Source organism: Deltaproteobacteria bacterium, assembly GCA_011773515.1.
Lineage (GTDB): Bacteria > Desulfobacterota > Deferrimicrobia > J040 > J040 > WVXK01.
On sequence record WVXK01000062.1, the window covers coordinates 164470 to 221934 of the forward strand.

General features: G+C 52.9%; 59 protein-coding genes and 1 pseudogene (2 of these 60 cut by a window edge). 20 read left to right on the plus strand and 40 right to left on the minus strand.

Features of this window, described 5'->3' with window-relative positions:
• The 6 genes and pseudogenes from nadD to rfaE2 all read left to right on the plus strand — a co-directional run.
• Positions 1–8, plus strand: a pseudogene (gene nadD / locus GTN70_07555) (nicotinate (nicotinamide) nucleotide adenylyltransferase) (it extends 565 nt beyond the left edge of the window).
• Between the two features lie 87 nt (positions 9–95).
• Complete coding sequence (gene rsfS / locus GTN70_07560; GenBank protein ID NIO16840.1) at positions 96–401, plus strand: ribosome silencing factor; 306 nt, start codon at positions 96–98, stop codon at positions 399–401.
• A gap of 59 nt (positions 402–460) precedes the next feature.
• Positions 461–1813 (plus strand): tetratricopeptide repeat protein, encoded by a 1353-nt coding sequence (locus GTN70_07565; protein ID NIO16841.1) that lies wholly within the window; start codon positions 461–463, stop codon positions 1811–1813.
• Positions 1814–1976: 163 nt separating this feature from the next.
• Positions 1977–2429, plus strand: a complete 453-nt coding sequence (locus GTN70_07570; GenBank protein NIO16842.1) for a hypothetical protein — start codon at positions 1977–1979, stop codon at positions 2427–2429.
• On the plus strand, positions 2429–3211 hold the full coding sequence (locus GTN70_07575; protein NIO16843.1) for a carbon-nitrogen family hydrolase: 783 nt from the start codon (positions 2429–2431) through the stop codon (positions 3209–3211). The genes GTN70_07570 and GTN70_07575 overlap by 1 nt, the downstream gene beginning before the upstream one ends.
• 8 nt (positions 3212–3219) lie before the next feature.
• Positions 3220–3696 carry a D-glycero-beta-D-manno-heptose 1-phosphate adenylyltransferase gene (gene rfaE2, locus GTN70_07580; GenBank protein NIO16844.1) on the plus strand — a complete coding sequence of 159 codons (477 nt, stop codon included), beginning with the start codon at positions 3220–3222 and terminating at the stop codon, positions 3694–3696.
• Between the two features lie 51 nt (positions 3697–3747).
• Here rfaE2 and GTN70_07585 read toward each other — a convergent pair whose 3' ends face one another.
• The 3 genes from GTN70_07585 to GTN70_07595 all read right to left on the minus strand — a co-directional run bounded on the left by GTN70_07585 (position 3748) and on the right by GTN70_07595 (position 7078).
• A complete protein-coding gene (locus GTN70_07585) occupies positions 3748–4887 on the minus strand; it encodes an aminotransferase class V-fold PLP-dependent enzyme (protein NIO16845.1) in 1140 nt (379 codons plus the stop codon).
• Positions 4888–4966: 79 nt separating this feature from the next.
• Positions 4967–6745 carry a LysM peptidoglycan-binding domain-containing protein gene (locus GTN70_07590; GenBank protein NIO16846.1) on the minus strand — a complete coding sequence of 593 codons (1779 nt, stop codon included), beginning with the start codon at positions 6743–6745 and terminating at the stop codon, positions 4967–4969.
• 87 nt (positions 6746–6832) lie between these two features.
• Positions 6833–7078: a DUF3343 domain-containing protein gene (locus tag GTN70_07595; protein NIO16847.1), complete on the minus strand. Its 246-nt coding sequence runs from the start codon at positions 7076–7078 to the stop codon at positions 6833–6835.
• A gap of 103 nt (positions 7079–7181) precedes the next feature.
• Here GTN70_07595 and GTN70_07600 point away from each other — a divergent pair, with 103 nt between their 5' ends.
• Both GTN70_07600 and GTN70_07605 read left to right on the plus strand, forming a co-directional pair.
• Positions 7182–7421 (plus strand): hypothetical protein, encoded by a 240-nt coding sequence (locus GTN70_07600; protein NIO16848.1) that lies wholly within the window; start codon positions 7182–7184, stop codon positions 7419–7421.
• Positions 7422–7718, plus strand: a complete 297-nt coding sequence (locus GTN70_07605; protein NIO16849.1) for a DUF721 domain-containing protein — start codon at positions 7422–7424, stop codon at positions 7716–7718.
• An 84-nt stretch (positions 7719–7802) separates the two neighbouring features.
• On the opposite strand, the gene GTN70_07610 is transcribed toward GTN70_07605, so the two are convergent.
• From GTN70_07610 to GTN70_07680, 15 genes are all read right to left on the minus strand, one after another.
• Complete coding sequence (locus tag GTN70_07610; protein ID NIO16850.1) at positions 7803–8552, minus strand: methyltransferase; 750 nt, start codon at positions 8550–8552, stop codon at positions 7803–7805.
• Positions 8553–8559: 7 nt separating this feature from the next.
• Positions 8560–9879, minus strand: a complete 1320-nt coding sequence (locus GTN70_07615) for a DUF1015 family protein (protein NIO16851.1) — start codon at positions 9877–9879, stop codon at positions 8560–8562.
• Positions 9872–10516 (minus strand): threonylcarbamoyl-AMP synthase, encoded by a 645-nt coding sequence (locus GTN70_07620; GenBank protein NIO16852.1) that lies wholly within the window; start codon positions 10514–10516, stop codon positions 9872–9874. The genes GTN70_07615 and GTN70_07620 overlap by 8 nt, the downstream gene beginning before the upstream one ends.
• Complete coding sequence (locus tag GTN70_07625; protein NIO16853.1) at positions 10476–11375, minus strand: DUF89 family protein; 900 nt, start codon at positions 11373–11375, stop codon at positions 10476–10478. Before GTN70_07625 ends, GTN70_07620 begins: the two co-directional genes overlap by 41 nt.
• Entirely contained in the window at positions 11356–11859 is a 504-nt protein-coding gene (purE, locus tag GTN70_07630) for a 5-(carboxyamino)imidazole ribonucleotide mutase (protein ID NIO16854.1), read from the minus strand. Before purE ends, GTN70_07625 begins: the two co-directional genes overlap by 20 nt.
• A gap of 93 nt (positions 11860–11952) precedes the next feature.
• Positions 11953–13518: a bifunctional phosphoribosylaminoimidazolecarboxamide formyltransferase/IMP cyclohydrolase gene (gene purH / locus GTN70_07635; protein ID NIO16855.1), complete on the minus strand. Its 1566-nt coding sequence runs from the start codon at positions 13516–13518 to the stop codon at positions 11953–11955.
• Between the two features lie 24 nt (positions 13519–13542).
• Positions 13543–15051 carry an MCE family protein gene (locus GTN70_07640; GenBank protein ID NIO16856.1) on the minus strand — a complete coding sequence of 503 codons (1509 nt, stop codon included), beginning with the start codon at positions 15049–15051 and terminating at the stop codon, positions 13543–13545.
• Positions 15051–15866, minus strand: coding sequence for an ATP-binding cassette domain-containing protein (locus tag GTN70_07645; protein NIO16857.1), 816 nt, complete (start codon positions 15864–15866; stop codon positions 15051–15053). Before GTN70_07645 ends, GTN70_07640 begins: the two co-directional genes overlap by 1 nt.
• Positions 15866–16639, minus strand: a complete 774-nt coding sequence (locus GTN70_07650; protein ID NIO16858.1) for an MlaE family lipid ABC transporter permease subunit — start codon at positions 16637–16639, stop codon at positions 15866–15868. Before GTN70_07650 ends, GTN70_07645 begins: the two co-directional genes overlap by 1 nt.
• A 63-nt stretch (positions 16640–16702) precedes the next feature.
• Positions 16703–17815, minus strand: coding sequence for an alanine racemase (alr, locus tag GTN70_07655; GenBank protein ID NIO16859.1), 1113 nt, complete (start codon positions 17813–17815; stop codon positions 16703–16705).
• 442 nt (positions 17816–18257) lie between these two features.
• Positions 18258–19670 carry a cysteine--tRNA ligase gene (locus GTN70_07660; GenBank protein NIO16860.1) on the minus strand — a complete coding sequence of 471 codons (1413 nt, stop codon included), beginning with the start codon at positions 19668–19670 and terminating at the stop codon, positions 18258–18260.
• A gap of 30 nt (positions 19671–19700) precedes the next feature.
• The gene (locus GTN70_07665) at positions 19701–19895 is read right to left on the minus strand and encodes a hypothetical protein (protein ID NIO16861.1); all 195 of its coding nucleotides are present in this window, start codon (positions 19893–19895) and stop codon (positions 19701–19703) included.
• A 24-nt stretch (positions 19896–19919) separates the two neighbouring features.
• The gene (gene nifU, locus GTN70_07670; GenBank protein NIO16862.1) at positions 19920–20300 is read right to left on the minus strand and encodes a Fe-S cluster assembly scaffold protein NifU; all 381 of its coding nucleotides are present in this window, start codon (positions 20298–20300) and stop codon (positions 19920–19922) included.
• Between the two features lie 4 nt (positions 20301–20304).
• Positions 20305–21516 carry an aminotransferase class V-fold PLP-dependent enzyme gene (locus GTN70_07675; GenBank protein NIO16863.1) on the minus strand — a complete coding sequence of 404 codons (1212 nt, stop codon included), beginning with the start codon at positions 21514–21516 and terminating at the stop codon, positions 20305–20307.
• 27 nt (positions 21517–21543) lie between these two features.
• Positions 21544–21747 (minus strand): hypothetical protein, encoded by a 204-nt coding sequence (locus GTN70_07680; protein ID NIO16864.1) that lies wholly within the window; start codon positions 21745–21747, stop codon positions 21544–21546.
• A gap of 167 nt (positions 21748–21914) precedes the next feature.
• Here GTN70_07680 and GTN70_07685 point away from each other — a divergent pair, with 167 nt between their 5' ends.
• A complete protein-coding gene (locus GTN70_07685) occupies positions 21915–22451 on the plus strand; it encodes a redoxin domain-containing protein (protein NIO16865.1) in 537 nt (178 codons plus the stop codon).
• Positions 22452–22601: 150 nt separating this feature from the next.
• Here the strand turns inward: GTN70_07685 and GTN70_07690 are convergent, their stop codons facing one another.
• The 3 genes from GTN70_07690 to GTN70_07700 all read right to left on the minus strand — a co-directional run bounded on the left by GTN70_07690 (position 22602) and on the right by GTN70_07700 (position 24179).
• Positions 22602–22820 (minus strand): NifU family protein, encoded by a 219-nt coding sequence (locus GTN70_07690; protein ID NIO16866.1) that lies wholly within the window; start codon positions 22818–22820, stop codon positions 22602–22604.
• A gap of 101 nt (positions 22821–22921) precedes the next feature.
• Positions 22922–23560, minus strand: a complete 639-nt coding sequence (locus tag GTN70_07695) for a CBS domain-containing protein (GenBank protein ID NIO16867.1) — start codon at positions 23558–23560, stop codon at positions 22922–22924.
• A 76-nt stretch (positions 23561–23636) separates the two neighbouring features.
• On the minus strand, positions 23637–24179 hold the full coding sequence (locus tag GTN70_07700) for a hypothetical protein (GenBank protein NIO16868.1): 543 nt from the start codon (positions 24177–24179) through the stop codon (positions 23637–23639).
• A 402-nt stretch (positions 24180–24581) separates the two neighbouring features.
• On the opposite strand from GTN70_07700, the gene GTN70_07705 reads away from it, so the two are divergent.
• Complete coding sequence (locus tag GTN70_07705) at positions 24582–25676, plus strand: hypothetical protein (protein NIO16869.1); 1095 nt, start codon at positions 24582–24584, stop codon at positions 25674–25676.
• Here the strand turns inward: GTN70_07705 and GTN70_07710 are convergent.
• From GTN70_07710 to GTN70_07735, 6 genes are read right to left on the minus strand one after another with little or no spacing between them, the layout of a single operon-like run.
• Entirely contained in the window at positions 25635–27614 is a 1980-nt protein-coding gene (locus GTN70_07710; GenBank protein ID NIO16870.1) for a LysM peptidoglycan-binding domain-containing protein, read from the minus strand. The genes GTN70_07705 and GTN70_07710 overlap by 42 nt on opposite strands.
• 11 nt (positions 27615–27625) lie before the next feature.
• Positions 27626–28411: a hypothetical protein gene (locus GTN70_07715; GenBank protein ID NIO16871.1), complete on the minus strand. Its 786-nt coding sequence runs from the start codon at positions 28409–28411 to the stop codon at positions 27626–27628.
• 10 nt (positions 28412–28421) lie between these two features.
• A complete protein-coding gene (gene tsaA / locus GTN70_07720; GenBank protein ID NIO16872.1) occupies positions 28422–28844 on the minus strand; it encodes a tRNA (N6-threonylcarbamoyladenosine(37)-N6)-methyltransferase TrmO in 423 nt (140 codons plus the stop codon).
• A 2-nt stretch (positions 28845–28846) separates the two neighbouring features.
• Positions 28847–30646 carry an AMP-binding protein gene (locus tag GTN70_07725; GenBank protein ID NIO16873.1) on the minus strand — a complete coding sequence of 600 codons (1800 nt, stop codon included), beginning with the start codon at positions 30644–30646 and terminating at the stop codon, positions 28847–28849.
• A 19-nt stretch (positions 30647–30665) separates the two neighbouring features.
• Positions 30666–31430, minus strand: coding sequence for a hypothetical protein (locus GTN70_07730; protein ID NIO16874.1), 765 nt, complete (start codon positions 31428–31430; stop codon positions 30666–30668).
• Positions 31431–31433: 3 nt separating this feature from the next.
• A complete protein-coding gene (locus GTN70_07735) occupies positions 31434–33122 on the minus strand; it encodes a hypothetical protein (protein NIO16875.1) in 1689 nt (562 codons plus the stop codon).
• Between the two features lie 117 nt (positions 33123–33239).
• On the opposite strand from GTN70_07735, the gene GTN70_07740 reads away from it, so the two are divergent.
• Positions 33240–34232: a hypothetical protein gene (locus GTN70_07740; GenBank protein NIO16876.1), complete on the plus strand. Its 993-nt coding sequence runs from the start codon at positions 33240–33242 to the stop codon at positions 34230–34232.
• Between the two features lie 16 nt (positions 34233–34248).
• Here the strand turns inward: GTN70_07740 and ade are convergent, their stop codons facing one another.
• Entirely contained in the window at positions 34249–35979 is a 1731-nt protein-coding gene (gene ade, locus GTN70_07745; protein ID NIO16877.1) for an adenine deaminase, read from the minus strand.
• Positions 35980–37317, minus strand: coding sequence for an NCS2 family permease (locus GTN70_07750; protein ID NIO16878.1), 1338 nt, complete (start codon positions 37315–37317; stop codon positions 35980–35982). It lies immediately after the preceding gene.
• Positions 37318–37668: 351 nt separating this feature from the next.
• Between GTN70_07750 and GTN70_07755 the strand changes: the two genes are divergently transcribed.
• From GTN70_07755 to GTN70_07770, 4 genes are read left to right on the plus strand one after another with little or no spacing between them, the layout of a single operon-like run.
• Complete coding sequence (locus GTN70_07755) at positions 37669–38655, plus strand: histone deacetylase (protein ID NIO16879.1); 987 nt, start codon at positions 37669–37671, stop codon at positions 38653–38655.
• A complete protein-coding gene (locus GTN70_07760; protein ID NIO16880.1) occupies positions 38634–39290 on the plus strand; it encodes a CBS domain-containing protein in 657 nt (218 codons plus the stop codon). Before GTN70_07755 ends, GTN70_07760 begins: the two co-directional genes overlap by 22 nt.
• On the plus strand, positions 39287–40051 hold the full coding sequence (locus GTN70_07765) for a TSUP family transporter (protein ID NIO16881.1): 765 nt from the start codon (positions 39287–39289) through the stop codon (positions 40049–40051). The genes GTN70_07760 and GTN70_07765 overlap by 4 nt, the downstream gene beginning before the upstream one ends.
• A gap of 1 nt (position 40052) precedes the next feature.
• A complete protein-coding gene (locus GTN70_07770) occupies positions 40053–40343 on the plus strand; it encodes a hypothetical protein (GenBank protein NIO16882.1) in 291 nt (96 codons plus the stop codon).
• Here the strand turns inward: GTN70_07770 and GTN70_07775 are convergent.
• Both GTN70_07775 and GTN70_07780 read right to left on the minus strand, forming a co-directional pair.
• The gene (locus GTN70_07775; protein NIO16883.1) at positions 40340–41704 is read right to left on the minus strand and encodes an FAD-binding protein; all 1365 of its coding nucleotides are present in this window, start codon (positions 41702–41704) and stop codon (positions 40340–40342) included. The two genes, GTN70_07770 and GTN70_07775, sit on opposite strands and share 4 nt — an antisense overlap.
• Positions 41676–42716 carry a hypothetical protein gene (locus GTN70_07780; protein NIO16884.1) on the minus strand — a complete coding sequence of 347 codons (1041 nt, stop codon included), beginning with the start codon at positions 42714–42716 and terminating at the stop codon, positions 41676–41678. The genes GTN70_07775 and GTN70_07780 overlap by 29 nt, the downstream gene beginning before the upstream one ends.
• Positions 42717–42871: 155 nt before the next feature.
• Between GTN70_07780 and GTN70_07785 the strand changes: the two genes are divergently transcribed.
• The gene (locus GTN70_07785) at positions 42872–43576 is read left to right on the plus strand and encodes a metal-dependent hydrolase (GenBank protein ID NIO16885.1); all 705 of its coding nucleotides are present in this window, start codon (positions 42872–42874) and stop codon (positions 43574–43576) included.
• A 130-nt stretch (positions 43577–43706) separates the two neighbouring features.
• Here the strand turns inward: GTN70_07785 and GTN70_07790 are convergent, their stop codons facing one another.
• From GTN70_07790 to GTN70_07800, 3 genes are read right to left on the minus strand one after another with little or no spacing between them, the layout of a single operon-like run.
• The gene (locus GTN70_07790; GenBank protein ID NIO16886.1) at positions 43707–43958 is read right to left on the minus strand and encodes a hypothetical protein; all 252 of its coding nucleotides are present in this window, start codon (positions 43956–43958) and stop codon (positions 43707–43709) included.
• Positions 43959–44004: 46 nt separating this feature from the next.
• Complete coding sequence (locus GTN70_07795; protein NIO16887.1) at positions 44005–44736, minus strand: undecaprenyl-diphosphate phosphatase; 732 nt, start codon at positions 44734–44736, stop codon at positions 44005–44007.
• A gap of 57 nt (positions 44737–44793) precedes the next feature.
• Positions 44794–46161 (minus strand): phosphomannomutase, encoded by a 1368-nt coding sequence (locus GTN70_07800; GenBank protein NIO16888.1) that lies wholly within the window; start codon positions 46159–46161, stop codon positions 44794–44796.
• 611 nt (positions 46162–46772) lie between these two features.
• On the opposite strand from GTN70_07800, the gene GTN70_07805 reads away from it, so the two are divergent.
• Positions 46773–47321 carry a cupin domain-containing protein gene (locus tag GTN70_07805; protein NIO16889.1) on the plus strand — a complete coding sequence of 183 codons (549 nt, stop codon included), beginning with the start codon at positions 46773–46775 and terminating at the stop codon, positions 47319–47321.
• Between the two features lie 50 nt (positions 47322–47371).
• Here the strand turns inward: GTN70_07805 and GTN70_07810 are convergent, their stop codons facing one another.
• Positions 47372–48985, minus strand: coding sequence for an AMP-binding protein (locus GTN70_07810; GenBank protein ID NIO16890.1), 1614 nt, complete (start codon positions 48983–48985; stop codon positions 47372–47374).
• 79 nt (positions 48986–49064) lie between these two features.
• On the opposite strand from GTN70_07810, the gene GTN70_07815 reads away from it, so the two are divergent.
• Positions 49065–49346 (plus strand): hypothetical protein, encoded by a 282-nt coding sequence (locus GTN70_07815; GenBank protein ID NIO16891.1) that lies wholly within the window; start codon positions 49065–49067, stop codon positions 49344–49346.
• 67 nt (positions 49347–49413) lie between these two features.
• Here the strand turns inward: GTN70_07815 and GTN70_07820 are convergent, their stop codons facing one another.
• The 4 genes from GTN70_07820 to amrB are packed head-to-tail and all read right to left on the minus strand — an operon-like array spanning position 49414 to position 55116.
• The gene (locus GTN70_07820) at positions 49414–51549 is read right to left on the minus strand and encodes a hypothetical protein (protein ID NIO16892.1); all 2136 of its coding nucleotides are present in this window, start codon (positions 51547–51549) and stop codon (positions 49414–49416) included.
• On the minus strand, positions 51546–52703 hold the full coding sequence (gene amrS, locus GTN70_07825; GenBank protein ID NIO16893.1) for an AmmeMemoRadiSam system radical SAM enzyme: 1158 nt from the start codon (positions 52701–52703) through the stop codon (positions 51546–51548). The genes GTN70_07820 and amrS overlap by 4 nt, the downstream gene beginning before the upstream one ends.
• Positions 52700–53596, minus strand: a complete 897-nt coding sequence (locus GTN70_07830; GenBank protein ID NIO16894.1) for a DUF362 domain-containing protein — start codon at positions 53594–53596, stop codon at positions 52700–52702. The genes amrS and GTN70_07830 overlap by 4 nt, the downstream gene beginning before the upstream one ends.
• Positions 53597–53601: 5 nt before the next feature.
• Positions 53602–55116, minus strand: a complete 1515-nt coding sequence (amrB, locus tag GTN70_07835) for an AmmeMemoRadiSam system protein B (GenBank protein NIO16895.1) — start codon at positions 55114–55116, stop codon at positions 53602–53604.
• A gap of 158 nt (positions 55117–55274) precedes the next feature.
• On the opposite strand from amrB, the gene GTN70_07840 reads away from it, so the two are divergent.
• Positions 55275–55886 (plus strand): hypothetical protein, encoded by a 612-nt coding sequence (locus GTN70_07840; GenBank protein NIO16896.1) that lies wholly within the window; start codon positions 55275–55277, stop codon positions 55884–55886.
• A 59-nt stretch (positions 55887–55945) separates the two neighbouring features.
• On the plus strand, positions 55946–56860 hold the full coding sequence (locus tag GTN70_07845; protein ID NIO16897.1) for a hypothetical protein: 915 nt from the start codon (positions 55946–55948) through the stop codon (positions 56858–56860).
• Here GTN70_07845 and GTN70_07850 read toward each other — a convergent pair.
• Positions 56774–57465, minus strand: partial view of a response regulator gene (locus tag GTN70_07850; GenBank protein NIO16898.1) — the 3' portion only. Its footprint extends 25 nt past the window's final position; the window shows 692 of its 717 coding nt (coding positions 26–717); its start codon lies off the right edge, out of view; the stop codon is at positions 56774–56776. The two genes, GTN70_07845 and GTN70_07850, sit on opposite strands and share 87 nt — an antisense overlap.

Consider the following 57465-nt stretch of genomic DNA (forward strand, 5'->3'; position numbering starts at 1 on the left):
ACCAGTAGAAAAATATATAATCGAGAAAAGACTTTACCGGGAGGTGTGACACAATAGAGACGAAAAAACTGATACGATACATAGCCGAACTGGCAATGCAGAAAAAGGCAGAACAGGTCAAGCTCTTGGACATCAGAGAGTTTTCCAGCATTGCCGATTACTTTTTTTTATGTTCCGGCACATCGGACAGGCAGGTAACGACCATCGCGGAGAATATCATTGACAATCTCAAGAAGCTCCATATCAAACCTCGGGGAATCGAGGGAATCAGGCAGGGAAGGTGGATCGTGATCGACTACACCGACATCGTCGTCCACATCTTTTATCAGCCGGTCAGGGAGTTTTATGAAATAGACGAGCTCTGGTCATCAGCAGTGGAGTTGAAGGTTTCAGAAAAATAAGATAAAAGGCAAAAAAACGTGTAACATCCATTCGGGCAAAGACGCCGAAAGGGGGACAGATGGGTTTAAGACTTTTTCTCCTTCTCATAATCGTGATGGCTATCGCTTTCACCCACGTATCAATTCTCAACTCCGACATTGTTCGTTTCCATCTCACTCCAGGGAGGACCGTTGAAATAGCCCTTGCCGAACTCACGTTGATCGCCTTCGCACTGGGAGCAGGGATAGTTCTCCTCGGGACTTTCGTCAAAGACGCGATGACATCCACGAAAATGTGGAGAGAAAAAAGGCTGCTGGCAAAAAAGGAAAGTGCGACCAAGAAGCTGAGTAAAGCATGGAACCTTCTCTACCAGGGCAAGACGAGCGCTGCACTCGAGACGGTTGACAGCATCCTTGCCGTTATTCCCGAAAGCCGCTCTGCAATTCTTCTCAAAGCGATGATCTACAGAGAGCTCGGAGACTACATAGAAGAGGTCAAAGCCCTAACGGAGATCAAAACCAACGATCCATCAAACGTAGATGCGTATTTCATGCTGGCTGAAGCCCTGGAGCGCAGCGGTGACACAGACAGCGCAATAGAAGTCCTGACTCCCTTGAAGAAGCAGGAAGACTACAGGAAGATCATCGAGAAGCTAAGGGACCTTTATATCAAAAAGGGCGATTACGAAAAAGCCCATGAACTTCAGAGGGCCATCATCAAGAAAAAGGGGGACGTAAAGAGCGAGGACAGAGATATCTCGGACGGTCTAAAATTCGAACTTGCGCGGTATGCTTTCGAAACGGGAAACATAGACGAGGCTGAAAAGAAACTCAAGGACCTCTTGAAAGAGAGTCCAACGTTCACTCCTTCCTACATTCTTCTCCAAGACCTTTACCTGGAGAAAACTCAGGCGAACGCAGCGATGGACCTGCTCATATCGGGATACAGAAAAACAAAAAACCCCATCAACCTCATAAAGCTGGAAGACATTGCCATCGAGCAAGAGATGCCGGGAAGGTTGCTCGAGATATACTCCAACGTGAAATCGGAGTTCGAAAACGATTTCACACTTATTCTTTTCTACGGGAAGTTTCTCCTCAGGCTCGAGATGGTAGACGAGGCGATGGAACAGTTCTTGAAAGCGCAAAACATCGAACCAGACAATGCTTCGATTCACATCTTCCTTGCCGAAACCTACCGGAGGAGGAACAGGTTCGAGGATGCTGTTAATGAATACAACAAAGCCTTCGCATACAAGCGGCGTTACCTCGTGCCATTTGCATGCGATGGATGCGGCGACACGATCATCCGGTGGAAAAGTTACTGCTCCGCCTGCCAGAAATGGGATATTTTCAGAATCGATTACGGAGATACGAAAAAAATCGAAGAAATCAGGGAAGAGGCTATGCAGAAAGTTCCCCTGCCTGATTGACCTGCCAAGGGGGACAGAATGCGCTATCTGCTCACGGCTGATTCATTTTTCCCCCGTTCGGCAGGGGATTTTCTGCTCTGAGTGCAGGGTTTCCCCTCCCCTTTTCACCTCTCTTTTTTCCCTTTCACATTACACGCCGAGGGCGAGAAGAATCATTCACCGGATGAAATATGGCAGGGATTCAAGGATTGCAAGGTGCATTGGCGCACAACTCGCAATTTACGTGACCCATGCAGCACCATTTATCTTCGAGAAAGCCTACATTATCGTCCCGGTCCCCCTCTCCCTGGGGAAACTCTTTACGAGGGGATTCAACCAGAGCGAACTCATGGGGAAAGCCCTTTCCCGCTTAACGGGCATTCCTCTTGCTGCCTCGGCACTCCGGAGGGTGGCTGATTTTTCCTCCCTGGCCGGAAAGAGTGCAAAGGAGAGGAAGCTCCTTACCCGGGAGGCATTTCGAATTAATTCGTTGAACAGGCGTGCCCATGAAAATATAATTCTCCTTGATGATGTTGCCACAACCCTTGAAACGTTAAACGCCTGCACGAGGGAGATCAAGTCTGCCTGGGGAAGCGGCGTTACCGTTTACGGGCTCACAGCATCAAGGAGCTTTTGATGGGAAAAAAGATCACCATATCGCTGCTGCAGATGAGAATTTTTCCGGGGAAAGTCGAAAAGAACGTGGAAAAAGCCCTGGCTCTCATCAACAGAGCAGCTGGTGAGGGGACAGATATCGCCATCCTTCCCGAGATGTTCTCTTCCGGCTTTTACTATCGAAACATGGGGGGAGTGGCCGAAAAATCCCCGGAAGTGATTCTCACGATTCAGAAGCTGTGTAAGGAAAACAAGATCTCGGCCCTTTTCTCTGTCCCGAAAAAAGAGGGAAGCTCCATCTACAACACGGCATATCTCATAGGCAGAGACGGGATAACGAAGGGCACATACAGAAAGGTGCATCTTTTCGGGCTCTTCATGGAGGACAGGTATTTCTCAAGAGGGGACGAATCTGCAGTCATGTCGATCCCGTCACTGAAAATCGGGCCGCTTATCTGCTACGACCTCAGGTTTCCCGAAATCTCGAGAAAAATGGCTATCGAGGGAGCGGAAATGCTGGTCTACTGCTCTCAGTGGCCAAAAGAGCGCCTGAGCCACTGGCAAGCACTGCTTCGCGCAAGGGCTATCGAAAACCAGCTCTTCGTCGCCGCAACCAACGGTTGCGGCAGATCGGGCAAGATTCAACTCGCCGGACACTCCATGATTGTCTCGCCATACGGAGATACGGTGATAGAAGGCGGGGAGGATGAAGGCTGTTTCACCATCGCAATCGACAAGGAAGAGATCACCCGGTTTCGGAGAATGATGCCATGCCTGAAAGACAGACATCCGGGAGCATACTGAATCCGCGGATGAAAGTAATTACGGGGGATCAAGCGGGTGAGTTATCCCGTACGTTGAAGCGTGAGGGGAAAAAAACGGTTTTTACAAACGGCTGCTTCGACCTGATCCATGCGGGCCATGCAACCTACCTTCTCTCGGCACGCCAGCTTGGAGATTTCCTCTTCGTGGGGGTAAATAGCGACAGCTCGGTGAAAAGAATCAAGGGAGAGAAGAGACCGGTTGTGCCGGAAAACGAAAGGATCCTCCTTCTGGCATCTTTTGTCTTCGTAGACAGGGTAATACTCTTTGACGAAGATACTCCCTACGAGCTCATCAAGGCCATCCGACCAGATATTCTGGTCAAGGGAGAGGACTGGAAAGTAGAGGAGATCGTGGGAAGGGACCTGGTCGTATCCTCCGGCGGCGAGGTAAAAACCGTTCCCCTGGTAGAAGGACTTTCCTCAACAAAGATAATTGAAAAGATCATCAAGAACCATTCTTCCTGAGGGGCCCCTGATACTTCCATCTTAACCTTACCTCGGGGAAGCTCGGCTGCATCAATGTCTTTTACATATCTCCCGTATGGCTTTCACCGCCTTCTCCGCTTCCTCGAGAGTATTCAGCGCGCTGAAGCTGATCCTGGCTCCTCCCTCGGGAAACGTTCCGATGGCCCTGTGCGCAAAAGGAGCGCAGTGCAGGCCTGACCGCACGAGGATCCCATAATCCTCGTCGAGCTGCATGGAAAGCTCACCGGGATCCTTCCCCTCGACGTTGAAAAGAAGCACACCCAGTTGTTTTTCGGCTGCCGCGGATCCGTATACCCGGACCCTGTCTATGCCTTTCGCACCCTTCAGGAAAAGGTGGAGAAGCTCACTTTCGTGGGCCATGATTTTTTTTACACCCCTGTTCCGGACGTACTCTGCCCCTCTCCTCAGTCCAGCCAGACCCACAGAGTTGGGGGTTCCCGCTTCAAGCCTGTCGGGCAAAAAGTCAGGGTGCCTGTCGTTCTCGGAGCGCGAACCGGTCCCTCCTTCGAACAATGGCCTGACTTCGACGTTTTCGCCTGCGTAGAGGAAGCCCGTTCCCTGGGGCCCGAACAGCGCCTTGTGACCCGAGGCGGCCAGAAGGTCTATATTCATGGCCTTCACATCGAGCTCAACTGCCCCGGCCGTCTGGGATGCATCGACGAGAAAGGGCACTTCCCTCTTCCTGCACTCGGCCCCAACCTCCGCAATATCATACACGGTGCCGGTTACATTCGATGCATGAATCATTGCAACGAGCCTCGTGTTCTTTTTGAAAGACCGTTTGACATCGCGAGGGTCAATATTCCCCCGGGGATCGGCTTCAACATAGGTAATTTCAACACCGCGAAGAGCCATGCTGGAAAGAGGCCGCAGAACGGAATTGTGCTCCATAACCGTTGTGATTACATGGTCCCGTTCCCTCAGGAGGCCCTTTATGGCCAGATTCAGTGCCAGCGTCGCGTTCGAGGTGAAAATAATCCTCTTGCTCTCACTGCACCCTATGAGCTCCGCGATGACTTCCCGGGTCTCGAATATATCTCTCATGGATTCGAAAGAGAGGGAATGGCCCGAGCGGCCGGGATTCCCCGCACGGAGAAGAGCCTCTGCAACGGCCTCCACCACTTCGGGCGGCTTCGGAAGAGAGGTTGCCGCGTTATCGAGATAGATTATATCTCTTCCGCGAAAGCTAATCATGGGATACATCCTCTTGTTGATTTATTATTTTCAGGATAGATAGAAATTATATCATTCAACCCGTGTAACCGACCACGAGTTTCATTCCTGGCCGTATGACCTCGCTTTTCAGGCCGTTCATCTTCTTGAGCTCCGCGATTGAGATACCGAAGGCCCTGGCTATTGAATAGAGGGAGTTACCCGATTTGACGGTGTAGACCTTTTTGCCGCTTTTGACCGCATAGGTATAGAGGTTCCTGCTTTTGCCTTGCGCAATTTCCGCCGGCTTCCCGTAGACCCTTATCGTCAGCTTCTGGCCGGGCCTGATTACATTTCCCTCGAGACCATTCAGCCTCTTCAAGGTCGCGATGGGGACCCCGAACCGGCGTGAAATCTCATAGAGACTGTCCCCTCTCTTGACCAGGTAGATTTTCCTGTTGCCCTGCCGGTAGACGTAATAGTACCTCGCACTCCTCTCGAGATTTGAAACAACGTATTTCAGCGATTTTTGATCCGCCGGTTTCAGCGAAGCGGCAAATTCGTTTTCCGTCTCACCCACGATCGGTATTATGAGCCTCTTTCTCCCCCCGATCAGGTTGCTTCTCAGTCCATTGACCTCTTTGATTCTGAAAACATCTGCAGAGTACTTTTTGGCTATCCTACCGATATTGTCTTTCGACTTTATCCGGTGAAGCACGAGCTTGACCTTCCCCCTCCTGCTTATCTCCTCCCTGTTTTCCTCCACATGTTTCTTGCTCCCCCCGGGCAACCTGATCGTGTAAGAGCTGAAATTAGGCGGGACCACCCCCCGCCTGATCCCGGGATTGAGGAGCGTGACCTCTTCATAATCAACGCCGATGATATCGGCAAGCGTTCTCAGGTCAATCCCGCCGGGGACCTCGACGGTATCAAACTCGAGAGGTTCATCCATTTCCAGGTTATCGAACCCGTAACTTTCCGGATCCTTTACCACGGTCAGGGCCGCGAGCATCTTCGGAACGTAATTTTTTGTCTCCCGGGGAAGATATCTGTATTTAACCAGCTTCCAGTAATCATTGGTTCGATACCTTCGTATCGCACGGTCGATCTTGCCCTCACCCACATTGTACGCAGCGGCGGCAAGATACCACGACCCGAACATATCGTAGAGGCTCTTCAGGTACCGCGCTGCGGCCCGGGTGGAACGCTCGAAATCTCTCCTCTCATCGTCCCACCAGTTGATATCGAGACCGTACTTTTTCCCCGTCCAGTACATGAACTGCCAAATCCCGATTGCGCCGGCGCGTGACACCGCCCTCGGGGAAAAGCCACTCTCTATCATGGCAAGATACACAAAATCTCCCGGCACCCCTTCCGCCCTGAGAATCTTCCTCATGAGCATGTCATACCTCCCGAACCGCCTATACCACTCGGTGAAATGGGGACGGGCCCGTGTCTGAAAATATCTGATGGCATACTCAACCCTCTTGTTCAGGTCAACGGGGAGGGGTATGTCCTCTTCCTCCTCATATAAATCCTCTGGGGACTCCGCCACGATCTCCTCATCCATATTGCTCTCGATCTTTCCTTCTGCGCCGGGAGCATTGTCACCCTCCCGGGTCAGTGCGGGGAAACCGCAGGCACCTTTTTCACCCCGAAACGCAGGTCCGCCCCTTGAGGCTGCGATTCCGGAGACGAAAGACTCAGGTGGACTCGCGGGGGTGGAAAAAGCGTGCTCAACAGATATGCCGGCTTCCTTGAAAAGGAAAGAGCCCATCCCGCAGTAACTGGAATGTGCCCACCGGGGATTCAATAAAATGGCGAGGCCAAGGGCCAGGGATGCCGCTATGATCCTCTTTGCAAACGTTGCTCCCACAAACCCCCCGAAGACGCTTTTATCATCAAATGCCTGCAACAAGGCGGATATTGCCGGGGAAAACAGGCCCGTCAAGTTTTACTCGATCTATAAATCCTTCTTTTTAAAGCTGTTATCTTCCCTCACATAATATTCTTTCGGATAATTTCCGGCTTTATTGAGGGCTCTCAATATTTTTTCCCTGTCCCGGTTGTCAAACCTGATCGCCAGGCCGCAATCTGAAGTCAGGGATCGGGGAACGGGGATGAGCTTCATGGGTATCCCCTCCCCCTTGATTGTCTTTTCTGCCGCCATGACCTGATGTGTACCCTCGAAGATGAAAACCCCCTCCATCAGTCACCTCTTGGAAAAGAAGATAATCCGGTAAAAAAGATCACTACATTGTAGTATAATCTTCCCGAACGTGGCTACCAATAAGCCGCCGGGAGAACCGTCTGTGTCGATACTATCAATAGCGCTCATCTCTTGTGCCGTTAATTTACCGCTGGGATACTTGAGAAGCGGCGCACAAAAGTTTTCCATAGCATGGTTCACATTCATCCATCTATCGATACCGTTGATCCTATACCTGAGGATCAAGAACAAGGTTCATGCGGTTACCATACCGATCTTTATCGCCTCGGCTGTGATCGGGCAGCTTTGCGGGGGAAAATTAAGAAAAAAGGAGCACTCCTGAATGAAAACGGAAAGGATCGGGGGAACGGTATTTAGCCTTCTTGACAGCCTCGGATTAAACGATGCAAAAAAATGCGCGATGATTATTTCGGCATGGGAGAACATCGCCGGCGAGAGACTTACAAATCTCGTCAGGCCCGAATCATTCAGGTACGGAACGCTCCACCTGTCAGTTTCAAATCACAGCTGGGCCCAGGAGCTCCAGCTGTTAAAGCCCCAGTTCCTGGAAAAGGTAAACGGGGTCCTGGGCAAGGATGCGGTGAAGGATATCAGGTTCAGGGTGCGGGGAGAACGGTAGGTTTCTGCGAAGAAGAGACAGTTTTCATTCCCCTTGAGAACGCTGACGCCTGCTGTGAAGGCAACTCCTGGCAAACAAAAAAAGTCACTTCCTGATCATTCCCCCGAAAATAGAAACGATCTCCGAAGAATAGACGTTTCGTTTGTCGTAGATAAGGAGGGGTGGCAGGAAGACTGTTTCCCTCTGGCCGCCTACAGCACCCTTGATGAGGGCCAGCTCGGCTTCCTTCCCCCTGAACGAGTGAACCAGGCGTACCTTCTCCACCTTTAGCCCCCCCCGATTCAGCTGGTCCACCACATCGAAAAGCCTTCTTGCCGGATATACGAGAAAAAATTTTCCCTTCTTCCTCAGCGCCGTGGAAATGGCAACTGAGAGGTCCTCCGGGTTGAGGGTATACTCGTGCCGGGCGATTCTCTTCTCCTCATCAGGGTTGACCCTTCCCGCCTTTACCTTTCTGAAAGGGGGATTGGATACAACCGTATCGAATCTTTTGCCACAACCTTTCACGAACTCCCTCACATCGGCATTGATCACCTCGATCACGTTTTCAAGGGAGTTGCTCCTCACGTTTCTTCCCGCCACCTCGGCCAGAGCCTTCTGGATCTCCACGGCGATCATCCTTCCGATATCCGGCCGTTGGCGTGCAATGAGCATGGACAGAACGGCCGCGCCGGCTCCCACGTCGAGGACATCCCCGGCCAGGCCCCCGTCTATTGCAAAGCGGGCGAGAAGGATCGAATCGAGGGAAAAACGGTATCCTTTTTTGCGCTGGAAGACTTTGAGATTCGCAAAGCCGATAACGTCTTCGGTGATTTCATCTTTTTCCTTGACCATGAAATTTCTATCCCACACGGTCATTTTCACTGACGGGGGACATAACGAGTCCCGTGAGGATCTTCGGGTAGAAATAGGTCGATTTCTGAGGCAGGATAACGCCGCTTTCAGAAACCTCGATAAACTGTTCCATCCTTATGGGGTTCAGGTAGAACAAGAGCTGGATAACCCCCCCTTTGAGGTCGCTCAACCCCCTCTTCAGGTCCTTGTAGAACCTTACCTTCTCTCCCGAAGATATCTCCTGCGGCGAGATGCCCAGCACCCTTTCCAAAATCAGTCCGTGAAGGAGGGAAACGTCGAGGTTCCTGACGGCGGGTGGCAGGGAGGGAAACCAGCCCGCATCCAGATCGTTTATGTCGTCGATCTTCAACAGGGAGCAATTCCCCGTTTTATCAACCATACCGAAGATGCGCTCCTCGGGCGTTGCAGAAGATACCTTTTCAACCATCTCATCGACTCCCCCGGAAAGATTCAAGAGCTTAAAGGGAACATCAGCCTGCCTGGTGAGCGTCTCAATTTTATCCCGGTCAAGCCCGTATACTCCCCTGTGGGTCGGCAGGATCACGAGGCCTCCATCCCCGGTTGCCGAGAGGAAGACGAGAACATAGTTCCAGGCCGAAGAAGGATCGGCGTGGGCCCTTTCCCGCATCCAGTTCCTGTATTCAAGGGCCGTCTCATACCGGTGGTGGCCATCGGCAATGAATACCCTCCTCCCCGAAAGGAGACTTTCCACTTCCCCTATCACCTTCTCGTCCGTTACCACCCACATGCGGTGACAGACACCGACATCGTCCAAAACTGACACGTCAGGCGCAGACGCCTGAATCGCCTGAAGAAAGAGGGAGGCGGCATGGTTTTCATCGTCATCGTATATCGCGAATATCGGGCTGGTCGCCGTGGCTGTGTGCTTCATGAGATTCAGCCGGTCCAACTTGGGGGTCAGAAGCGTCCTCTCATGGGGGAATACGCTTCCCTCTCCGAACTTTTCAAGCAACATCCCGCAGATGAACCCTGTCCGCACCAGCCTTCCCATACCCTCCAGCTCGAACTCCTGCTCGTAATAGTAAAACGCGGGCTTTTCATCCCTGACCAGCACCTGCTCTGCAACAGAGGCCTCGAGCATCTCATTTGCCCGCCTGTATTTCTCGTCCCTCTCCCCAACTCCGTCCAGTCCGTAGTCGATCCAGACGATATTATTCGGGTGTCTCGCATGAAGCTTTATCTGATCCTCTTTCGATATCACATCGTAGGGGGGAGCGACGACGAGGCCCTTGTCTTCGATCTGCTCTCCATAGCGCAATCCGCGTATCGGTCTTACCTTAGCCATTGTCAAACTCCTCTGCGATTTTTAAAATCTCATTTGCTTTGACGTCGCCTTCCCGCAGGATCCTCAGAACGTTGCCATCGACCCGCACAACTGTCGAACCGGCAGATGGAGGAAGGTCTTTTCCATCGATAAACAGGACCTCGTCTCCTTCGAAATCCCCCATCACCTGACCGGTGGTCAGGGGGACCGCCCCTCTCGATTTGTTCGCCGATGTCCCCGTTGTGACCCCGCCGCACATGCCGGCAAGTGAGAGGGAAACCGCTGAATCGGGAAGCCTGACCCCCACCGTTCCGTCCTCTGATCCCACGATGAGGGCAACGTGTCGACGGGCGCGTGTCACGATGGTCAACTTCCCCGGCCAGAAGACTTCCGACAGCTTTTTCCCGAGAGGGGACAGAGGGGCACAGATATCTTCGATCCCGACTGCACTGTCGATAAACAGAGGGACGGGCCTTCCACTTTCCCTCCCCTTCAGTCTCATAAGGTTTTCGACGGCACCGGCCACCCTGATGTCCACACCCATACCGTAGAGGGTATCTGTCGGGTAAATTACCACCCCCCCTTGACGCAGATACCCCTCCACATCGTCTCTGACCCTATTTGAACTGAGAAATTCCTCGATTTTTACCCGCTTCATCTGCCACCCTGTCTGCCATCAGCATGACGCTTCCGTAATCCGCACGCGTGATCTTCTCAACAACCGGGCACTTGCAAACGAAAAGAAAAAAGCAGTTCTCGAGGCTGCCATAGAGGGTTTCAAAGTTTGCCTGTCCCTTGCTTATGACGAGATCTGACTTGTGGAGCATATCCAGAAACTCGGCTGACACATCCCCGAGGTCGGTACCAACAGCCTGACTCCCATTTGATACGACCCGAATGTTCTCATCCAGGCCCAACTCAAGAGCATCAGAATAGGTTATGTCGTCTATTACCGGTCCTCCCTTGACGCCGAACCAGACTTCTATGCCCCCATCCATGAGCCGTTCCGCGAGCACCAGGTCAAAGGGGGCCTCCCCCGTGTTGTCCAGGAGCATTCCCACCACCTTTGCACGAGCAAGGGCGCCCATAAAGTGATCAATTTCATATACGCCCCGTGTGAGGGCATCCATGTCCCCGAAGAAGCGCTCGGCCTCACCTTCCGATATGATTCCGAAATCGTACATGTTCCCCGCACCGGCGAGCAGCACGGCGGCCTCGACACCCTCTCCCCTCTCATCTACCTTTGCCCGAACCTTGGAGTAGGTTTCCCTGAATCTTTTTTTCTGCTCTCTCTTGACATCATCGAAGGGGTCGGCAACTCCGCTTGCCTCTCTGACAATCGCGTGCAGCCGCGACGCAACCCGCGCGGGAACATCATCGGCACTGATGGATCCTATATAGCGGGCGGCCCTGCTCAAGCTTCGCAACGCGGCCGCCTCGGTCAGACCTCCCTGCCTGCAGGCTGTCTCTACCTGCCTGAGAAAACAGGCATAGCAATCAGGATTTACTCTTATCATTCAATGCCCTCGAGGACTCGATCACATCCCCCTCCATCTTTTTCCTGAAGGATTTGAGAGATTCCCGGATCCCCTCGTACTTTATTGACAGTATGGACAGGGCAAGGTAGGCCGCGTTCTTGGAACCTGTCTTCCCCACTGTCACAGTCGCGACAGGAATCCCTGCCGGCATCATCACCGTGGATAAAAGAGCGTCGAGGCCTCCGAGGGGCGACGCATCGAGAGGAATACCGATAACCGGAAGGGTCGTGTGAGACGCAACGACACCGGCGAGGTGAGCCGCGAAACCGGCGGCTGCAATGATCACCTCACAGCCCTCCCTCTCCGCCTCACTGATCAGCTTCTCCGTCCTCTCCGGAGACCTGTGGGCCGATGTGACCTCCACCCTCACATCGACGCCAAAATCTTTCAAAATCTCCACCGTACTGTTAACCGTGCTGAAATCGGAACCCGATCCCATGAGGACGATCACTTTCGGAGTCATCTGAGCCTCCCTTTGACACTCCCTTTGCCCTGTATCCTTTCAAAAGCCGCGACGACGAGCGCTTTCATCATCTGCATCCGGCTTTTTTCCTTTTTAGTGTCTGAAATGTCTGATGCCCGTAAAAACCATTGCCATATCGTGTTCGTCTGCAGCCCTGATCACTTCCTCATCCCGGATCGATCCGCCGGGTTGGATTATGGCAGTGGCACCCGCCTCGGCAACCACGTCCACGCCATCTCTGAATGGAAAGAAAGCATCGGAAGCCACGACGCATCCCCTGGTGGATATTTGTGCTTTCATTATGGCAATTCTTGCCGAGTCCACCCTGGACATCTGGCCAGCGCCGACTCCCACGCTTCTGTCTTTCCTGGCCAGAACAATCGCATTCGACTTTACATGTTTGCAGAGCTTCCAGGCAAAGAAAAGGGCCGACAGCTCATCCTCGGTGGGCTTTCTCTTCGTAACGGCTTTTAAAAGATCCGAGTTGAGCGTGGGCTCATCAGCCGTCTGCACCAGCAACCCTCCTGAGACATTCTTCAGCTCCATTTTTTCCCTTGCTTCCCGGAAAGACCTCATGTCCACACGCATGACCCTGAGGTTCTTTTTTTTCGAGAGGACCTTCAGCGCCGCCCTGTCATAATCAGGAGCAACAATCGCCTCGAAAAAGATCTTCGCCATTCCTCTCGCGCAATCCTCGTTTACCTTTCTGTTCAACGCAACGATGCCGCCGTAGGCGGAAACGGGGTCGCACTCATTTGCCTTCTTGAAAGCATCGGAAAGTCTCCGCCTCGATATTCCCGCACCGCAGGGGTTGGTATGTTTTATGATTACTGCAGCCGGCTCGTCGAACTCCAGGGCGAGGGAGAAAGCCGCATCGATGTCCACGATATTATTGAAGGAGAGCTCCTTCCCCTGGAGTTGCTGCGCAAACCCCACCCCTGCAACGGGAAACCTGCCATCCCTGTAGAAAGCCGCCGTCTGGTGAGGGTTTTCTCCATACCGAAGATCCTGCACCTTGTCCCACTGCCAGGTGAATACATCGGGGAATCCCTTCCTGTCACCTCCGTCTGCCAGGGAGTGGAGATAGTTGGAAATCGACGCGTCATACCACGCCGTGTGAGAAAAGGCCTTTTTCGCCAGCCAGAACAGGAATTGCTCATCGAGGTTGCCGTTTTTCTTTTTCAGGGTATCGAGCACCTTTCTGTAGTCCTGCGGATCCACCACCACGCAGACGCTACGGAAATTTTTCGCCGCTCCGCGCAGGAGGGTCGGGCCTCCTATGTCGATATTTTCTATCGCCTCCTCTCTGCTGCAGGATGGGTTTTTTACCGTCTCCTCGAAAGGATAGAGATTGACGATGACCATGTCAAAGGGCCTTATATCGTGTTCCCTGAGAACTTTCATGTGTTCCCTTTTTTCTCTCATCGCAAGTATGCCAGCATGGATTCTGGGATGCAGGGTCTTAACCCGTCCGTCGAGCATCTCAGGGAATTCCGTGTAATCTTCGATCGCCCTGACAACGATCTTGTTTTTTTTCAGGAGACTGGCCGTTCCTCCTGACGCATAGATCTCGATCCCGAGCCTGTGAAGGCCCTTGGCAAAATCCACGATGCCACTTTTGTCCGACACGCTGATAATGGCCCTCCTGATCCTCGCCATCTAACCCCACCTCTCTTTTCTGTTTTATGGGCTCACAGGCGGAGTCGCCCTGAGCAGAGTCTTTAAGTCCTCGTCTCTCAACTCGATCCCGAAGCCGAAGAAAAACGTCCTCAAATCGCTATTATCATTGATGAAATCATCGTATCCCGCAGTGAGAAAGAAGTTTCTAAAAATACTATAATTTCCGTAGAATTTCAAATGAGGATCGTTGTTGTCCCTGGTCAGGTCGAAGAAGTCAAGGTTTAAAACCAGCCTGTCGGAGAGGCTGAAGTAGGAAAGCCCGACACCGCCCGTGGACTCCATCAACCCCCCCCTGAAGGAGAAATCGCCAAACTGTTTCGATATTAAGGCGTTGAACTTGAGGTCATCGTCGAACTCAACCTTCTCCGTTTCCACGGTCGTGCCGGGAGGGGTCTGGGTTACTACGGTCCTGGTCGTCTCCACATTCCCGACAGGATCATCCACTATCCCGAAGAGGTAGTATTTATCCACCGTTGGCCGGATCTTCAGCGATGCGTACTGCTTGAACTCGGAAGACTGCTCCTGATACTCGAGCCGGTAGTCCAGGTAGGTTTGGAGGGCCTCGTACTTTTTTATCTGCCTGTTTATCCCGTCCATGGCGGAGCTGAAATCTTCGTACGCTTTTTCATCGGTAACCAGTTTCCCGATTGTTCCCTCTCCGCTCTCTATCCTCTCCAGCGTGGAGTCGAGCCTGGCTGAGGCCGACTTGATGTTTTCTATCGCCTCTTTTATGTCTTCCCGGTTCTCAGAGACGAATCCCCCGACCTCGTTCATCGTGCTTTCAATTTTGCTCGCAATCTCGGGCGTCCTTTCTTTCAGCGTGTCGGAGAATTCCCTGAGATTTGCAATCAGGATCTTTATGTCCTGCTTGCTCTCGCCCGATACCTCGCCCAGGTCGGCAGACAGCCTGTCGAGGTTGTCGAGGATCCTCCCGATCTTTTTCTCATTGGCATCCATCAGATCCCGGAACACCCTCGTTGAGTCTCTCAGGTTCACAACGATCTCTTTCAGGGACTCCCTTCCCTCCTCCTCCCCGAGCGCCTCTGCAAGCGACTCGGTAACTTTCTTGATGTCGTCGGCCATTATGGTTATTTTTCTCACGAACTCGTCGAAGTTGGCCCCGGGAGTCGACTTTGACAATACGCTCTCGGGTTGTATAAATTTCTCCTTTTCCTCACCGGGGATGATTTCGATGTATTTCTCCCCCAGGAGACCCTCGGAGGCAAGGGATATGGTTGAGTCCGCGGGAATCTCCACGCCCTCCTTTATGCTCATTCTGACCTTTGCCTTGCCATTCTCAAGCCGTATGCTGACCACATTGCCGATAGGAACTCCTGCCATCTTCACCACGGATTTTTCATCGAGCCCTGAGACCGTATCAAAGATCGCGTATATTATGTACCCCCTCTCCGTAACCTCAATTTTGCCGACTTTGAGCGTAAAGTAGGCGAGTATGAGAATTCCGACAAGGACGAACATTCCGACCTTCGCCTCCTTGGAAATAAATGCCATCATTTCCTCCGGTCTAAAGGTTCTGCGGGCTTCGTGTCAAACTTCACAAACTCTTCACTTTCCTCTGTTATCGGACCCTCGGCACGGCCTTCTATAAACTGCCTCACAATGGGGTTCTCCGAACTTCTCACCTCATCGGGGGTACCCACTTCAACGATTTTTCCATTATAAAGCATAGCAATTTTATCACCTATCTTATACGCAGAGGTCATATCGTGGGTTATGCTTATCGAGGTAACATTCAGGATACTCTTCATGCTGATAACCAGTTCATTGATTACATCGGCCATGATCGGGTCAAGACCCGTTGTGGGCTCGTCGTAGAGGAGTATCTCCGGTTCTGACGCAATAGCCCTGGCAAGGCCGACCCTTTTCTTCATCCCCCCCGAAAGTTCCGAAGGCATGAGATGCTGGATGTTTCTCAAGCCCACCAGGGAAAGCTTCTCTTCGACGATCTGATAAAGCTTGCCCGCCGGAACCAGTTTCAGCCTCTTCAGCTCAAACGCCACGTTCTCTCCCACGGTCAGGGAATCGAAAAGGGCCGCTCCCTGAAACAGCATCCCGAATTTTTTCCTGACCTCGACCATTTCCTCTTCAGTTATCTTCGTCACATCGACGCCGTCGACTGAAATACTTCCCGCATCCGGCTTCAGAAGACCTATGACGCATTTGATCAGGACACTTTTTCCCGATCCGCTCCCGCCTATTACCACCATGTTCTCACCCTTGAAAATATCGAGATTGACCCCCTGAAGAACCCTGTTGATTCCGAATGACTTGTGCAGATCTCTTATTTTGATTATGGGTTTCATCATCAAAACAGGAGGGCGGTGAGGAAATAGTCCGAGATGAGGACAGACATCGCCGAAAATACCACAGCCCTGGTTGTGGATTTTCCCACCCCTTCTGCTCCCCCCTCGGTTTTGAACCCCTGGGAACAGCTGATCAGCGCAATCAGAAACCCGAAAACAGCAGCTTTCAGCAATCCGATGTATATGTCATCCAATTCCAGGTATTGATAGGTTTTATTGATATACACGACAGGGTTTCCCCCGAGAATTTTCACGCTCACGAAATATCCACCCACGATACCGATGAGATCCCCGAAAATAACGAGAATCGGCATGACAATCGTCGTGGCAAGGATACGGGGGACGACGAGATACTTCACCGGGTTTGCCGCGAGGGTATACATGGCGTCAATCTGCTCCGTGACCTTCATCGTACCGAGCTCCGCCGCGATCGAGGCACCCACCCTGCCCGACACCATGAGCCCCGCAAAAACCGGCCCCAGCTCCCTTGTCATGGAGAGTGCGACAACGGTACCAACGAGGCTTTCCGCCTTGAATCTGGCAAAAGCCGACCACGATTGGAGGGCAAGCACCATCCCGGTGAACGCAGCGGTTATCAAGACCACGGGAAGGGATTTTAAGCCTACCTCCTCTATCTGTTTGAGTATGTTATCTATTTCGGAAGGGGGCCGGAAAGCCCAGTATGTCGCATCCATGAACATACGGCCATGATAACCGAGGCTCTCTACCAACCTGTATGCAACCTTTCCGATGGAGTTGATAAGCTCTGAAGCCATATTCATAGAACGCTCCGCACTGTACCTGACACGATAGTAACACCTGCCCCATTCGTATGCGGGCTACTCAACGAACACCCGCGGAACACGCTTTCCTATTCCCGTCAGGATCTCGTAGGGTATCGTGGATGCCCTCTCGGCAACCTCTTCAACGGGTATTGCCACGCCCCACTTCTCTCCGAAAATCATCACTTCCGAGCCGACTTTCGACTCAGGAATATCCGTAACGTCGATCATGATGTTATCCATGCAAATGGCCCCGAGAATTTTTGCAGGCTTCCCCTCCACACACACCTCGAATCCAGGAGACAGGACCTTTCGCAACCCGTCGGCGTAACCCACGGGCAGAACGGCTATTCTCTCCCTCCTCTTGGTGACATATTTTCTTCCATAACTGATGGGAAATCCTGCAGGAAATTCCTTCACATAGTAAATTCTCGTAGTGAGGTTCATCACCGGAGCAAGGCCGATATCCTCGATCCCGGCCCTCGGAAGAGACCCGTACAGGGTAATTCCGGGCCTCACCATATCGTGCTGGTCCCCGGTAAACCGTATTATTCCCGCGCTGTTTAAAACATGAAAATCGACACCGTTGGCGGGAAAGGTTCCCGCCACCTCTCTGAAGGCGCGCAGCTGCCTGTTCGTGTGTTTCAGGTCCTCCTCCTCATCCCCATCGGCAGACGAGAGGTGGGACATAACTCCCTTCAGCTCAACGTATTTTGCCTCATCTATGGATCGTGAGGCCCTTTCGGCCTCATCCGGAAATATTCCGAGACGGCCCATCTCGGTATCCACCTTGAGGTGAATGCCCACTATCTTCCGAACCCTGTTCGATTCCGAGATAATATCTTCCAGGTGACCGATCGAGCCGATGACCACGTCGAGCCCCAGGGATATCGCCTCATACAGCTGATCGGGCATCACCCCTCCGAGTACGACAACATTCTCCGCCACACCCCCATCCCGCAGCTGGACCCCTTCCTCGACGGTAGCAACGCCCAGGTGCGAAACACCGCATTCGACCAGTCTCGAAGCTACAGGGACTGCTCCATGCCCGTACGCATCGGCTTTTACGACAGCGAGAATCTTCGTCCTGGATTTCAGGTATCCCTTTAAGCTTTCAAGGTTGCTCTCTAGATGAGACAGGTTAATTTCCGCTATGGTAGGCCTACCCAAATGCCTCTACCACCTCTATTTTTCTGGATTTCAAAGAAATTATAACCAAATCCGTGAAGCCTTTCAAAACATACCACCCTCCCGGCCCTTGTGACACGGGATATTAGATTTACTATATACTATTAAAAGCTAATTTTTTAAACCGGTAATTTCGCGTCGAATATCGCACCCAAACACTTTCCCGGAAGAAAGAAACGCGGCCGAATCACCCGGCCGATGAGGACTTATCGTTAGTCACATGAACCGTTTGCGAGGAGACGGGGAGGTGCATACAGACAGGTAATGCGATAGAAATATGCGGCGTGACACCCGCGAAGGCCAGACCAGCAGGGAGCCACTGATTGCCCGGAGGGTCGAGAATGCAAAATGCCCAGGTCGCCGGAAAAAAACGATCAACCTTGGAACTTACATGCGGGAGAGATAAAGTCCTTCAAGGGAACGCTCACTCCTTGACTTTTTCCAGAATGTACCCATCCTTTGAATCAATCACACTGTATCCGAGCGATTTTATTTCGGCGCGCAAAAGGTCAGCCTCATCATACCGCCTGTTCTTTCTCGCCCGGGCTCTTCTTTCGGCTATTTCCCGCGCTTTCAGGAAATCCTCGTCACGCTCCGACTCTTTCTCTTCGCTTTTCTCAAAGAGGTCGAGCCCCAGAACGACATCCCATTTCCTGAGAAGATAAACCTTTTCAGCCTCGCCGAGATCTGACCTGAACATTTTCCAGACCGTGGCGAGGGCCTTTGGAATATTCAAGTCGCTTTCCAGGGCACCCTGGAATTCCCCCTCGAACTCCCGCGCACGCGCGCCCGGCCGATCACACATGCCATGTTCCTCGAAAAGAGAAAGGGCCTGACTCTTCAATCGCGAGCGGGCCTTCCTCGCTCCCTCCTGAGCCTCCATGGTGAAATTCATCACCGTCTTGTAATGAGCGTTGAGACAGAGGTACCGGAAATCCATCGGCGAAAATCCGCGCTCCTCGAGATCGTCGAGGGTGTACTCATTACCGGCAGATTTGGACATTTTCTTTCCGTTGACCAGGAGATGGCCTCCGTGAACCCAGTACCGGGCAAAATTCCCCCCCACTGCGCACCGCGCCTGCGCAATCTCATTCTCGTGGTGCGGAAAAACAAGGTCAATGCCGCCGAGGTGAACATCGAACTCCTTTCCGAGATACTTGATGGCCATCGCCGCACACTCGATATGCCATCCCGGGAAGCCCTCTCCCCAGGGGCTTTCCCACTTCAGCTCCCTCCCGGGCTCAGCCTGCTTCCAGAGGGTGAAATCCTCGGGATTTTTTTTGTGATGGTCCGCCTCGCTCCTGTAACCTTCGCGCAGTTGTTCCGGGAGGTTTCTCGAAAGCTTGCCGTAATCGCTGAACCTGCCCACATCGAAATATATGGTCCCTTCCCTTTCGTAGGTGAAACCCTTCAAAACGAGTTTCGAAACCAGTTCGATCATCTCTTCGATGTGGTCACTAGCCCGCGGGTAGAGGTCGGCAGGAGCAATTCCCATCCTCCCCTCATCCCGCAGAAAGGCTGCCGTAAAATAACCCGCTATTTCCTCCGGCGTTTTTCGTGCTGCACGGGCTGCGGCGATCACCTTGTCCTCACCGCGCTCGAGCATCTCCTGGCGCATATGTCCCACATCGGTTATGTTTTTCACATGGTAAACCGTGTAGGAAAGATAGCGGAGCACACGCACCAGGATATCCGACATGAGGTAGGTCCTCAAATTACCGATGTGAGCGTACCGGTACACGGTGGGGCCACAGGTATAGATCTTCACGATGGAGGGATCAAGAGGGGTAAAAGGGACTACATTTCGTTCGGTAGTGCTGTAAATATGAAGGGCCATGGGTTTTACCCGACAAGCCCCCTATGCGGTTCAATACTCCCAGAGGGCACTGTCTATTTCATCCTGTATCATCTGGATGTGTTTTTTTTCTTCCTCGGCCAGGAAGCGGAAAAGCTCCTTTACGCTCTCGTCTTCAAACCTTTCGGCTGCTTCCCGGTACTTTTTGTATGCCCATTTCTCCCTCTCGAGTGCATCAAAGAGAACTGCTGATGGGTCGTAATCCATGATAACCTCCCCGTTTGATATCCGTCAGACCGCTTTTTTCCGGTAGTCTTCGATCGCAGCCTTCACCGCTTCTTCCGCCATGACAGAACAGTGAATCTTTGCAGGGGGGAGCCCGTCGAGCGCCTCTGCAACATTCTCGTTCGTGATGGTGAGCACTTCGTCGACGGTTTTCCCCTTGATTATCTCGGTGAGCATGCTGCTCGACGCAATGGCAGCACCACACCCGAAAGTCATGAACTTGGCATCGGTAACGACATTGTCCTCAACCTTGATAAAGAGTCGCATCATGTCGCCACATGCCGGATTGCCAACCTCGCCAACACCGCTTGCATCATCGATTTCACCGACGTTTCTCGGGTTCATGAAGTGATCCATCACCTTCTCGCTGTAGGGTCCAATAGACATACCGTTACCTCCTAACTCCCCCGCTTTTCAAGTAATCGGAATAGGATGGCGATATCTCCCAGAGTCTCTGCACTATTCCCGGCATAATTTCCAGCACGTAGTCAACCTCATCAGGACGATTCCACTTTCCCATACTGAAGGTTATGGAGCCGGTGCAGATATCCGACGGAACACCGATGGCCTTCAGCACATGGGAGGCTACGAGGTCTTCCTCATCCTGGGCTTTCAGGTTCGAGCTGCACGCAGAGCCGCTCGCGGCCATTACGCCGTTGATGTTCAGGTATATGAGGAGCGATTCCCCCTCCGCAAACTCAATCCAGAAGCTCACGTGACCCGGAAGCCGGCTCACCTCGTGCCCGGTAAAGTGGATGTGGCTGATCCTGTTTTTGAGCCCCTCTCTCAGCTGCTGTTCGAGGTCTCTCAGCCGAAGGGCATCCTCCTCCATCTCATCCATGGCAATTTCGGCAGCCTTTCCAAAACCGACTATTCCGGTAACGTTTTCGGTACCGGCCCTCAAACCACCCTCCTGGAAGCCCCCTTCTTGAAGGGGGGCGATACGGGTACCCTTTCTCACGAACAGCGCGCCGGCTCCCTTCGGCCCGTAAAAGTTGTGAGCCGACAGGGTGAGAAGATCTGCTCCCATCCTCTCCACGTCCACGGGTATGTGGCCGGCAGAAGCGGTTGCATCACAGTGGAAATAGACATCCTTCTCCCTCGCGACGGCTCCAACCTCTAAAACGGGCATAATGGTCCCGATTTCCGAATTTGCGTGCATGACCGAGATGAGGATCGTGTCATCCCTGACAGACTGTCTTAACTCCTCCGGATCTATGAGGCCGTGCCGGTCAACGGGAAGGTAGGTAATCTCGTACCCTTCATTTATCAGCGGAATGAGGGCATTGAGAACGGAGAAATGCTCCACCTCGGATACGATGATGTGCATCCCCTTTTTTTTCATCGCCCCGGCAACACCCTTTACGGCAAGGTTGTTGGACTCGGTCGCCCCGGACGTGAAAACCACCTCTTCGGGAGTTGCGTGAATCAAACCGGCAACCTTCTCCCTTGCCCCCTCGATGGCTCTCAACGCCAGCTGTCCCTGCTCGTGAATATGCGAGCTCGGGTTACCGTACTGACCCACGAAGAAGGGCAGCAGCGCATCGAGCACGTCCGGGTGAAGGGGCGTGGTGGAAATATGGTCGAAAAAAACTTTTTTCATGATTCCTCAGGGGGCCGGTTTCTTTCTCTACTCATCCTCCGAGACCCCGAATTCCTCCATTTTTTTCTTGACCAGTGCAATGTGTTTTTCCTCCTCATCAGCCAGGAATTTGAACATTTTCTTTATGGATTGGAGTTCTGCTTCTTCCGAGGCTTTCAGGTAATCGTTGTAGTTTTTCTTCTCCAGCGAAAGAGCCATCCTCAACACCTTGGAGATCTCCTCTTTCGGCATGTGCCACCTCCCCATTCATATTTAATGATGTACCATTTAATTTTCAGTTTCAATCATAATAGCAGAATACGACAACACCCCGCATGGCACGATCATTTTCCATCCCCTCACCTTCCGGCGTGCTACAATATAAAATTTAAGTCGATACCAAACCGTGTGAGGTCAGGGTGAGCCAGAAAACCACAGTTGTGATCGCCGCTCTTATCGTAGCAATCGCAGGCGGATACATTTTTCTCAAACAGCGGCCCTTGATGATAGGGTCTCCCGGTAAAGAGTCCCGTGGGGGGCATCCACCGGTACTTGCCCCCCGGTTCGAATTGGAGGATATATCCGGGGAAAAGATAAACCTCGCAGACTTCCAGGGGAAAGCGGTGGTGCTGAACTTTTTTGCCACCTGGTGCCCGCCCTGCCAGAGCGAGATACCGGGATTTGTGAACATATACAAAGAATACAAGAGCCAGGGGCTCGAAATAATCGGGATCTCCCTGGACAATGACCCGGAAACCGTTCTCCCCGAATTCATAAGCGAATACAAAATTCCCTACACCGTTGCGATAGGCTCACGGGACATGATCAGCATGTACGGGGGCTTGAAGTCATTACCCACAACCATTTTCATCAATAGAAAAGGCGAGATAACAAACGTTCACATGGGATTTTTGGACGAAACGACCTTCGAGGAAGAGGCGAAAAAGATCCTCTGATGACCGGTTACACAATAGCTCGAGGCTTTACAGGACCATTTCCCCGGAAATAGCGCGAAAACGCATTCCTTTTCCTTTCCATCTCGAAATCGCCACGGGAACCGGGTGCGTCCAGCGCCGCAGAGGGCAGGCAACTGCCGCAAATGTCGTTTATACCGATTCGACTCTTTCCACCGACGGGATCTCTTCCTTCAGCGCGACTTCGATACCATTTTTCAGGGTGAGCGATGCCATCGGACAGCCTCCACAGGCTCCTGTCAGCCGAAGTTTGACCACGCCCTCTTCTACATCGACCAGTTCGACATCACCACCGTCTGCCTGAAGAGCCGGCCTTACCTTCTCGAGAACTCTTTCCACTGCCTCACGCATAGTATAATCCTCCTTTTTCACTATATTATATCATTTACCGATGTCTGTTTTTCCGTGTCATTGTGAGCACGTACGTTTGATGTCTCTTTGAGATGGAAGATTCAGTCCGCTGCAACGATCTCGATCCCTGCCTTTTTGAGCATGCTCTTCACCACTTTGTACCTGTTCGTTTCGATCCTCAGTACAAGGATTTTCATGTCAGGGTCATCGGCGGAAGCCGTTACGACCGAAACGATGTTGACATCAAACTCACTCAGAAGCTTCGCCACCTTGAACATCTGGCCCGACGTGTTCGGCAGTGCAACCTCGACCCTGTATCCCGGCCTGTTGATGCCCATGGCATCAAGAAACGCGTCGAGAATATCAGTCTCGGTCAATATGCCGACCAGCTTTCCGTCCTCCACAACGGGCAGTGCGCCGATCTTTTTTTCCCTCATGATCAGCGCCGCCTCCTCAACGGAAGTTCCCGGTGAAACCGTGTAGGGTTTCTTGGTCATGATCTGTTTGATCTTGATCTTGTCAAGAAGATAGTATATCTCCCGTATCTCCAGAGACGTTGCCGGGGAAGGCGATGCTGCCTTTATATCCCTGTCGGAAACTATCCCGACGAGATTTTCTCCCTTCCTGAGGACAGGAAGGTGTCGTATCCCCTTTTCCTTGAGAAGGTCAATCCCCTTTTTCATTGAGTCCTCTTCATCGACCCATACGGGGTTTTTCCGCATTCTTCTGGCTACTATCATCTGATACCTCCGGAATTGTTTTGCCGCAAGCCATTTGGAAGTTTACTGCCATGCCAATTACCAGGCAAGCGCAAGTTCATCGCTCCATGAAATAATTTCTGGTCAGGAGGAAAAGATCCTCTTTTGACACAGCGGACATGAGCGACACCTTCAGGTTTTCCCCCGTTTCGAACACCACGAATGAAACCTCCTCTTTCATGCCGGACAGAAGTGTTGCGGCATCGAGAAAGTCTTTCCTGGCCGAGGCACTCTTACCTCCCAGAGAATAGACACAGAGGAGATAGAGATTCCTCTGGTAATAGAAGGGGACAAATGCACCCTTTACACTCCTTGTTTTGACCCGATGGAGAGAGAGGTATGTAAAACCTTCCTCCGGCAAAGCGAAAGAGGAGCCGAGGAGAGAAAGGATCTCTCTCTCGAGCTCTTTTTTTTCACGAGTCGCCGGATTTTTCTGCGACTTGTACGTGAGTTTTTCAAAATACCTGAACTGCTCATCCAGGACCTTTTCTCCCCGAACCTCATTGGACTTCATCATCATTCTCGCAGTAATCAGCCCGATGAGGGCAGTGAGAAAGAGAAAAACAACTACCCTCGGTATCCTTTCTCTCTTGCGATTCATTCGACACGCACCTGCATCACAAACCCGTCAACGCTATTGCTCGAGAATATGTATTCTATTATCTTCCAATCGCTCAAACAACTCTACCCCATTCAAACCTGAAGGATAACACAGTGGGGAGCTCACATTTCCTGAAACGGGCAGCGATCATGCCGAGCTCTGAGATTTCTGCGCCCAATGCACACCGTGCTGGGGGATCAAACAGTGGATACGTTACCGGGATGGTGGGGCATAAAACACTGAGCACAAACCTTTTCTCCCCTGCCGAGGGAAGGGACTGTGCCTGGAACCTTTGCCGGATGCTCCTGCAAAAAGCCGAAATAATTCCCTCCTCCCGTTTGATTCGATGCTACAATATCCTTTAATACGGGGGGAATTCAGCGCTTTCCGGAAAACTAACACGTGACCGATAAACAGACAATAGAGGACCTTAAGACCGAACTCATCGAATGCTTCGACTCAGGCGAATCCTTCCTCCATCTCGGGATGAGCCTGAAACGTCTCCTCCGGTTCCAGCTCGCCATCTTTTTCGAAATCGACTGGAAGACAACAAGCCTCGTTCCTCTAAACTTTTTTCCCTCGGCCACGCGGAAAGTTCTGAAGCTCCAGAACCTCTCGATTCCATTTGACAGCTCAATTATAGATATCTTTTCCAAAAGCTGGATTCCGCTCAGGAAAGCAGGTGAGCGGTCAGGTCTCATGAGCAGAGCGATCGATGAACTTCCCGAACCCTTCGTGCTTTTTCCCTTGAAAGTGAAACAGCGGGTTCTCTGCGCAATCGGCCTGTCCGGGCTCAAATACAAGAAGGAAAAAGACCTGGATGATCTCTCGGAGCTCTTCCGGCAACTTTCCCCGGTGCTCGAAAAAAACATGGTAATCGACAAATCGGTGAGGCGAAACCAGCGACTCGAGACGATCATCGGGCAGGGGCCCACCACATATTTCATCGTGAACAGGACAGGCCATATAAATGATTTTCTCCCCTGCAATAAAAATTTTCTCGGATACACCCCGGAAAATGTGGTCAGAGAACCCCTGTCATTGCTCTTTCCCATGGGAAAACCGATACTGAAAGCCATCTGGAAACAGGTAAGAAGCAACAACAACCGGGTTTGGGGGCTGGTGAACCTTTCAAATGGCAGGAAAAACCTTGCTTCCCTCACCGTGGAAAAAGTGCTGCTCAAGTACACCCTTCAGAAAGAGTATTACCTCGTGGGCATCGAATCGGTGGAAAGTGAACTCCTGGGAAGTACTTCCTCTGAAAAGACCCCCCTGGCAAAACAAAAGGACGGTTGTTCTGTCATTCGGGTGCATATCTGCCCCGAAAACTTGCGCTGTGTAAGAAGGTGCGGAAAAATGGCAGAATACTCGGGGGAAGGGGCGTTTATCGTCGACATCGCCACATTCAAGGATGAGCGGTGCGCCCCCGAGAACAACTGCCTCATCGAATATCTCTCAGTAGGTAATCACCCTCATACCGAAGTCGCGATAGAGTAAACCCCTCAAACCCAGGTCAACCTCTCCATCAACGAACAGGATATCCCGCTCACCCCCCGTGGACTCCTTCTTCAGAGCAAAACCCGAGGCTCTCAAGGTGTAACCCTTATCTTTCCCGCCGCTGATAATCTCATTCTCGTAGAGTGAATACTCTACCCCGGCAAGCTTTAACAACCGGGGAATAATGGTGGCGTACGAGCTGTTTGCCTCGACATGTATGATCCTGTACCCCTCTTTTACCAGCAGATCGGTAATCGGCTCGGCAAACCTCTCGGGATCGAGAATATACGGCTGTTTTTTCGCCCAGAAAACGAGATCTGGCTTTATGGTCAGGGTAAATGCGCCTTCCTTTCCCTTTATCGAAATCTTGTGTGACCTGCTGGAGCGAACACCAGCAGCATCGAGGATATACTTTGCTCCATCAGGGAGCATTTCCGGCACTTTTTCCCTGTCATAGTTATCCTCGGTCGCCTCTGCGTAGTAGGAGACGACATAGCCCTCTCCTATGGACCTGTCCACGTAATAGGGAATCACCAGTACCCCCGTTTTGAGGCAGTAGGCGTAAATGCTCGATTGAATCGGGGACAGCGAGGGCAGGTGAAGTCTCTTGATTGCATTCACTTCTCCCTTCAGTAAACTGTCATTCTCCCGGAGCGCGATCAGGTCGGCGTTGATGGAGACGGACACTTTATCGCCTATGACCAGCTGGGTCGTTCTCCCATCCTTTACCGAATAGTATCCCCCGGCTTTCAACAGGTTTTCCAGGAAGGCATCGATACCTTTCTCGCTGTCGTGCCTCAGGACGGCGTATCCCATCCACTTATCCCGAAGAACCCTTTCAACTTCCCGGGGGATGGAGCCCCAGAGGTCCAGTATTACATTTCTTCCATTCGAGAATCTTGCAATGGGATACTTTTCCATGTTGAGCACGAGTTCTCCCCCCCCGTCGAGGGGAACATACATTTCGCCCGAAAGTATCAGCTTTTCACCGAGCGCCGAGAGCAGGTCGCTGAAGAGGCCCCTTTGCTTTGGAAGGGACATCTGAAAATCGGGGCGCTGCGACCCGTGCGGTCGGGTGGATGTAATCGTGCCGGCATCGACATCCCCCTTCGTTGCCATTTCTTTCTCAAATACCTTCTCGGGATATGCCCGTTCGACCTCCAGGGTCCCCTTATCTCCCTCTGCGGGCCGATCGAGCACCGGCTTTTCCGGGGACAGATCTTCCGTCTCAGACTCACCCCTTACCTTTTCATCTCCGACAACGGCGGCATCGAGACTGCCCGCAATCTCCTTCTCGTCGTCACGTAAATCAGCCTGAGCCTCTCCCGCCACCTCTTCCATGCGGGCAAAAGTGGGTTCCCGCTCACTCCCGTCTTCCAGAAAATAGCTGTAGTTCGGAAGATAGAATTTCTGCCCGGGATAAATCCAGTCGGGATTTTTCAAAAAGGGGTTTAATTCCCTGACCTCTTCGATATATTTCAGCATCTCCCTGGTGCTTCTGAACTCGCCGGGCGCAGTCCTCCACAAAATATCGCCTGAAGTCACCGTGTATTCAAATATCTTCCCCTGCCGGACCATACTTTCCAAAAGATTTTTTTTCCCCAGGGTTCCAACATTCATGGGGAGTTTTACGCGGCTCTCTCTCTTGATCAGAGAGGGATTCGCAATGCCGGGGTTTGCCTTCTCGAACGCTTCGACGAACAGGGAAAACTCACTCTTTCTGCCACCGAGCTTATCGGTAAATATTTTCCACAAAGAATCTCCCTTTTCCATCCTGTACACTTCGAAAAACTTTATCTGCTTTCCTGCTTTTTCGGCAATCACCCGTTTTTCAAGATATATTTTCGGTCTTCCTGCGCTTTCCTTTGCCGCCAGCGCAAGGCTGTGGCTTCCTGACAGAACGGCGAGGATCAAGAGAAGGGCAATATGACGGTTCACATGATTCTCCTTCAAAAACTGTAGTCGGGAAAGGTACATTCTCCGGCATGCACACCGATGGTCTTGTACATTTTGGGGCTCACCCAGGGATCTTCGAGAATGCCGTCATGTATCGACCAGGATCTTCCCCTCACGGTTTTCTCCATCCCCTTTTTTCTGAAAGGCGTGGACCCGTCAAGTCTTTCGAAAAGAGTCCCCCCGGGTTGAAACTCCCGGTGAATGTACTTCATTCTCTCTTTCCCTTTTATGTGCGCAAATCCGTATTTTTCGTATATTATAGCGCTGTAGTATCCGAGGGGCTCCAGAAAAAAATAGCGGTGGCCCATCTTCGAAAAGAAGTCATCCCATATCGAAACGAGCTGTCTCATGAGCCTGAGCCCCTTCCTGACCTGTCCCGGGGCGAGGCCGGCCTCCATCGCCCTTATCTCCTCGGGAACGTTTCGCCGGACCGTTCCGAAATACGTTTCCCTCCCCGCATCATCCACATCGATGTTGTAGCGTTCAGATTCGGGGTCGTTAACAACGATGAAAGATATTTCCATCTGGCCGAAGGATGTGGTTGAAATGTCCAGAAACATCACCGGGTCTCTGTCGTCGGGATCCCTCCACAACTCTACCTGGAAAAAGGGCATCTTCCGCGGGTTTGTAAATTTCACGCACTCTTTGCCGTGAGGGTTTTTAAAGGTCCTCCTGTCGATAGAATAGGTACCGAAAAGTATATCGGGAATAAGGGGCAGCAAAAAGTCCCTTCTCTCTATTTCCGGCATACTGTTGATGTCGAAGGCTGTCTGCGGCATTGAACCCGGTTTAAAACTTCTTGGTCTTCAAGCCATCGAGGGAATCGAACAGGCTGTGGCGTATATCCAGGACAGGCGAGCCATCCACGGCGTCGAGATGGACTACGTGCAGGATATTCTTTTCGATACCCACTACCTCTACCGGGCAGATGCCGACCGGGTTTGGCCTGTCGGGACCCCTCGTTCCAAAAACTCCCTTTTTCCTGTTCCTGTTCCAGAGGGTTGTCCTTTTTGCCCGGCCCATCCAGTAGAGGATATCAAGAATGTCCCCGATACGTATTCCCTCAACACCCTTTTCGTATTCCTGAAATAGCTCCACGCGTGATGCTTCGCTGCTGAGAAAACCCTGCTTTGGAGCTTCTTTTCTCGATGGAAAAGGAGACCTGATGATCCCGATAGGCCTGATGTAAATTTCTCTCTTGTCACCACCCATATTCAATCTTCGTAGAGACTGTCGAGCAGGCGGCCGTATTTTTCCACGACAACTTTTCTCTTCACCTTGAGCGTTGGAGTAAGCTCGCCTGTTTCCTGGGAAAAGTCGTCGGGGAGGATAAGGAACCTCTTTACCGTCTCGAAGGATGCAAGCTTCGCGTTCACTTTGTCGACGCTTTTTTGAATCAAGTCGTTAACCTCCCTCCCGGTGGCGAGATCCTCATAGCTGTCGTATTGAATGCCCTGCTCCCTCGCCCAGGCCTCGATCTCTTCCCTGTTGAGGGTCATGAGCGCAACAAGGAACTTCTTTCTGTCTCCGTAAATGAAGGACTGGGAAACGAAGTTATCCATCTTGAGGAGATTTTCTATGTTTGCAGGAGGTATGTTCTTTCCCGATGCCGTTACGAGAATATCCTTCTTTCTGTCCGTAATCGTAAGAAAACCATCCTCATCTATCTCGCCGATATCACCCGTCTTCAGCCACCCATCTTCGGTTTTCGCATTTCTCGTGCCCCCGGGGTCATTCAGGTACTCTTTGAAGATGTTCTTTCCCCCGATCAGAATCTCACCATCTTCTACAATCTTGATCTGCACATCCGGGAGCGGCAGACCTACCGTCCCGAATTTAAAATTGTCGAGTCTGTTGACAGAAGCCACCGTCGAGCACTCTGTGAGGCCATATCCCTCCAGGATCAACACATCCATTGCATGAAAAAACTCGGCAATCTCCTTTGCAAGGGGGGCTCCGCCGGAAATGAAAAACCTCAGTCTCCCGCCGATCCTCTCTTTGATCTTGTCGAAAACCAGCTTTTTTGCTACGGCAAACCTGACACCCAGCAGAAAGGGAATGGACTTCTTCTGCTGCCGCAAACGGGACACTTCTATGCCGGTTTCCAGGGCAAATCGGAAGATCTTTTTTTTCAGGGGAGACCCCTTCTCGACCATCTCCATCACCCTGTCATAAAACTTCTCATAGAGCCTCGGGACGCTGACCATGATATGAGGCTTGACCTCGGCCATGTTATCTCCCACGGCCTCCATACTTTCGGCGTAGGCGGAGACCAGATTGGCATCGAAGGAGATGAACTGTTCGATCCTGCCAAGGGTGTGGGCAAAAGGGAGAAAATGGAGCATTATCTCACCCTCCCTTATCTCTGTTGCCCTGATGGAGCAATTGACCATGAACCAAAAATTTTCCTGGGTGGTCACCACACCTTTTGGCGGCCCCGTCGTGCCGGAAGTGTAGATAACGGTTAAATCATCTTCCGGTTTTATCTCCCCGGCGACACGGTCGATAAAATCGGGGTCACGGTTTTGCGCTTCCTCTCCCATCTTCTGAAGCTCATTGAAGGAAATCACATCGGAGGGCTTCATGAGATCTGCTTCAATGGGTGTCATGGAGACGATCCACTTCAGGTCGGGAACGCTCTCCCGTATTGCGTTCACCTTCATCATCTGCTTTGCATCTTCAACGAAGATGGCCTTGGCTTTGCAATCTCCGAGTATGTATTCAACCGTATCGGGGAGGAGTGAGTGATAGATGGGAACGGTGACAAACCCCCCCACGATACAGGCTGCATCGGCGAGAGTCCATTCAACCCTCGTGTAGGACAGAATGCTCACCTTGTCCCCTTTTTCCAGACCGAGCGAATAGAGGCCGGCTGAAAGCAACCTGATAATTTTTCCCGCCTGCGCGCAGGTCATGTCCACCCAGGAATTGTCCCTCTTGTATCGAAACTTCACCTCATTCTTTCTGCTTTCAAGCCTGTCCAAGAACATGCGGGACAGGGTTTCATACCCCATCTGAACCTCCATCCTCCAGTTATTCGCCGTATTCGATTGCCAGGGTCACCGTATTGCTCCGTTTGTTCTTGCTGTTGAGAATCCAGCCGGTATATACCAGCCGCCTTACCTTTTTATCCATATGGGCAGTTTCGGTGAGCGTGAATATGGAATCCCCTTTCATTCTGTCACCGTGGGTCCCGTCATCATACAGGATATCGGTCCCGAATGTTATGTTCCCCGTGTCGATATCCTTTGCATAATAGTAGAGGAGCACCGTCTCACCGACATATTCCTTATTCGAACTGAGATTGAACTCGACGACTTTTATCTCGAGCCTTCCCTGTTCTCCTTTCTCGAGGCGCGTCGGGTACCATATTATCTGGGCAAATATTTCGGAATCGACGTGACAGCTCAGGCAGAGCTTTTTTCCCGTGATTGTTTTCCTCTTGTGGACGGGTATTCTCTCGATAACATCGTGGCAGCTCGTGCATATGATCTTCCCGTCCCTGTCGAGGGGAAGCAGCTTCGTTCCCTCTGACGTCGGTGAAACAACCAGCGTCACCGGATGCTCGTGCTCGTAGTCCTCGTGACACTGGCCGCATATTTTGTCTATTTCCCCTTGAAAAAGCAGGTTTGCCTCCTGCCGGGACACGCCTTCCTCTTCGGGAACCCGGGTGTGACACTTGATGCAGTTTTCCCTTTCGCTGCTATCGTGAAAACCTTTGGGCCCCGATGCGGAAGTTGCGCCGGGGAGAGAAAACAGGCACAGCACTAACAAGAGCAAAAAGGTATTTCTCTCCATCACCTACCCTTTCTCGCCTCTTCTCAAGAGAGACTTTATAAATGGTATCGCATCCTCGAAAGTCACTCTCCCATCCATCAGCAGATTGACCACAGAATCTTCAGGTCCCAGCCTGACATGGGACAGAATTTTCTCCCGCTTCTCCTCCTCGGACTTATCCATCAACAGCTCCATCCGCACAGAAGGAGAAAATACAATGAGGTCAAAGAGGGCTGTTTTTCCCGTATACCCTGTGCCGTCGCAGACTGCACATCCCGTTGGTATGAAGTATTTCAGCTTTCCCAGGAACTGTCCCTTGTCCGATTCTATCATCGCCCGGGAGAGATACATAGATGGGATGGTGGGAAGTTCCTTCTTGCAGACGTCACAGAGAATCCTCACCAGCTTTTGAAACACCAGCGCCTTCATCGACGAGGCAAGCACATAGGGGGAAATCTCCGAATTCACGATTCCCTTCAGGGCATCTTCCAGCGACTGGCTCTGAATCCCTGCGAAAACGCTCATCCTGCTCGAATCGATGCGACCCATTTCACTCATGAGTCTTTCGACGGGAATGTTGTCGTACATCAGAATATCGGGTGAAAGAGTCCTGATAATTTTTTCAATCGACAGGTCCTCTTCCATCATCTTCTTCTCAATCTGTATGAACCCTTCGTTTTTATATCTTATGTCTTCCTCCATCGCCACGATCCGGAAAAATGGGTCCAGGGCGTGCCGGACCATTGAATACAGAGTCGTGGATACGCCATCGTACAGGGGTGAGGCAATCACGTATACCCCTTTTTCCCTGCGTATCATCCCGGTTATCGATTCAAGCTGATCCCCGTCGAATCCAAGATTTTCTAACGAGAGCTTTCCCAGGGCGTTCGGTATCACCTTCACCACCGCCTTTTTTGCACCGGCTCCTGAAATCAGAGCCACCTTGTACATGCCGAATCTCTTTCCTTTCCCCGTCTCGAGAATTCTCTCCTCGATCGTCGCGCTCCCCTTATGGAAGCCGCACAGCTTCTTGAGCCCAGAAAAGACAAACTCCCCTACTTTTTCCTGTGTCTCGAGAAGGATAACGCTCCGGGAATCTTCGCGGCCCTCGATGATGAACTTTCCCAGCACATAGTGGAAGGTCATCACCTCAATGCCCTCGATCCTCGCCATATAAAGTATTTCCGATACGAGGCCGATGCTGTCTCTCGTGCCCAGGAACTTGGCCACGTTGATCTCCTTCGAAAGCTCTCCCGATATGCTCCTCTCGGTTATAAAAACAGGTGGTGGATAGAGTCGCATGAGCGTTTTCTGGAGTGAATCCTTACCCACGAGCGCTACCCTGACCTTTTTTCCCGTCAACCCCTCGATCCGCCGGAACACTCTCGGGCGGAGAGGATTGTGAACACCGACCGTGACGAATTGATCATTCACCGAAAGGGGAATTACCTCTTCCCCCCAAGCGATTTCCGAGGGTATGACTGGAGCCAAGGATACATCCACGTCTCCTTCCTTGAGCACCGCGAAGGGGATGTCAAAGTTTTGAGAAAAGATAAAGGGCAGGGCATCGGCAGAAACAAGCCCCGTCACCATGGCCTCCTCGAGGACATCCCTGCCGCTTCGGAGCGAGGCCTCCACGAGTTGGGAAATGCTTTTTACGTCCAGAAGCTTGAGGGAAACGAGCTTTTCTACTATTTCCTTGCTCTTTTTCATAAACCCGTCCACGCCTCGCTTGCTTTCATACTTAAAAAACTTTATATAAAATTACTAAGGTTGTAAAATCTATTTAATTTCTTGAGCCGAATGACATTTGCTGCGGGATAAATGGCAATGAAAAAGTTTTACCCTCTTGCATTTCCGGTTACCTTTGCCCTGCTCCTCCAGGGTTGTTTCGTAACTACTACGAAATACGATTCAAAAACCAAAGAAGCCGATATGTTGAGAAGCGCCCTCTCAGAGAGCAAGAAAAAAAACAATGCCCTCATTATTGAAATCGAGGAGATCAGCAAAACCGTCGATGCCCTCTCGAGTGAGCTGAACATTACCAAGAGCGAACTTTCAGCGCGGGGAGAAGAGGTCGAAAGGCTGCAGGGAACGGTCGAGGAACTTCAGAAAAGATACGATACCACGAAAATATCGAGGGAAACACTGATAAGCGAACTTCTCGAAAAGGAGAAAAAATACTCTATTCAGATCAAGGAGCTTACGGTGGAAAACTCGAAGCTCGAAAATACGGTGGAAGCGCTGAACGGGGAGGTTGGCGACCTAAAAACCCGTCTTGCATCGGCCGAAGTAAGGAGCAGCGACCTGGAAGAGCTCTCTTCGAAGGTCCACCTCCTCGAAGGGAGAATCGCACGCCTGAAAGAGGAGATCGCTGATTTTCTCCCACTCTCCGGTGTCAGGCAGAAAGGGGCTGCTGCCCTCTCAGAGACTTACTCATCGCGATTCATGGCCAGGGACATCTCCTTTCTCTTCGCCTCCGTACCTTTTGAAGCGGCGCTGGACAGTGACGGGAAAAAACTTTCAGAGGATTTTCACGACTTCCTTTCCACCCTCGTAGAACTCTGTGAGAGCGAAAAAGATTGCAAGATAGACATAATCGCAGCGGGAAGAACCCACGATGGAAGCCTGAAGTTTCTCAACGCCCTGAAGGACAAAGAGCTCGTCCTTATCAAGGCCCTGGAAAGTTTCACTTCATCGCTGGACAAAAAAGCAGATCTCATCAGGCGCAAGGGGCGTGTCACCGTGATCGACAAAATGGGGGAAAAAGAAACGGACCGGGTGGACGTAAACATCTATCTCGTCCGGGAGCAGGCCGGGTAACCCGTCAGCAGGCAGTTCACGCCCAGATCGGAACCTTTCTGAATGCACGCACGTCGATAAAACCTTTATCCGTGATTCTGCCCTCCGGTATCACGGGAAGGGCGATAAAAGAAAGGATATTGACGAGGTCGATGCCGAGGGGGGAGATTTGTTCACATACCCCTTTCACCCTCTTCGTTTCCGAAACAACCCTCTCATACCTCGCGGTAGAAACGATTCCCCCCACTTTCAGGGGAAGACGGGCACTTTCCCCCCGGCCGCTCAGGGCAGCTATCCCCCCTCCCATGCGGGCGACAAGCCCCGCCGCTGCAAACATCTCATCGTCCGACGCACCGGCCACCACCAGGTTGTGGGCATCGTGGGCAAATGTGAGCGCAATGGCGCCAGCGCGAAGATTCAGCCCCCTGACAAACCCTTTACCAATCCTCCCGGTACCCCCGTGGCGCTCGATGACGCACACTTTCACCAGGTCCCATGCCAGCACACTCGAGGCATACCTGCCCTGAAAAACATCCCCGGGAAGGGTAACGATCTCGTTTTTCAGCTGGCCGGGAATCACCTCTATTGCCTTTACGCTCTTTTTCCTCTTCTTTACCCTGAAGGTTTCTGGAGAGAATGCGGGAGGAAGGTGAACAGTCCTCCCTGTCCCCATGATCGACGGAGCATCTGCCTCCGCTACCGGTTCGCCAGACAGGTACCGAACCCTTCCCCCCACCAGCACCCTGTGCGGGACAAACTCAAAAAGGTCCTCGTAGATAACCAGGTCCGCGCGGTACCCGGGCGCAACCGCACCAAGGCTCGTGAGATTGAACCTCATGGCCGTGTTCAGGGTAACCATGCACAGAAGATTGATCGGGTCGATCCCCATCCTCGCTCCCTGGGCGAGAACCCTGCCCAGGTAGTTTCCATCTGCCATATCGAGAACATTGAGGTCGTCAGATACAATCGAGATACGGCTGTTTCCCTGGTACTCTTCGATGAAGGGATAGAGGGCCTTCAGGTTCTGCGCAATCGACCCTTCCCGAACCATCACGTGAAAACCCTTCGAAAGCTTTTCCTCGGCCTCCTCCGGGTCCTCCGTCTCGTGGTCCGAAGACACGCCGGTTACCCTGTATGCCGACAGGGCCTTTCCCCTCAGTCCCGGGGCATGACCCTCGAGGGGAAGCCCCTGGAAGAGTCTCACCTTCTCTATGAGATCTCTCTTTCCGAGCGTCAGCCCCTGATAGTCCATGACCTCGCCGAGGGCGATTACTTCACTGTACCCCCTGAGTATCGCCATGTCCTTCAGCCCAATCTTTCCTCCCGGTGACTCCAGGGGGGATGAGGGAACACAGGAAGGGCAGGAGTAATAAATCCTCACCGGTGATTGACGCGCCATATCGATCATCCACAAAACTCCCGGAAGGCCAAAAACATTTGCGATCTCGTGGGGGTCGGCTACAACGCACGTAACCCCGGAAGTAAGGCACAGGCGCCCAAACTCCTGGGGCGAGAGGAAGGTGCTCTCTATATGGGTGTGTCCATCGATCAACCCGGGAGCCACGTACATGCCCGCTGCATCTATGACCTCCCGCGCACGGTAGTCTCCGAGACCGACGATATAACCATCCTTGACCGCAACGCTGGATTTGCACAGTTTTCTCCTGAACACGTCGACTACGGTCCCATTTTCAATGACCAGGTCCGCCTCCCGGTCACCCCGCGCCGTCTCGACCAGCGTTGCGATATCCGGTTTCTTTCGGACCATTTATGCTCCCGGGGAGATCAGGAAAAAGATTACAAAGAAAAGTGATGCAACAGCCATCACCGGGTGTACCTCCTTCACCTTTCCCCTGAAAAGCTTGATGAGGCTGTAGCTGATGAACCCGAAGCCGATGCCGTAGGATATGTTGTACGTCAGGGGCATGATGATTATCGTCAGGAATGCGGGAATGCCCGTATCGAAATCGCTGAAATCAATCTCGGAGACCAGGGAGACCATGAAGAATCCCACGAGGATCAGGGCCGGCGCCGTGACGGGATACCGGTAGACTCCCTCGGAAACCTGGACCCCCTTTCCTATAACCGAGATAAGAGGGGTCAGAAAGAGGGAGAGGAAAAAGAGAGATGCGGTGACGATCACCGATAATCCGCTCCTCCCGCCCTCCGTCACTCCCGAGGCGCTCTCGATGTAACAGGTTATCGAGCTGCATCCGAAAAGTCCCCCGGCTACGGCCCCGATCGAATCGACGACGAGGAGTTCCTTCAGGCGGGGTATCATTCCTTCATCGTCGAGGAAGCCGGCTTTCTCGCCGATGCCGATGGCCGTCCCCATGGTATCGAAGAAGTCCGTCATGAACAGGGAAAAGATCAGCGGCGCAAGGGCCAGGCTGAGAGCACCCCTGACATCCAGCGCAAGAAAAGTCGAAAAGTCCCGGGGAAGGCTGAAAAACCTGCCGGGCAGGGGGATGAGCTCGAAGATCGGCGTCATCCCGAGCAGCGCGGTCGTCAGAATGCCGATGAGAATCGCCCCCCTCACCCTCCTCGTTATCAGGATGGTGGTGATCAGCAATCCGGCGACCGTCAGGATGCTCTCTTTCGCGGTAACGTTTCCCAGTGCGACGATCGTGGCAGGGTGTTTTACGACGATCCCTCCCTGCACGAGGCCGATAAAAGCTATGAGAACACCGATCGCCACGCCGATGGCATGCTTGAGAGGAAGGGGAATCGCCTCCATCACCATCCCCCTTAGCTTCGACAGCGAAAGCGCGAGAACGATAACTCCTTCGATAAAGACGACCCCCATAGCAACCTGCCAGGAATAACCCATCGCACCCACGATGGTAAATGCGACGATGGCGTTTATCCCCATCCCCGGCGCAAGGGCGAGCGGGTAGTTCGTCATGGCCCCCATCAAAAACGTGACGAGCCCCGCGCCGATACAGGTAGCCACTGCCGCTCCCGTGAACGGGACGCCGGCAGCCGACAAAATTGCCGGATTCACGAAAATTATGTAAGCCATGGTCATGAATATCGTGACTCCCGCGGTAATTTCCGTCTTTACATTTGTCCCCAGTTCCTCGAGGTGGAAAAGGTCATTCCCCATACCCCGGACCTTCACGTGAACATCCTCCTCGCCAATCACCAAAACAAAAAAACCTCGATTTCCGAGAGCGATAGAGGTGGTGATTTGCCATTATCTACATAATAACGCCAAAATACGATAAAGTGAAAAGGAGACAGGCGACAAACCTGGAGCGTATGCGCCAGAACGCCTGAATCCCGAAGACTTTTATAAATCATAATCTCCGGGCCGGGGAAAAGATACCCGTGGATCCGAAATCGAGAGAGTTCTGAAACCCCACCGGACAGCTTCGATTCCCAAACTCCTGTATCTCTCGGACTTTCTGATATGTTACAATCCCTTATCTTTCGACTCTTCTTACGGGTGAATGTTTTGAGCGAAAAAATCGCATTCGTAACCCATCCCGATTACACGAAACACTACCCTGCCTGCGACCACCCCGAATGTCCCGACAGAGTCAGAGTCATCGGCAATCTGATTGAAAATTCTCCCCTTGCAGCGTATGTTGACAAGATTCACCCTGAGCCTGCCCCCATCGAGCAGGTGACCCTCGTGCACTCTCCTGCATACCTTGAAAAACTCAAAACCGCCTGCAAAAATGGGAACTCCTGGTTTGACTACGAGGATACCTACATAAACGCATTCTCCTACGAGATTGCCCTTCTTTCGGCGGGGGGGTGTATCGGAGGGGCCAGGTCTGTCCTGGAAGGGTCCCATGAGCGAGCATTCTGCGCCGTCCGCCCTCCAGGGCATCACGCAGCGGAAGGCCTGGGAATGGGCTTTTGTCTCCTGAACAACATCGCCATCACCGCAAGAGTCGCGCAAAGGGAATGGGGTCTGGAGAAAATCATGATCTTGGACTGGGACGTCCATCACGGAAATGGAACGCAAGAGATCTTCGAAAAGGACCCTTCCGTTTTCTACGTATCTATTCACGAGCACCCCACCTTCATATTCCCCGGAACGGGGAGGAGGTGGGAAAGGGGCAGCGGGCCGGGCAGCGGATACTCGATGAACATCCCCCTCCCCCCCGGGGCAGGCGACAGCGAGTACATCCACTCCATGGAATCTCTCGTCATACCCGCCATTAAAGAATTCGCACCCGACCTGATCCTCATATCGGCGGGATTCGACGCTCACAACAAGGATCCCCTCAGCGATATGACAGTGACCGAAGAGGGCTTCAGAAAGTTAACCGCCCTGACACTCAAGGCATCAAGAGACTACTCGAGCGGAAAAGTCGTATCGATTCTTGAAGGGGGATACCATCTGGAAGCATTGAGAGCATCAGTCCGCATGCACCTCGAGGAACTGGTTTTTTTTGGAAAGGAGGAGAAATGTTTGTCCGGCGAAGAATGAAAAAAAGCGTCGTCACCGTGAACAAGGACAATAGCCTCATCGAGGCGAAGGGCAAGATGGTGAGGCACGGGGTAAACCAGCTGCCGGTAATGGACGGAGATACAATCGTTGGCATCATATCCAAGAGAGACATTGACTCCGCTACGATGCCCCTTATCCTCCTCGGAGAAATGGAGGAGGGAAAAATCAGGGAAATCCTCGAGACAACGAAGGTAACGAAGCTGATGACGAAAAATCCCATCGTGGCGAACGTGAACGATACCCTCGAGGACGCCGTCATCCTCATCCACGACCACAGGATAGGCTCACTCCCCGTCCTGACCGACGAGGGGAAGCTCGCCGGTATCATATCGAAAACGGACGTTCTCGACGCCTTCATCGAGGCTCTCGGGGTAAACGAGGTAAGCCAGCGCCTGGAAGTTGTGGTCGATGACAAAGCGGGAACGCTGGCTGAAGTGATAAACATCATAAAACGATTCAAAACAAACCTGATAAGCCTCATCACAACACCTCACCCTCTGCGCGGAAAGAGAATAGTCTACCTGAGGGTGGCGAGTTTGAACGTACTGCCCATAAAGAAAGCCCTCGAGGAAAAAGGTATCGAAATTCTCGATCCCAGGAATCCTCCCGGATGATGATGGACCTTGCTCTGTTCTTTGCCGGTTTCGTCGCAGGTACCTTCGGCGCCCTCCTGGGTATTGGCGGCGGTGTGATCGTCGTGCCGGTCCTGGTCCTTTTCGCCAAGGTACCGATAAGAATTGCCATCGGCACGAGCTTCATAGCCGTGCTGGCAACATCCCTCTCTGCAGCATCGTCTTACCTGAAAAAGGGGTTGTGCGACATCGAAACGGGGATACGGCTCGAAACGGCAACAGTCACGGGGGCGGCAATAGGCGCTTATCTTGCCGGTACCGTAAACCCCCGGGTCCTCCAGACCGCATTCGCCGTAATACTCGTGTATGTTTCCTTTACCATGCTGAGAAAAAAAGGGGCGGTGGGAAAGCAGTCAGCATTTAAAAGCGGCCTTTCCCGGAACCGGGGCCGTGTGGCAGACGCGGTCTCGTTCTTTGCAGGGATACTTTCCGGATCGCTGGGTGTCGGCGGCGGCCTCATCAAGGTCCCCCTTCTTCACCGTCTCCTCAATTTCCCCATGGCAGAGGCAATCGCGACGAGCAGTTACATGATCGGGATAACCGTGGCAACGAGCACCCTTGTATTCACCTTCAGGGGCGATGTCGACCCCTATATCGCAGCCCCCCTCGTGGTGGGAATATTTCTGGGGGCAAGCCAGGGGGCACGTATCATGCAGAAAATTCCGGAAAAAGTGCTGAGAGTGTCATTTTCACTGCTTCTCCTCTATTTTTCCGCCAGGTTCCTGATCATGGGAGTGGGGTGACATGGAAGAGAAAATAGGCAGGAAGCTTGCTTTTTTATTCAGAGTTGCCCTCTACCTTTCCATCGCTGCGATGATTGCCGGAAAGATCATCCACAGGTTCCAGTCCCGGTTCGGGGATGTGGCCGTCAATGCGGGAGTCTACCTGATCATACTCTGCCCGCTCATCGGCCTGCTCACCGTCATGTTCGACAGCTACCGGTCAGGGAAGCGTAAACTGTTCCTTCTCAGCCTCGCCGTTTCATCCCTGATCCTTCTCCTCATGACGGTCTTCCTCGCGGCGGGGAGAACCTAACCCCGGGATGCCAGGATTCCCCTCGCGGCGAGTATGCCGTTTAGCGCAGCGCCGACAATTCCCCTCGACTTACCCACACCGTCTCCGGCAACGTAAAGTCCCTCAACCGAGGTCTGCATGTCCCTCCCCGTCACATACTTCGTGTCATAATACTTTATCTCGGGGACATAGATGAGCGCCGAGGGATGGAGCACTCCGGGGAGGACTTTGCCGAGGAGGCCCAGGCTCTCCCTCAGGTTGTCGACGATGCGTCCCGGGTAGGCAAAAGAAACATCACCGGGGGTGACATATCTGCCCGGGGGCAGTGTGGGCTCCAGTTTGTCATACCCCTTGTCCCGGGAGTAAAATGTCTCCTTCTTCGAGCGGGAGCCGCCGAGCAGGTCACCCAGCCTCTGTACGATTGCGCTCCTCGAGCCCCCCCAGAAATTGGCAAACTCGGCAATTTTGATACCCATGAGCTTCGTGTCCTGCACCGGCTCGGTCATGGTGACCGTATTGAGGATCGCAAAGTTCGTGTTCTTGGTCTTCTTTTTCTTCAAGGCGTCCCCGTTGACGAGGACGTAGTCCTGATTTTTCTCGATCCTTACCCTCCCGAAGGGATTGGTGCAGAAGGTTCTCGTCATGTCCCGGTGCGTGGGTGTAACGAAGTGAAATTTGGGGTCGTAGAGAACCGACGTTATCTCCTCCATCACCGAAGCCGATACCTCGATACGGCACCCGATATCGATAGGGCCAAACTGCATTTCCGTTCCCAGAGCTCTGGCCACCTCCCTGAACCAGTAGGCACCCTCCCTGCCGGGTGCCGCCACCACCATGGGCGAGTAGTATCTCTCTCCCTCCGTTTCTACAACGAAGCTCGCATCCCGGCGCACCGACCTGACCATCTCCCCCATCGCAAACACAACCCCGCCAGCCATGATTTTTTTCACCAGGTTCTCTATCACGAGACAGGTCATATCGGTACCCATGTGCCTCTGGCGGGCCGGCACGAGGCTGACATCGAACCTGCCATCCTCGTATTGGTGCTGCACCCAGGAGACCTTCTCGAGCCACCACTCGATCTTCATCTCATCGACGCCATAGAGCGTGGGGTCTGCACCGCAATCGAGAAATACCGAATCGATGTAATCGATTATCTCCTGCGCCCCGGAATGGTCGAGTGTGAGCTCATCGAGGTCCATGCCGATCAAGGGGGTCAAGTTGAGCTTACCGTCTGTGAGCGTCCCCGCACCCCCTGCCCTTTTCTTCCCGTCCAGAACGAGAACGTTCAGCTTCCCCGACAGTTCGAGGGCAGCAAAGAGACCGGCAGGACCGGCACCAATAATGATCACATCATAGAGGTTCGACTCTTTTTCCGCCAACCCTGACCTCCAGTCCGCCGGAAATGGAAAAAGGAATGGGGATGAATCCGGCTTTTTCTGCGAGCTCTGATGCCCTCCGGCGATAGCCGGGGCTTTTGAGGATTCCGAACATGGTTCCTCCCCCGCCCGCTCCGCAGAGCCTCGCCGAGAAGATCACTTTTTTCACCTCTCTACTGCGCGTAAATTTTTCGAAAACCCCAACGGTTACATTCGGCGAAAGGCTTTTCCGCACCTGCCATTCATCGTCGATTATCTTGCCAAGCCTCGCAGGGTCCCTGTCGGCGATGGCAACCGAGGCATACTCCGCAAGTGAAAGAAGCCGTACAAACTTTTCCTCTCCCCCCCTTCCCCCATCGAGCAGTTTTTTCACAAGAAGCCAGTTTTCATTGGCACTCACGTGGGAAACGCCCGTGAAGGCCAAAAACCCGTATTCCTCCAGGAACCGGCATTCCGCCTTGTCTTTCTTGATATTTACCAGCTGGGTCTTTCCCGGGGAAAATCTGATTACGTTCAGCCCGCCGTAAACTGCCGGCACATAATCCTGTTTTCCCGTCATCATTTTTATCAGAGAAGACTCTATCTCAGATGCCACGAGAAACAGGTTCTTCAGTGGGACGAGATTGTTCGAAAAAAACCCGGTCGCGGTGAGAAGCGCAACGATAAGAGATGACGAAGCGCCAAGCCCCGATCCCAGGGGAGCCTCCGAATCGAAGGTAAGGACAAAGTTTCCAAACGGGGGAAAATACTCGAATACATGTTTGATAACCGAGAGGCGCCCCTTGTTTTCGAGGGAATGGGTATTCTCGAACTCCCGTTTTTCTCCCTTGCCGAAGTTGATCTGGATCCCCTCCTCCACCCTTTTTTTCAAGGTTACCCGGGAAAACATATTGATCGCGAAGTTCACCGTGAGGGATGACCCGATTACGTTATAGATCGGATATACGTCGAGGGTTCCCCCCGCGATGTCAACCCTGACGGGGGCCTTGACCGTAATAGTGGAGGCGCCTGCCATAGTATCCTTTTACCACTGAAGCGATGTGCCTTGCAATTCCAACTCTTCAGGTTCAAAGAGGTTTTCTGCATGGAAAGAGATAAGTCCTTGCGAAAGAAAAGGGGGATACATACAATCGATATAAGACGTAAAAAAACGGGAAAGGAGGGGATGAGATGGCAAAGGCAAAAGTAAAGTGGCTCGGTCATTCCGGATTTAAGATAACCTCTCCAAAAGGCAAGGTGATATTCATCGACCCCTGGTTCGAGGGAAACCCCCAGGCGAAAGAAGACAAAACGGCTCTCGGGAGGGGGGATTTTTTGCTCGTCACCCACGACCACTTCGACCACGCAGGTGACGCCCTCTCAGTGGCAAAAGGCACGGGGGCCCTCGTGATAAGCATTTTCGAAATAGCCGTCGACCTGAAACAGAAGGGCGTTCCCGAATCCCAGATCCTGCACGGCGGAAACGGCATGAACATTGGTGGGACCGTGAGCATTGACGGCATTTCATTCACGATGGTTCAGGCCTTCCATTCCAGCACCCTCGGGGCACCCGTCGGCTTCGTGATAAAGCTCGAAGATGGGTTCACCATATATCACGCCGGCGACACGGGCCTGTTCTCGGAGATGGGGCTAATCGGGGAGCTGTATGGCGTGGACCTCGCCATCCTGCCCGTGGGTTCCGTATTCACCATGGACGGGCTGCAGGCAGCAAAAGCACTGAGCCTGATCAAGCCCAGGATTGCGATACCGATGCACTTCGGCACATTCCCCATTCTGGATCAGACGGCGGAGAGCTTCGTGGAAAAGGCCGCCCTCATGTCTCCCGACGTGAAAATAGAAGTCCTCGCTCCCGGGGAAGAAAAAGAGTTCTCATAGATGTGCAGGGACTTTTCGTTTTGGCATAAGGCACAGCCAGCGACACCGCGCCTCTGCCTTCAATTCCCTATTATGAGCAAGCTCGCCGGCAACGGGCGTGACTGCTTAAAAACCGGGAATGGAAAACGATTCACTGGATTACCCTGTTGAAGGCCCCCTTTATCGCCCGTCTGAAGCGAGGCAGGTATACCAGGTCGAAAACGTAACCTTTTCCGGGAAAGAGATTTTCAGATATTTCTCTCAGACGGGTGATCATTCTCTGGGCGTCCTCCAGAGAGACATCTCCCGACATGATCAGCCAGAGATTGAGGTCGACGAGAATCCGCAAATAGCGTATCTTCCTGTTTTCCTCCCTGACTTTCATCTCATCATGCTTGGTCATAGAGAAAACCTTTTGACCCGTTTCTCCTTATTTCGGGACACCTGCGTTACCCGGAGAAAGCGAAGGTGAAGAGGGTGAGCGCGAGAAGGTAATACCCGAAAAAGTGCATCTTCATTCTCATGACCACTTTTTTCAGTATAGCAAGAGACAGGTAGCTCGAAAAGAAAGCTGCCGCAAAACCAAGGAACATGGCCGGAACGGGAAAAGTCGTAAAAAACTTTCCCTGGGCAACGTGCAGACCCACCGCGCTTGCAATCGCCGGGATCGACAGGATAAAGGAAAATGTGAAGGATGATCGTTGATTTACCCCCAATATAATGCCCGTCATGATCGTCGACCCCGAGCGGGAAAGGCCGGGAATGACCGAGAGTCCCTGCATCGTCCCGATTAGGAGGGCTCTCAGGCCCGTAACCTCCCCTGCCGGGTTGTGAGGGAGAAAAGATGGCACGACGAGGATGAGTGCGGTGGCAAAGAAGCCAGCCCTGACCACGTTCAAGGAGGCAAAGATAGATTCGTAATTGTGGGCCGTGGCAAACCCGATCAGGAGGGTGGGAATCGTAGCTACGAGTATGTAGGACAGATAGGTCAATCCGCTCTTTTCCCTCCTCGCTCCCGACCCGATTATTTCAGAAAGCTCATTCCTGAAGAAGCAGACCGTGGCTGCCATGGTTGCGAGGTGAAGTAGGACATCGAAAAAGAGCTCCGGCTCCTTTAGCCCTAAGAGTCGCTGGAAAAGGACGAGGTGCCCCGAGCTGGAAACGGGCAGAAACTCGGTCACCCCCTGCAGTAAGCCGAGGAATATGGCGTATAAAATTTTCTGGGAGAGCAAAGCTTTCTAGTCCCGAGCCTTTCTTGCTTCCATGGCCGCCTTCACCGCCTTCAAAACAGTGGACCTTATTTTCTCAACCTCCGCCTCACTTACCCCCTCGTATCTCAGCACCAGCACGGGTTGTGTATTCGAGGCCCGAACAAGTCCCCAGCCGCCGTCAAACAGCGCCCGCACTCCGTCTATGGTGATCACTTCCTTCGCTTCGGGCGAGAGCAGCTTCCTTACCTCGTCAACCACGGCAAACTTATCCTCATCGGGACACTCCATCCTTATCTCGGGAGTTGAGAAGAGATCGGGGAGATCTGAGAGGAGATATGAAAGGGGGTCTTTTGCCTTCGACAATATTTCGAAGAGCCGCGCCGAAGCGTAGATCGCATCATCGAACCCGTAATACCGGTCCTTGAAAAATATGTGCCCGCTCATCTCCCCTGCCAGTTCAGCCCCCACATCTTTCATCTTGTTCTTTATCAGGGAATGGCCGGTCTTGAACATCACGGGATTCCCGCCATGTTTGCGGATGTCGTCGAAGAGGTTCTGGGATGCCTTGACCTCGGAAATAATCGTTGCGCCCGGTTTTCTCGTGAGCAGCTCACGGGAGAATATGACGAGGAGATAATCCCCGAATATGACATTCCCCCTCTCATCCACCACGCCGATCCGGTCTGCATCCCCGTCGTAACCGACGCCTACGTCGGCTCCCGTCTCTTTGACCTTTTCGATGAGCTTTTCCAGATTCTCCGGCACCGTGGGATCGGGAAAGTGATTGGGGAAGTTTCCGTCAGGTTCCTCGAAAAGAGGAATGACGTCGACGCCGATCTCCCTGAAAAGGGAGGGGGCCACGAGGCCTGCAGTTCCATTCCCGCAGTCGACAACGGCCCTCACCTTCCCCTCGATCTTCACGTTATCCTTTATTTTCTCGATATAGAGGGGAATCACGTCCTCATTCCTGAGGGACCCCTCGCCATCCATGAACTCGGCCCGTTCTATTACCTCCCTCACTTCCTGAATCATCTCCCCGTAGATCGCCGTGGTCCCGACGCATAGTTTGAAACCGTTGTACTCGGGGGGGTTGTGGCTGCCGGTAATCATGACGCCACCGTCGGTCTGAAGCTCTACTATCGAAAAGTACAAAAGAGGGGTCGGCACCACCCCGATATCCACGACATCCAGGCCCGAGGAGGTAAGACCCCGTATCATCGCTTCGCGAAAATCAGGGGATGACAGGCGCACATCCCTTCCAAGGGAGAGTTTTTTCACCCCTTTCCGCGAACAGTACGCGGCAAAACCCCTGGCTATCTTAAAGACGCTTTCTGCCTCGAGGTCCTTTCCAACGACTCCCCGGATGTCATATTCCCTAAAAATTGTTCTCTCCATGTTCCCAGCCCTCAGACTCCCTGGATAAAGGTTCGTTTCCCCGCAGGTCTTCGGCTATCTCCCGGCAACTTTTGTCCGGTGTGCACCTTCTGCAGCCTCACTGGCCGCTACCGTCACAACTTTTTTGTTGAACACGCTCGATATAATGCAGTCTCCAGACAGTTCCGAATCAGGCACACACAAAGTTCCCGCCTCTGCCGCGGCGGTCTCCATCTTCCCTCTGATCAACGGGCCCTTGCATCAAGAGCCCTCTGAAAAAATCCTTGTCTTCGACGATATCGGTGATAACGGACCCTGTCGACGCCGACACTCTTTTTCGCTCCCCCACTCGTCGGGCATTCTCGCAATTGTAAACTCTTATGCCTTTTATTTGCAATACCCTAACGGGTAATTTTTACTTTTTACGCTGCAGAATTGTGAATATTTTTTCTCGCCCTGAAATATATGGTGCTATAATAAAGTTAATCTGAATATTTTTCATTTTTATAAATAAATTTTTTTAGGCAACCGTTCTAACAGTTGGAGTAAACGACATAACGAGCAAACTTTTTACCTCATATAAGATCGGGTAAGTCCGCCGACAGCCTCAATAAAAAAGGAGGTCAGGAAGTATGAGCATCCAATCCATCGATGTAGGAAAAAGAATCAAGAGCATAAGAAAGCGCAAGGGATTAACCCTACAGGAACTATCGGATAAGAGTGGTATGAGCGCAACGGCAATAAGCGCAATCGAAAGAAACGTATCTTCCCCGACAGTTTCAACCCTCGTGAACATCGCACGGGCCCTGGGTGAATCGCTGAGTTCTCTTCTCGGTGAGGAAGAAAAGGAATATATATTCACAAAGAGTGAAAACCGCGAAACGATCGCGACGGAAATCAGGAACGTTGAGTTCAAGAGCCTCGGAAGTGGGCTGCCGAACCAGAAATTTCATCCCATGATTAGCATATTGCAACCCGGGGCAGGTAGTGGCGCCGATTATGCAAATCACGGCGGGGAGGATTTCTTCCTCGTTCTTCGGGGGGCAATCGAGATCGATATGGACGGGAAAATCTTCCGCCTCGAAGAGGGGGACAGCATCTACTTCAGGAGTACCATGCCCCACAGGTGGAAAAATCCAACCGAAGGGGAGACACACCTGCTGATCGTTTCTTCAAGGTAAGTGGAAAGAGCCGCAGAATTCTGCGGCTCTTTTCTACGGGTTCTATCAGGTCACTGAGCTTTAGAAGGATCAGCTGACGCAATGGCTGCCGCGTCGCCAGTTGACTTGTCGTGTAAGAAACCACGCCCTTTCATATCTTCCTTGATTCTCGCTTTGAGAATTTTCCCCTGGCTGTTTCTCGGCAGACTCTCGGTGTACTCGATGGAAGCGGGGACCTTGAAAGGCGCCATATTGCTCCTGGCATATGCGAGAATCTCGCTCTTTTCGATGGTAGCCCCCTCTTTGAGCACGACTATCGCCACCGGCACCTCACCACATTCGTAATCGGGTTTTGAGATGACCGAAACATCATCGACGGCTCCGTGTTCTAAGAGTATCTCCTCGACTTCAGCGGGATCAACGGGGACTCCTCCCCTGATTATGATATCCCGCAGCCTGTCGATGACGTAAATATAGCCACCCTCATCAATCGAAGCTATGTGACCGGTGTAAAGCCAGCCATTTTTAACTTTCTCCGCGGTAAGATAGGGGTCATTGTAATAACCTTTCATAACGGTGGGTCCCCTGACTGCAAGCTCTCCCACCATGTTCGGCACGATTTCCACCCCCGAAGAATCGATGACCTTTACGCGAATCCCGACCGCCTCCTTGCCGATCGAGGAAAGCCTCCTCAAACCAACAGCGTCGTCCCTCCCCATTTCTTCGTTTACGTTGAGGAAACTTATGTTCCCCGACGATTCAACCTGTGCAAAGGACTGGACGAAGCCACAATGAAATATCGACATCGCTTCTTTGAGAAGTAAGGGGTCTACCGGGATGATACCGCTGTAGGAAATCTTTTTCAGAGAAGAGATGTCGTGTTTACCTTTTCTCGCCTCGGAGGCGAGTTGTGCCATCATCTGCGGAACGAGGAGCAGCTGCGTAACGCGATGCTTCTCAATGAGCTTCAGTGCCAGTTCCGGCTCAAAAATCCTCATGATTACCACTTTTGCGCCGGGGAGGAAAAACTTCATCATCCTCCCCGCACCGGCAAGGAAGGGGAGCGAAGCCGTTGACAGGTACACATCACTGCGTGAGATGTTCAGTTCCAGTGCGGAGAAGTAAGAGGCGCACATAAGATTTCTGTGGGTGAGCTGCGCCCCTTTGGGGTTTTTCCCGATTGACCCTGCATAAGAGATAAACGCCACATCGCTTTCATCCAAAAAATCTCCTGCGGCGCCGCTTCGGTACCCCCTCCCCATGAGGGCAGCCAGGGGAGGATAGCCGGACACATCCCCGTCTATACAAACCAATTTCTCCAGGTAAGGGCAATATTCCTTTATTGCATCTACCGAGTCCACGAACTTTTTTTCAAAGAAAAGGAACCTCGGTTCAAGGTCCTGCAAGATCCGGATCAGTTCCGGGGGCAAGAGGAAAAAGTTGAGCGGGGAAGTGATCGCCCCCATTCCCGCAAGCGCAAACAGTATCTCCACGTACCGGGGGGAATTCCGGGTGAGAACCGCCACGGGTTCGCCTCTCCGGACCCCCATCTCACGGAAGAGAGCGGTTAAATAATCCACCCTCTTTTTCAGCTGCCTGTATGTCAGCACCTCATCGTCGCAGACGACCGCCTCTTTTTCGGGAAAAACACGGGCATTGTGTTCGAGGATATCTCCTACTAGCACTGCTGGTTCCTTTTTCTCCCCCCTATTGAAAAAATTATACTACGATAAAAAAATAAGCAAGGCGTTTGGAGACAGCCCGATGGATGATGCATATGACGTCTACCCCATTCTCCACAGGGAAAAAATCTATAACCTCATTACCGCCATCGACCTGACCTTCGTTGAAGTAAGATCCCTGATCGACTATCTGGAAGAGCAGGAGGCGTTCGGAACAGGTGAGCACGAAGAGGCTATGGAATCGGGCAGACTCTATTCCGTTGAACTTGATGATGTCGTATACGAGGTTGACGTCCTCGGATACGAAATTGCCATTTACTCGAGAGTCGAGCGCCACGACGGCCCCGCCGAGGAAAACAGCTGACGGTGAAGAGCATAACCTTCACCCGACATCTCCCGCCGGCTACGCACCCCTTGAGCAAGACGGGGAATCAACCCCTCGAAGAGAGAAGGAAAGACATTGCAAGGACGAAGAGCGACAAGGCACCGATTACGAGGGAACCCACCGCCACGCCGCAGAGGGGAAGAAGGAATGAAGCGCCGGTGAAGGCGGCCGATGCCGAACCGGCAAGGTCAAGGGCATAGGCGCGGCTGTAGGAACCCAGGCGGTGACCCGATCCGGCAAAAAGCCCCCCTCCGCCCGATCCCGTGACAAAAAGGGCAAAGTAAAAGAGCGGGGACGGGGGAACACCGTTTTGCCCTCCGAAGACCCACAATACGAGTATGGCCGAAAGCACCGTCCCCGCGAGCATGGCGAAAGAAGCTTTCTTTACGCTTCCGAGGACCCCGGAAGACCCCGCTGCGAGCCCCACCATGTAGGAGCAGAAAAGAAGACCGATGTGGGTGTACACGCTGCCGAAAGCCATCTGAAAGGCAAATATGAGGGATACCTCAACGAGTATCCCCAGGGCTCCGGAGAAAAAGAGTATCGCCTGGGCAAAGCCTCTTCCCAGCAGGGCCGTGGTGCCGAAAAAAAAGAGGGCGTAAAACATAAGAAAGGAAAGCAAAATCATGGCAGGGGAAATCTTGAAAAGCCTGACGATCGCCCTGTCGGCAATGTCTGGGTGCTGGGAAAAAACCGAGGAGAGCCCGTGGATTACCGGGAGTTGGTCGAAGATTCCCCCGCCACCCCTTCCGGTCAGAAGTGACCGAGCCCATGCCTCCCGTTTGCCATCCATCCGGAATGGGACTATCTCCGGGACGAAGTAGACGTTTTTCAAATGCCTTGACCGTAACCGGCCCGCCACCACGTCGAAATCTGCCTTATCGACCGGAAGGGAGGGTGAAGCGATAAAAGAAAACTCATCACCGGGGATAATGCGAAGGGCGCCGAAAGACCCGAGCATGGCGGAATGAAGAAAATCCAGGATATGGACGTAATCATCGCCGAGGTAGTCCCCGCCGAAGGGAAGTCTTACGAACAAGATGCCCGTCTTTGCGAGAGCTCCGGAAAGGTTCCTGTAAAAGGATGCCCGCAATGTCCGGAGCGAAGAGAGGGTTACAGGCAACCCCGGCGCCTGGATGATGACGTCGTACTCTCTTCCCCCCCCGTTGAAAAAGCGCACCGGATCCTCGGGAACATACACTTCTGCGAGACCCTTGCCACCGATCTGGGCAATGACACTCTCGGCGTGCAGGAAGTCAGCGTCGATTACGGACACGCTCACGTCCCCATATTTTTCACACTCCCGGACAAGTGGCAGAAGGCTGGCGCCTATCAGGAGAAAGCGGCGAGGCGTCTTTCCAAACGATGCCGGGAAGTGGACCATCTCCTCGGAAAAAACAGGGTCCCCGGAAACGAACTCCCTCTTTAAATTGGCATAGAATGTTTTCTGTTCCCCATCAGTGGTCACGTCAAACCTTCCCGTCAGAGTCTGTCTGTAATGGGTGTGTTCGAACCCGCGAAAAGACCAGGCAGAGGTGAGGGAATCGATATAGCGCGAACAAAGAAGCAAAGCAAGTGACGCAAGCAGCAGCAGAAAAGGGGAGACAAGGGAGAGCTCCACCCCATTCAGAACGCGGCGGACGAGGATAATTGCCGCTGCGCTCGAGAGAAGACAGACGGAAAGAAAAAAATAGGGGCCCGCCTCGATGCAATATGGAATGAGGGAGAGCACACCCGCAATCGATGCGCCGATGGCCTCATAGAAAAAGACGCTGCTCTTCCCGGCCCGGGGGTCGTCAGTGAGCGAGAGTTGCCGAAAGAGCATGCCACCGGCAAGGGAGGGAAGGAGGAGGGGAACGGAGGTGACGAGGAGAACGAGGTCAAACGGTGGCGCCTCACCCGGCAAGATTCCCACGATGACACGCGCCCCGCGGGTAAACAAAACGCCCAGCAGCGCGAGAAGGGGAATGGCGAAGGCGAGAGCTTCGATCAGCCTCCATGAAGGCCTCACGCCCTCCCGGAAGGAAAGGGCGCCGGCACCGCCGGAGAGCAGCCACAGGCCCAGCCCCATACCGTAGACCACCTCGTTCCCACCGCACTGGGAAAAAACTTCTCTCAGGATAACGACCTGCGACAGGAGCGTTGAAAAGCCCAGGAGAATGGAAAACAGGGCAGTTTTCATGCCTTCTTTTCGAATATACCCTCGATTTTTTCACCACAGTGGGCGCACTTTCCATTCTGAACGTGATTTTCACCAATGAAATAGACCAGACGGGAAATTACCCTTTTCCCGCACCGGGGGCAGTAGGTGTGCTCTCCCGGATCTCCCGGGACATTCCCCACGTAAACATACTTGAGGCCCGCATCGATGCATACCTCCCTCAACCTTCTCAGGGTAGACACGGGCGTGGGTGGTAGGTCTCTCAAAAGGTACTGGGGATAGAAGCGTGAAAGGTGGAGAGGCACATGTGCCCCCAGCTCTTTTTCTATCCAGACCGCCATTTTTTTTAACAGATCGGGGTCATCGTTGAGGGTGGGAACCACGAGATAGACGATCTCCAGCCATGTGCCCGAGGAGGCAATGCTTACGAGCCCATCGAGAACGGGCTTCAACTCGCCACGGACTATCTTTTTGTAATACTCCTCTTCGAAGGCCTTCAGATCAACCTTTACCGCGAGGACCTTTGACAAGAGCTCCTTCAGCGGTTTTTCCTGAATGTATCCGGCCGTTACGACAATGCTGTCCACTCCCGCCTCGTTGCCGGCAACGGCACAGTCGTACATGTACTCGTAAAACACGACGGGTTCGCTGTAGGTATACGCTATGGTCATACAGCCGGATTCCTTCGCCCTCCTTACGATATCTTCCGGAGAGAGACGATAGTTTCGCGTCTGTTCGGGCCTTGACTGGGAAATCTCCCAGTTCTGGCAAAACTTGCAGTTGACGTTGCACCCGGCTGTGGCCATTGAAAAGGCCCTGCTTGCCGGGTAGACGTGAAAGAAGGGCTTTTTCTCGATGGGGTCGACATGGACGGTACAGGGCCGGGAATGGATGAGGGTCATATATTTCCCCGCCCTGTTTTCCCGCACCCCGCAGTAACCCCTTTCCCTGTCGCCGACGAGACACTTCCGGGGACAGAGAAGGCACTCGATTTCGAGCCCCTGTTTCCTTTCGTAATATTTCGCCTCTCTATCCGATAGATCAGAAGACAGGGAAAAGGCAATGGCGTCGCCCGTTGCTGCCGCCATCCTCCTTAAGGACTCCGGGCGGGGGACGATCAGAGAGGCGGCACAGGTCCCGCATGCGGTGAAAAACTGTCTCCTCGATATTTTCACAATCCCACCACCTCCCTCACGGTTTCCACACCTTCACCGGCCACTCCGAGTTCATACGGCGGAAGGGCGGCATCGAATATGTACTGGGGAAACCGTTTCTCTTCCCGCAGGGAGGGAAGCCCTCTCGACCTGCGGAGCTCTTCGAGTTTCTCGTAGCCGGCTTGGTCGAGCGAAACGGGATCCTCGGCTACATACAGAACACGGCCCTCCTCCCTCCACCTGGCGTTGAAGGAGGGACCGCCGTTGCACTGGACGAAAGTTCCATCCAGGATTGAGAGGACAACCCTGTTTTTGACCACCGGGGCACTGAAGAGGTCCAGTATGTAGGGGGTGCAGCCGTTCATATGATACTTGTTCGGGTTGTGGATCGCCCCGAAAAAGTTTTTCATCGTCCCCGTGTAACCGCAGAGAATGTGATCCTTGAGAACGGGAACGCTTATGACGAAATCGCTCATCCTGGTGAGGATCCTGGAGAGGAGGCTTCCCACCTCGCCGTTGACCGTGAGTTTACTTTCATAGCCAACGCCGTAGGTGTCCGTCCCAAAACACCTGATCCCGGAGGAGCTGTAATTCAATCTGAACCCGGCCCGGACCAGCTCATCATTCTGCCTGTCCCATACGGTAACGTTGCTTTCGGAGAGCCCCGCCTGCACCAGCAGATCGGCGATTCCGTACGCCACTGCCATCCTCGTCTGTATACCGGGCACTCCGAGACAATTTACCTTGATGGAAACTCTCGCCCTCTTTCCGAAGCGGGATGCCAGATACTTTTTCCACCCCATTCCGGAGAGCATTTCCAGCCCTCTTTTCAAAGCAACCGACATGTCCCGGGGATCATAGGAAGCTGCCTTTTTGGGGCTCTTGACGCTGATTTCCGCAACTCTGGATCCCATGTCATTCACCGGTTCTCATCATCACCGAATACTTCCGCCTCGAAGGAATAAATGTCAACTTCCTTTTTCCAGGCAAGGGAGGGAAGCCCCGCCTTGACACAGGTCTGGGAGAGAAACGTTTCGACGTCCCATCCGTTTTTTACTGCCACCTGCGGAAGAAGCAGACCCCTTTTGTGCCCTCTCGAGACCATGAGGCCGTGCCTGCCCACCTCAATGCCCGATATATCCTCAACCTTTTCAAGCGGAGTGAGCACGGATATCTCGACACGTATGCTCGCAAGTTCCGGGGGTGTGAGCGGCGGAAACCGTGGATCCTCAGTAGCGGATGAGACGGCGCACTCCATGATCGTCCGGTAGAGGGGATAGTGAGCCTTCGTGTACCCTATGCAACCCCGGAGTTTTCCCCCTTTCTCTATCGTGACGAATGCCGCGCCGGGGGCTTTCAATTTCTCGCTCGAAACCTCGACATCGGGAATATTCCCCATTTGAACGAACTCGTTGATGGTTTTCCTGGCTATTGCGAGGAGTTCCCTTTTCTCGCCTTCGCTCAGGTAACCGGTGCCGCCAAGTTCCCCTTCCTTCATCGTTCCCCTCCTTTGGGAAGTCTTCTCACCACTTTTCAGTGCGATCGCCGATACATAGCCAACCACCGATGCGGTATCTCCCGTTGCATCCCCGGAATCTGCGTACCCCGTGATGTATACCGACGCGGCTCCCAGCCTTTTCCACAGCATGAGTGCCAGCACCGACGCGGCGCCTCCGCATGCCTCACACTTCCCTTCCTTGAGATCACGGATGAGCCCGCCGTCGTCTAGATCCTGCACCCTTTTCCTGAACACGCCATCGAGGACTTCCCCCGCGCTCCGGCTCTTGTAATGTGAGAGGTCAGTGCTCGCCACGACGAGGACCCTTCTCCCCCGTACCGCGCTGAAAATAGCGTCGGCTACCTTTTCCAGCAGGCTCCTCTCGATCGCGTTCACTTCGATGGGAACGAAGGAAAAGTCACCGAGAGCTACCTGAAGAAAGGGAAGCTGCACTTCGAGGGAGTGCTCCCTCACAAAGAGCGCGGGGGAACTTTCAAACAGGCCGGGAGAGCGGGATTGGATATCGCGAGCAGCGCGGCTGTCGATGTTCACCAGCCCGAGGGGGGTCCTGAATGCTCCCTCGAGCATGATCGCGGCCCTTTGCACGCGAAGGAAGTGGCTGGGCCCCAGTAAAACGACGAGGTCATAGCGGTTTCCCCTTATCTCCCTGTAGGCCCTCGCGGCAGTCCTCCCGGAGTAGACGTATCCCGCATGGGGAGCGATAATACCGGCAATCCTCTTGCTCTGCAGGGGAACCTCTTTACCCTCCTCCATGAGGCCCTGTATCATACCGTTCAGTTCTTGCGCATCGGAGGGATAAAAAGAGCCGGCCCAGGCGGGCTCCCTCACGGAAGCACCTTCCGCAGGAAGGGGGTAATGGAGGGTTACACAAAACGACAGGACAAAAACTGCGGCCAATGTCCCCGCCCTCGCCATGGCAACTCCTCCTATGAGGAAATTCCCCATTGGTTCAAGCATCAGTATATTATATATTGCCAACAGGGCCATGGATACCTCGCTGGACTCTTTAACGGGATCGCCCACGGACTGGGGGAAGGTCACCTTGCTTCATCCCGTCAAAGGGGGAGGAGATAATGAGAGCAAAAGCCTCTTTCACCCTCGCTTTTATCTTTTTAACGGCAACTTTCTGCGTCGGAAATTCCACCGCCTCGTCGAACAGGTTTTTTGACTTCTCTTCGGGGAGAAACACCGCCGGCTTCTTCACCTCTTTCGCAGACGATTTTTCCTACTATTTCGGCCAGGTGAGAACAAAGCCGGCCGGCACCTTTGAGGTGGGACTCAAAGGAGGGGCAGTGGAGATAAAAAAAGGCAGGAACGAGGGGACCGGCGCATATCTGGGGGTGGACGGAAATGTGCGGATCTTCGGTTTCGAGGGCTCTTTCCCCTTCGACCTCTACCTGGCAACCGGCTTTTCGAGCATACTGAAGTCGCGGCGGGCCCTGAACGAGTTCTTCATAGGGCCCGTAGGCGAGAAGACTCTCACCTCTGCCACCGCTCTGGTTATTCGGGGAACCCTCGGCATGGAGGTGGCCGCGCGAGGGGGTTCTCTCACTGACGACGATGACCTGGATCTCTTTATCACCCCGGGTCTCGTTTTCAATATCGGGGATTCAGCAAACATATTCCTGGAGCTGAAAGCCGGAACGGACACTGCTGCTGGCATAGGGATAAACTTTTCCTTCTGATTTCAAAGTCAACATGATGCCGGCCAAACCCACCCAGGGGAGGAGGGAGAAAAGGAGAGTTGCAAACCCATCTCGGAGCTATTTTCCCAAAAATCGTGGCGGTGGTGGTACCCGTTTTCTCGGTTATCGGGGGAGGCTATCTCTTCGCCAGATGGAGGAAGAGCCGGGATCTTCATTTCGTCACCGATTTCATAACCTACGTGGCCGCCCCGCTCCTCGTGTTCTACTCTCTCACCGACAGGACCCTTCCTTTTGAAAATTTTTCCCTTATCTTTGGCAGCTCCCTGTTTATCGCCATCCTGGGCTCTGCCCTCTCCTTTTTCTCCTCGAAGAAGATAGCAGGCGGCTCTCCAGCGGCAACCCTCACCATGGCATTCATGAACTCGGGGAATATGGGCCTGCCGGTCTGCTACTTTGCCTTCGGCAGGGATGGTCTTGCCGTCGCCACCATCTTCTTCGTCACCATGTCGATAGTCCACTACACGTTGGGCACAGCCCTGGCGAGCGGAAGGGGAAAAGTCGGAGATGCGCTGCTTTTGCCGCTTGCCCCTGCAGCTATCCTCGGCATCGCCATCAACCGGCTGAACATTACCCTCCCGGTCCTGATAGAGCGACCCGTAAAGCTGCTTGCCGACTCGGCGATACCCCTCATGCTCTTTTCTCTTGGAGTCCGCCTCTGGAACATCGAGAAGACTGACCTGAAGCTCTCCTACACCCTGGCCACCATGCGTCTTTCGATCGGCATCCTGTCCGGCTTCTGCGCAATTATGCTGTTTGGTCTCAGCGGCACCTCTGCCTTCGCCGTTCTCCTCCAGGCGAGCATGCCACCGGCTGTTTTCAATTTCATCCTCTGTGAAAAATTCAACAAAAATCCGGGGCTTGCCGCATCAACGATACTTGCGGGGACGCTCATGTCCCTCGCAACCATTCCACTGCTCCTTTCCCTGATCTACCTGTACTTCCCGATACGGTAGATCACTGGGGAAGAGAGATGCGGGGGGGGGAAGCTCCAGGCGGGGATGGATATCAATAAATACCCTGACAAGGTCAGGGTCAAACTGGGAGCCGCTGCAATTGCTTTTCTCCGCAAGAGCCCTTTCCGGCAAAAGAGCGCTCCGGTATGCCCTGCTCGAGGTCGTTGCATCGCAGGTATCGGCGATGGCGAGCACTCTTGCTTCCAGGGGAATCGTCCCTCCCCTCAGGCCGGAAGGATATCCCTTCCCGTCATACCTTTCATGATGATGCATTATGATGGGGAACACGTTTTTCAGGGATTCGATGGTGTGCATGAGGATCCTGAAATTTACCGGTTTGAAAATATAATCCGAGGCGCCCAGTTTCATCGCATCGACAGCAGTTTCAATGTCACCCTTGCCGGACATGATCACCGTGGCGAGGTTACGGTTTTCCCTGGCCTTTCCGAGGAGCTGGGGACCGTTCAGGGCAGGCATGTTCAGATCGGTCAGAAGGAGATCGAAGGTGCCGGAACTGAGCATCGTAAGAGCCCTCTCACCGTTTTCCGCCTCCTCCACCGTATATCCCTCGATTCTTAGCCTCTCGCTTACAAGCTCCCTTATCA

Coding starts and splice junctions, on each gene's coding strand:
- rsfS (NIO16840.1), top strand. CDS start 96: ATGCAGAAAAAGGCAGAACAGGTCAAGCTCTTGGACATCAGAGAGTTT.
- GTN70_07565 (NIO16841.1), top strand. CDS start 461: ATGGGTTTAAGACTTTTTCTCCTTCTCATAATCGTGATGGCTATCGCT.
- GTN70_07570 (NIO16842.1), top strand. CDS start 1,977: ATGAAATATGGCAGGGATTCAAGGATTGCAAGGTGCATTGGCGCACAA.
- GTN70_07575 (NIO16843.1), top strand. CDS start 2,429: ATGGGAAAAAAGATCACCATATCGCTGCTGCAGATGAGAATTTTTCCG.
- rfaE2 (NIO16844.1), top strand. CDS start 3,220: ATGAAAGTAATTACGGGGGATCAAGCGGGTGAGTTATCCCGTACGTTG.
- GTN70_07595 (NIO16847.1), bottom strand. CDS start 7,078: ATGGAGGGGGTTTTCATCTTCGAGGGTACACATCAGGTCATGGCGGCA.
- GTN70_07605 (NIO16849.1), top strand. CDS start 7,422: ATGAAAACGGAAAGGATCGGGGGAACGGTATTTAGCCTTCTTGACAGC.
- GTN70_07610 (NIO16850.1), bottom strand. CDS start 8,552: ATGGTCAAGGAAAAAGATGAAATCACCGAAGACGTTATCGGCTTTGCG.
- GTN70_07615 (NIO16851.1), bottom strand. CDS start 9,879: ATGGCTAAGGTAAGACCGATACGCGGATTGCGCTATGGAGAGCAGATC.
- GTN70_07620 (NIO16852.1), bottom strand. CDS start 10,516: ATGAAGCGGGTAAAAATCGAGGAATTTCTCAGTTCAAATAGGGTCAGA.
- GTN70_07625 (NIO16853.1), bottom strand. CDS start 11,375: ATGATAAGAGTAAATCCTGATTGCTATGCCTGTTTTCTCAGGCAGGTA.
- purE (NIO16854.1), bottom strand. CDS start 11,859: ATGACTCCGAAAGTGATCGTCCTCATGGGATCGGGTTCCGATTTCAGC.
- purH (NIO16855.1), bottom strand. CDS start 13,518: ATGGCGAGGATCAGGAGGGCCATTATCAGCGTGTCGGACAAAAGTGGC.
- GTN70_07640 (NIO16856.1), bottom strand. CDS start 15,051: ATGGCATTTATTTCCAAGGAGGCGAAGGTCGGAATGTTCGTCCTTGTC.
- GTN70_07645 (NIO16857.1), bottom strand. CDS start 15,866: ATGATGAAACCCATAATCAAAATAAGAGATCTGCACAAGTCATTCGGA.
- GTN70_07650 (NIO16858.1), bottom strand. CDS start 16,639: ATGGCTTCAGAGCTTATCAACTCCATCGGAAAGGTTGCATACAGGTTG.
- GTN70_07660 (NIO16860.1), bottom strand. CDS start 19,670: ATGGCCCTTCATATTTACAGCACTACCGAACGAAATGTAGTCCCTTTT.
- GTN70_07665 (NIO16861.1), bottom strand. CDS start 19,895: ATGGATTACGACCCATCAGCAGTTCTCTTTGATGCACTCGAGAGGGAG.
- nifU (NIO16862.1), bottom strand. CDS start 20,300: ATGTCTATTGGACCCTACAGCGAGAAGGTGATGGATCACTTCATGAAC.
- GTN70_07675 (NIO16863.1), bottom strand. CDS start 21,516: ATGAAAAAAGTTTTTTTCGACCATATTTCCACCACGCCCCTTCACCCG.
- GTN70_07680 (NIO16864.1), bottom strand. CDS start 21,747: ATGCCGAAAGAGGAGATCTCCAAGGTGTTGAGGATGGCTCTTTCGCTG.
- GTN70_07690 (NIO16866.1), bottom strand. CDS start 22,820: ATGCGTGAGGCAGTGGAAAGAGTTCTCGAGAAGGTAAGGCCGGCTCTT.
- GTN70_07695 (NIO16867.1), bottom strand. CDS start 23,560: ATGATAGTAGCCAGAAGAATGCGGAAAAACCCCGTATGGGTCGATGAA.
- GTN70_07700 (NIO16868.1), bottom strand. CDS start 24,179: ATGAATCGCAAGAGAGAAAGGATACCGAGGGTAGTTGTTTTTCTCTTT.
- GTN70_07715 (NIO16871.1), bottom strand. CDS start 28,411: ATGCCGCAGACAGCCTTCGACATCAACAGTATGCCGGAAATAGAGAGA.
- tsaA (NIO16872.1), bottom strand. CDS start 28,844: ATGGGTGGTGACAAGAGAGAAATTTACATCAGGCCTATCGGGATCATC.
- GTN70_07725 (NIO16873.1), bottom strand. CDS start 30,646: ATGGGGTATGAAACCCTGTCCCGCATGTTCTTGGACAGGCTTGAAAGC.
- GTN70_07730 (NIO16874.1), bottom strand. CDS start 31,430: ATGGAGAGAAATACCTTTTTGCTCTTGTTAGTGCTGTGCCTGTTTTCT.
- GTN70_07735 (NIO16875.1), bottom strand. CDS start 33,122: ATGAAAAAGAGCAAGGAAATAGTAGAAAAGCTCGTTTCCCTCAAGCTT.
- GTN70_07740 (NIO16876.1), top strand. CDS start 33,240: ATGAAAAAGTTTTACCCTCTTGCATTTCCGGTTACCTTTGCCCTGCTC.
- ade (NIO16877.1), bottom strand. CDS start 35,979: ATGGTCCGAAAGAAACCGGATATCGCAACGCTGGTCGAGACGGCGCGG.
- GTN70_07750 (NIO16878.1), bottom strand. CDS start 37,317: ATGGGGAATGACCTTTTCCACCTCGAGGAACTGGGGACAAATGTAAAG.
- GTN70_07760 (NIO16880.1), top strand. CDS start 38,634: ATGTTTGTCCGGCGAAGAATGAAAAAAAGCGTCGTCACCGTGAACAAG.
- GTN70_07765 (NIO16881.1), top strand. CDS start 39,287: ATGATGATGGACCTTGCTCTGTTCTTTGCCGGTTTCGTCGCAGGTACC.
- GTN70_07770 (NIO16882.1), top strand. CDS start 40,053: ATGGAAGAGAAAATAGGCAGGAAGCTTGCTTTTTTATTCAGAGTTGCC.
- GTN70_07780 (NIO16884.1), bottom strand. CDS start 42,716: ATGGCAGGCGCCTCCACTATTACGGTCAAGGCCCCCGTCAGGGTTGAC.
- GTN70_07785 (NIO16885.1), top strand. CDS start 42,872: ATGGCAAAGGCAAAAGTAAAGTGGCTCGGTCATTCCGGATTTAAGATA.
- GTN70_07790 (NIO16886.1), bottom strand. CDS start 43,958: ATGACCAAGCATGATGAGATGAAAGTCAGGGAGGAAAACAGGAAGATA.
- GTN70_07800 (NIO16888.1), bottom strand. CDS start 46,161: ATGGAGAGAACAATTTTTAGGGAATATGACATCCGGGGAGTCGTTGGA.
- GTN70_07805 (NIO16889.1), top strand. CDS start 46,773: ATGAGCATCCAATCCATCGATGTAGGAAAAAGAATCAAGAGCATAAGA.
- GTN70_07815 (NIO16891.1), top strand. CDS start 49,065: ATGGATGATGCATATGACGTCTACCCCATTCTCCACAGGGAAAAAATC.
- GTN70_07820 (NIO16892.1), bottom strand. CDS start 51,549: ATGAAAACTGCCCTGTTTTCCATTCTCCTGGGCTTTTCAACGCTCCTG.
- GTN70_07830 (NIO16894.1), bottom strand. CDS start 53,596: ATGGGATCCAGAGTTGCGGAAATCAGCGTCAAGAGCCCCAAAAAGGCA.
- amrB (NIO16895.1), bottom strand. CDS start 55,116: ATGGCGAGGGCGGGGACATTGGCCGCAGTTTTTGTCCTGTCGTTTTGT.
- GTN70_07840 (NIO16896.1), top strand. CDS start 55,275: ATGAGAGCAAAAGCCTCTTTCACCCTCGCTTTTATCTTTTTAACGGCA.